Origin of the sequence: Alteromonas sp. CH_MED4-4 (genome assembly GCF_037029575.1) — a bacterium.
Lineage (GTDB): Bacteria > Pseudomonadota > Gammaproteobacteria > Enterobacterales > Alteromonadaceae > Alteromonas > Alteromonas macleodii.
This window is the reverse complement of the sequence record NZ_JAYMEU010000035.1, coordinates 1-49,752: the sequence shown is the minus strand read 5'-3', so window position 1 is coordinate 49,752 and position 49,752 is coordinate 1. Positions and strand designations below refer to the sequence as shown.

The following is a 49,752-nucleotide window of genomic DNA, read 5'->3' as shown; positions in this document are numbered from 1 at the left end:
GAACAACCCTATCTTGGCTCATTTGAAGCCTTTATGGGAGGAGAGGGTCCATACCATTAATCCGCATAGATAAGTGCTAACTGACGACATAGCGCTTCTGAAAAAGTAGCGCCCTCGTTACGACATTAGCGACATATGAGTTAATTATACTAATTGTGAATAGCGCGACACCTATTTGAAAACTATCTTCAAGATTACCACAGGTAGAAGAAGTCACAGGAAAGAGGTGAACATGCTTTTAAAACCAAAACACATCGCGTTATTGTTCACGCTGGCAATTGCAGTATCTGCAATGGGATAAGCACAAAGGCGTCTCAACATGGAAACGCCCTTCGAAAGCGATCTTAAGTCACAGTGTTTCTTGCTAGACGTAACGTAGGATTCCGTTAGGTTAACGTTTAAAAAACTCAAAGCTTAGCGGGTACACCCACAACTCCCCTTTGTTCGCTTTGACTGCTGCCACGATAGCAAAGACGATGTTCATTAATCCAAGAGCGATGAAGCCTAGGGCTCCTATGATAATCAGCGTCAAGACAAAACAAATAACAGAGTAAATGAGCAAGCTTATTAACCAATTCGCTGTCACCCTGCCGTGCTGATTGATGTCTTCATTTTGATCTTTGTGAGCAATCCATAGCACAATAGGCAATATGATACCTAAGCCAGGTATAATGAAACTGGATAACTGAGAAACATGAATGAGTGTACAGTAGCTTCGAGCGTTCAAGCCCCAGTAGAGTGGTTCTTCCGTTGACATTACTATTCCTTAAAATCTACACAGGTTTAATTTGATAGATGTAAGCATCTATCGCCGTACCGGAGCCTAATGTACCAGAAACATCAACATGTTCGTATTGTTCGCCCCAAAATTCATCTGGCTTTAATTAAATTTCTCAAACCTTCGAATATCCAGACCACACCTCAACGTTCGTGTTATCAAAAACGTAATACCAGTCCGCATAGTTAATTACCCACTCAGCGAGATTTAAAATGTTCCTAATCGCGGCGTGTTACCCTAGGCATAGCGGTTCTACATCAAGGCAACACAACAAAGAGTACGAACATTTTATAAGGCGAGAGGTGAAATTATCGCTGATTAAAATGGAGGGACTTTCAAATTTGTTTTACAAAAGCAACATAGCGTTACACAATGCTAGAGCATGTCTATGTGAACGTCGATTCACGTAAAAAACACAATAATTAAAGGACAAAGTATGCTCAATCACAAACGTACTCTGATAGCAGCATTGGTAAGCGTTTCGCTTATGGGGTGTGGCGAAAGTACAACACAGACAGAAACTAAACCACAACTCACTGCACAAGACGCCAAGCAGTTTTTAACACAGGCGCAAAATGATATTGCAAAAATGCAAGTTCCTGCCGCGCACGCCGAGTGGAGCTACGCCACGAATATCAATTTCGATACAGCAGCAGTCAGTGCTTACTTTAATGAAGTGCTTTCTACCAAGGTTGCAAAGTTAGCTAAAGAAGCGGCGAAATTTAACGATGTAGACGTAGATGCCGACACCCGCAGACAGCTTGATCTACTAAAAAATAGTTTAACAATGCCGCCGCCGGCAGATGCGGAAAAAGCAGAGCGGCTTGCAAAAATTGGTTCTGACTTAAGTGCCATGTACGGCTCTGGTGAGTATTGCAGCGAAGATGGTACGTGCAAAAGCTTGGTTGAAATGAGCTCTGAAATGGCCACCCTACGCGATGCTGACAAGCTACTAGAATATTGGACAGGCTGGCGTGAAGTATCTAAACCAATGGCAGGACTCTATGCAGAACAAGTATCGCTTGCCAATGAAGGCGCTGAAGAGCTAGGTTTTGAAAACGTCAGCGCCTTGTGGCGTGGAAAGTACGATATGCCAGCAGATGAATTTCCCAAGGAATTGGATCGCTTATGGACGCAAGTAGAGCCTTTCTACGAGTCACTACATTGCCATGTGCGCGCTAAGCTAGGTGAACACTATGGCGAAGACGTAGTACCTCAAGACAAACCGATCCCAGCCCATTTATTAGGTAACATGTGGGCACAGTCGTGGGGGAATATTTACGATATCGTTAAACCCCAGCAAGAAATGAAAGTTCCTGATGTTACAGGCGCATTAGCTGAACAGGGGTATGACGAAATCGCCATGGTTAAACAAGCAGAATCATTTTTCTCATCACTTGGCTTTGAAGAACTTCCAGATACCTTTTGGGAACGCTCTATGTTTCAAAAGCCTGAAGGCCGTGACGTTCAGTGTCATGCCTCTGCGTGGGATTTAGATGACAAAGACGATCTTCGTATAAAGATGTGTATTCAAAAGACTGGCGAAGAATTTAACGTTATTCACCACGAATTAGGTCACAACTACTATCAACGCGCTTATAAAGACCAACCACTTCTTTACCGTGGTTCGGCAAACGACGGCTTCCACGAAGCTATTGGCGACACCATCGCTTTATCAATAACACCTAAGTACCTTAAGCAAATCGAGTTAATTGATGAGATCCCAGACGCATCAAACGATATCGGTATGTTAATGCAAGTTGCGTTAGACAAGATTGCCTTCATTCCCTTTGGTCTGATGGTTGACCAATGGCGCTGGAAAGTGATGTCAGGTGAAGTAACACCTGAACAATACAATCAACTATGGTGGGAATTGAGAGAAAAGTATCAGGGTGTGATGGCGCCTGTTGAGCGCAGCGCCGACGCATTTGATCCGGGTGCAAAATATCACGTGCCTGCGAACGTACCTTATACACGCTATTTCCTAGCGCATATCCTTCAATTCCAGTTCCATAAAGCACTGTGTGACATTGCAGGTGATGAGGGCCCGCTTAACCGTTGTTCTATCTACGGCAGTGAAGAAGCCGGTAAAGCACTTAACGAAATGCTAGAGATGGGTATGAGCCAACCTTGGCAAAATGCGTTAGAAACACTGACAGGCTCACCGCAAATGGATGCCAGTACTATCGCTGACTACTTTGCGCCACTAAAAACGTGGTTAGATGAGCAAAATGCTACACGCCAGTGTGGCTGGTAACTATATCCGTTATGATTAGCCACTGGCTAACATAATTAATGCAGTCCAAAAAGCCTCGAATTTCGAGGCTTTTTTTGTTGAATTTAAACTTTTGTACCATTGTAAGAGCGGTAGATTAGCGTAACGTTAGTGTATAAATTTTATGTAATTTTTGATTATATTATGCGCACCCTGTTGGTACTTTCGCTTTTCATAGTTTTTACTGCAACTTGCAGCCTACCTGCACGCGCGAAACCTATTGCCCCAGCGTTTCACTCCTACAATATGGATAGTGGTATCGCCCACGTATCCATTTCAGATATTGCGGAAGATAAGTATGGTTTTCTGTGGTTGGCATCGCAGTCTGGTGTCGATAAATTTGACGGCTATACATTTCGAAACTTCGGCTTGTGGGGTGAAGACAAGTCAACAGGCCTCCAGACCCTCTTCGCCCTTCAGATAGAGGCAAGCTTAGACGGTCAATACCTGTGGGTGGGGACATACAGCGGGCTGAGCCGTATAGATGTTGATACTGAGTCGTTCAAGCACTACACGTTACCGGCGTCAGAGCCTTTCAATAAACAGGTAATTAATAGGATCAAGACCACCCACAATGGCCAGCTTTGGATTGTCTCTGAACGAAACCTTTACACTTACTCTCCAGACTCAGACAGTGTAGAACTGGTCAGCTACCTTCCCAGTACCACGAGTACGCTGACAGACATAGAACTTATCGGTAACACGCTTTATGTCACTTCCACCTCGGGCCTGTATAAACTTGATCCGTTTAAGAAGTCTCTTGAGTTAGTGGCTTTTGAAAACATGAACTTTACTCGACTGGTGGCAGCAGAGAAATCTCGATTCTGGTTGGGCACCGCTACCCACGGCGCATGTTTGTTCAATCCCGACGAACAAAGCACTACCATCGACAAAAGCTGTACCTCTGAAACTCACGGATTATCTGATAACTACGTTACAGACATCTTATTAAAGGACAACGGTGATATATGGGTTTCTACTCAGCGTGGGCTGAATATTTTAACGTCACATAACCCCAACTCTGTGCTGCGTGCACCGATTAACGAGAAAGATGCGGCCAAAGAGAGAATTTCAAGCCTTTATCAAACTAAAGCTGGGCTGGTTGTCGTTGGCACCAGAGACGATGGGTTTGCGATCAGTAACCCTCTGCTTAGCAACTTCTACTCTCAGGAAATAGGCGAAGGACGAATCATCTCCTCTTTATCGAATTACAAAGATAACCAAGTATGGGTAGCGAACGAAAAGGGCCTTTGGCTTTACGACACGATAAGTAAAACTCAACAAGGCCCATTTACTTCCAATGGTGCATTTGCAAGTAGCGAAGACACTAACGACAAGCTGTTGAGCGTGTTTTATCATACAAAGAGCGATGCATTATGGGTAACCACACGCACAGGCCTCGCCAAACTGAACCCCCAGACCAGAAACCTAGAATTTGTTGCGCTGAATGGTAAGTCAGGTTACAGCATTAATATCGATGATGACGGAGACATTTGGTATGGCGGCTACAGCGATGGATTGTTTGTATATCGCCCGTCAGAAGATAGGGTAATAAAGCAATGGCCATTGTCGCTGACAACGAGAATTGTTTTGGACGACAATGAAAACGCATGGTTAAGTACGGTATCCGGTTTATTTGTTGCGAATAAACTGACTGGAGACTTGACCAGCGTCAGTGAGTTTACGGACAAGATATCAGATCAAACTGTAGTGACGTGGATTTCTCAGTCAAAACGCGGTGGTTATTGGATTGGAACGCAAGCAGCTGGACTCTTCTTTATGTCTAAAGAAGGCAGTGATTTGTCAACGATTAAAGTGACACAAATTAAGCCTGAAAGTCGATTGAGCAATGTATCCATTGGGGCAATTGTTGAAGATGATGAATATGGGCTTTGGATCTCTACAATTGAAGGGATTGCGTATTTAGCACCTGACTTGTCTACCCTTTCTTATTTCGGTGCAGAAAACGGCGCACTGTCTACGGGTTACTATATTGGCTCTGTCACCGTAACTGAAAATAACACAATAATGTTTGGTGGAGCGGAAGGCGTAACACAATTTACTCCTTCACAAGTGGCAAATGTAAAGTGGTCACCTGGAGTGCACCTCACAAACGTTGAAACGGTGAGTAGGAACGAGCAAAACGGAACAACCTATCAGCAAAGACAGCGCCTAGACGAGGTAATCGAACTTAAACATAACGATATTGCGCTCACGATTGAATTTGCCGCCACTGATTATATGAATGCAAACGAACTTACGTATGCCTATAAACTCGCAGACTTTGAGAACAGCTGGCGCTTTACTGACTACAAGACAAGAACGGCCACCTACACCAACTTGGACCCAGGACGCTACCGCTTCACTGTTAAAGCTATAAATCAAGAGAATGAATGGAGCACCAATGCAGCGCAACTTGAAATAGTTGTAGTTCCACCATGGTGGGATAAGCCTATATGGCGCGTGGCGATTACCCTGCTAGGCATGCTGTTGATTTCATCGATGGTGTGGCTGAGGATAGCATCGTTGAAAAAGCGCTCTGCTGAACTTGCACTAAAAGTTGAGGAAAAAACCCGAGACTTAGAAGCGGTCGTAGAAAAGTTGACGCAGCTTTCAACTCAGGACGCATTGACGGGTCTCAAAAATCGTCGCTACTTTACACAAAGAGCCAAGGCAGCATGGCAAAATTATAAACGCCATAATCATACTTTCTCCTTGCTAATTGTTGATATTGATTTCTTTAAGCGTATTAACGATGAATACGGTCATCATGTGGGTGACACAGTACTGGTCAAAATAGCTAGGATCCTGGAAGATAGTTTAAGAGAAAGTGACGTTATTGCGCGATGGGGCGGTGAGGAGTTTCTTATATTGCTGCCTTCATTAAAGGTACAAGAAGCATTTTGGGTGGCAGAAAAGCTACGTAAAACTGTCGCGGATTACGAAATCGATGCTCCCCCCTACTCTGTATCGGCTACCATAACCTGTGGTGTAGCGGATATACGAGATTACGATAGTGTTGAGGCTTGCATTCACGCTATCGATAAAAAGCTATATGTCGGCAAAGAATCAGGCCGAAATGCGGTGATAAAATAGCCGCTGGCTGATCATCGTACCCATTAGTTTCTCTTCCCCCCATTGCATTGCCGTTTAAACGGCAATGCATGCAGGCAAACGTTTTGTCATGCATTTTATCGCAGTAATTGATCGCTTTCCTTTTTACCCGCCTATGTATTGTGAATTCTTAAGTAGCTTAAGATGAGCGAAATCACCCACAAGGAGGATGAAAACATGGCAAATGTATTAGTAATCGGCGCATCAGGCCAAATTGGTAAGCAAGCAACAGTGAAATTGTTGGATGCTGGTCACAAAGTCGTAGCGCCAGTAAGAAGCCCAGACAAACTGTCAGATATCCAAAATGCCAACCTCACAGTGGTTGAGCAGGATTTAGAAAAAGATTTTTCAGCACACTTTGAAGGTGTGGACGTTGCGGTTTTCACAGCAGGCTCAGGCGGTAGCACCGGCGCAGATAAAACACTTATGATTGATCTTTGGGCGGCCCGCAACGCGGTTAACTATGCAAAAGCGGCGGGGACACCCAAATTTGTTATGGTTAGTTCTATTGGTGCAGACGATCCTGACGCCGTGGAGTCAGCAATAAAACCATATTTGGTTGCCAAACACATGGCCGACGAGCATTTAATTAATAGCGGCTTACATCACGTAATACTTCGACCTGGCACTTTATTAAATGAACCGGGCACGCATTTAGTACGAACCGATATGCCAAGCAATAGGGACGATGCTGTAATACCAAGAGAAGATGTAGCGACAGCTATTGTCGAAAGCGTTGCAAGAGAAAGTAATGCTGACTTGATCACTTATTTATTTAAAGGTGATACACCAATTTCCCATATTTTCTAGGTGATCGACTTTTCTAGGTGATCGGCGCCCTCTCATTTGCCAATGCGTTATCGCGTCTATTCAAGCTAGAGAGGGCTTACTTTTTGCTTAGGTCGCCGGTTTGTATACTGCTGACTTAGGTGGTGCCCAGAATAGGCAGTATCATGCACTCAATATGTGCCTACTTAGAGACTAGAGGTTGTTACCTACGGTATCAATGACTGGCTAACCCAGTTGCCATTTCCGTCTTTTTGATGCCACTCTCGACTTTGAGGGTTACCTCTCAAGTTCAGGTAATCTACGCTATCAATAGCCAGCATGATTACGCAAAAGTGAGGTGGAACTACACCAAAATCCCCTTCAACCTGTAGTGCCGAACCATCGTTTCTTGGCGTGCCAGGCTCGCCCCACAAAAACTGCTTTTTGCCTGCATCTGACAATTTATTCCAGTGCTGAGTAACTAAGTCAGCATCTTGATGTAACGTTATTATTGTTGCAGTACAAGAGAAGCGATATTGCTCCCTGGTTTTAGAAAAATACCAACAAACCTGCGAGTGAGGATTCTGGCCAAGCTGGTCATATTTATCTGAGCGGGTGTCAGAAATAACCACCAGTTGGTTGTCGTCGGTGATCCCTCTAAAAACCACGGTACGGCAGTACGGTACACCACTACCGTCCACAGTAGCTAACTGAAAGTAACGACTTTCTGGCATACTGCGAGTTTGGTGAAGACTCTTTGTCAACCCTTGTCGCCACTGGGGCATAACCACCTCCGAGAGTAAAATCGCCTATACTTACCGCTACGCGGCTTTCTTCTTCGCAGCTAAAGAAAACAGCGTGTAGAAGTTTTGCGTGGTAATTTCAGCTAATTCTTTTACCGTCACGCCTTTAAGCTCAGCAATAAATTCTGCCACTTCTACCACGTAACCTGGCTGGTTTTGTTTACCTCGATGAGGAACTGGCGCAAGCCATGGTGAGTCAGTTTCAATAAGTAGTCGCTCTAAAGGGATCGCTTTTACCACTTCACGCAATTCATCTGCTGAATTAAAGGTTACGATGCCTGAAATAGAGATATAGAAGTCCATCTCTATTGCTGCCAGCGCCATGTCTAATGACTCAGTAAAGCAATGCAAAACACCTTTAGTGTGCGCAGCTTTGTGTTGGCGGAGTAAGTTAATGGTGTCTTCCCGTGCATCCCGCGTATGAATAATTAACGGCTTTTTAGTTTCGTTAGCTACTTTGATGTGGTCGACGAAAGACGTTAGCTGGACTTCTTTACTTTCCGGACTATAAAAATAGTCCAGCCCAGTTTCGCCAATGGCTACCACTTCTTCACGCTGCGCCTTCTCTAACAGTTCTTCATAGCTACACGCTTCATCTTGATGTAGTGGGTGCACACCACAAGATACTGATACATCTTCAAACTGACTTACAGCTGCTAACATGCTGTCGTAATCACCAACAGATACGCACACACAAAGGAAGTGTTCAACACCTCGGGTTCTTGCGAAATTTAAGGTTTCAGCCAGCTCTTCTGGCCCTTGCTTAAGTCGGTCTAAGTGACAATGAGAATCTACGAACAAACTACACCTGTTTTAAAAAATTGCTGTTAGAAAAAAGGGCTTCGACAAGCCAGCGTTTGCCTATTAACGTTGAAATTGCTTTAGTAACCCAAAAAGTACCATTGATTTGTTAACACCTGCGTGCTGCAGCGTTCTTACCGCATCAACACACGCTTCATAGCGTTTAAAATCAACAGCCTGTTGACGTTTTATGTATTCGTCATGGGCCATCTGTTGACACCACAATGCGATTTGAGGCGCATTGTCCTGCCACTTATTCGCAAGCGTTTGTACTTGCAAATTTGCATCGCCTGCTAAGAGCGCTTGCATACCATCGCTAAAATTGCGATAGCTAATGTCTTCTTCACCACTGAGGGCCTCTTCTACGCGAAGAGGAGCATAGCCATAAGCTGCCAGTAACGCTTCGCTTGCATCTTCTACGCCCTTAGCGTTTAAGTAGTTCAAACTATCTGACACTGACGGGAGTGAGAGTATCTGCCGTTCACATCGACTTAATATGGTCGGCATAATTTTATTGATACTGTCAGTGATCAGCAGCAAGAAGGTATTATTTGTGGGTTCTTCTAAGGTTTTCAACAGTGCATTAGCCGCCGCTTCCGTCATGGTATCGGCACGGGGAATCAACAACACTTTATTGCCCCCCATTTGCGCAGTACCTGATAGCTTACCAATGCCCTCGCGAATTTTATCCACACCTAACTGCTTTTCACTTTCTAAAACATGAAAGTCTGGGTGGTTTCCAGCTTGCCTCAAATGGCAACTTTGACACTGTTCACATGGCCCATTTATGCTTGGCTGCTTACACAATAGCGCATTGCTTAACCCTAACGCGAGTTGGTATTTTCCAATTCCCTTTGGCCCTGTCAGCAATAAACCATGGTGTAGTTTCTTTGCCATATATCGCGACAGTAACGTCGAGAACGTTGTAGCAAACCAAGGCATTACTTGCATTAACCTTTCCCCTGCTGGCTTTCGCTACTTGTGTTCGTCACATAGTCGTTGATAATCGCAATCACGTCTTGATGAACCTTTTCCATAGGCTGCATTGCACTGACCACGACGATAGATTCATCTTGCTTAGCAAGAGACAAGTATTTTGCACGAGTTCGTTCGAAAAAGGCGAGCCCCGCTTGCTCAATGCGGTCAAGCTCCCCTCGCCCACGGGCGCGCTCTAGTCCAACCGCAGGCTCGACATCCAGATATAAAGTTAAATCTGGCTTAAACCCTTTAAGGGCGATATCGCTGATGGCCGACATTGTTTTTCCACTGACGCCCCGACCACCGCCTTGATAGGCTTGAGATGACAGGTCGTGTCTGTCACCTACCACCCACGCACCAGTATCAAGTGAAGGTAAGATTTTATTGGTAAGTAATTGCACACGCGCCGCATACATAAGAAGTAGTTCAGTCTCCTCACTCACGGTCTCATCCCAGTCGTGTTTTACACATTCTCGAATGGCCTCTGCCATCGGTGTGCCGCCTGGCTCACGAGTTTGCTCAACGCGCTTTCCTGCACCTTTTAATGCTTGAACAATCAGCCCAATCACTGAGCTTTTTCCTGCCCCTTCAAGGCCTTCAACTACAATAAACTTTCCGCGCATTACTTTTTAAACTCTGTTTTTATTTAGCTATAACGTATCGGTTGTCTGCATCAATACGGCTATCGTTTTAACTGGTATTTTCGCACAGCTGCATTGTGTTCAGCTAGTGTCGTAGAAAATTGATGGCTGCCATCGCCCTTCGCTACAAAATAGAGTGCATCCGTTGTCAGTGGGTGCAAAGCAGCGTGAATGGCGGCCTTGCCTGCCATCGCGATAGGCGTAGGTGGGAGCCCTTTAATAACATAGGTATTGTAAGGCGTTGCTGTTCGCAAGTGCTTACGGGTAATGTTTCCGTCAAACGTAGGACCGATACCATAAATCACGGTGGGATCAGTTTGAAGACGCATATTTCTGTTTAGCCTATTGACGAAAACGCCTGAAATCATGTCACGTTCCGCAGGCACAGCCGTTTCTTTTTCAATGATACTCGCCAAGATAAGAGCCTCGTAAGGTGTGGCTAACGGCAGTTCGGCATCCCGTAACTCCCATTCGCTAGAGACAAAGTCAATTAGCGCGCGGTGTGCTCTTTTCAATACCTCGCTTGCGGTTGTGCCTTTGGTAAAGAAATACGTATCAGCCAAATATACGCCCTCTGTCTGCGAAACGTTTTCGCAACACCAATCTACGCCATTATCCTGAGTGAGCTGGTTTAATTTCCCTTCGTTTAAATCAAACACCAAATCAGTGTTTTGTTTAAGCGCCTCAAGCCACTGTGCAAGGGTTAGCCCTTCGACTAAACTCACTGCGAAGAGATGCTCATCGCCCTCAGTAAACAAGGTAAACACATCTACTAGTGACTGCCCTGGGCGCAGCATGTAGGTGCCAGACTTAACAGACGTACTGCCTGCAAAGAATTTGAGCCACACCTTAGCAACAAAGGGCGACACATCGGTCATGCCTATTTTACGCAAGTGTTTCACGGTACGATAAGCGTTACTGCCGCTCGCTATCGTAAATAAGGTTTCACTTTTTAACACTAGTTCATCGGTAACCTTGCTCGAGACATACATTACGCCAAAGGCTGCCCCAACAACGGCAAGCATGACAAGAGATAATAGAATAACAATTACCCGCTTCATGCTTGAACTTCCCCTTTCTTCATTGCTTTACATTCCATTTTATTTCTTTTTACTACTAATCTGGTGAAGCTCGTAAAACGTTGACGAACCCCGTTGTAAGAAGTGCGTTTTAATTAATTTTGAAGCGCAGTCTGAAGCCGTGTCTTTAGTGCTACAATCGCATCGCTTCTTACATCAAAATCGACATAAGAGAAATCCGGCATTTGTATTTTCTGTACCGGCATTACGCCCATTAGTGCATTGGTAATTACCACTGCACTCGCTTTTCGCAAATAAGAAAGGTCATATTCCCCCACGTGAAGCGAACAATTGTCGTTTAACAGCGAATCAATAAGACACTGTCTGACTACGCCATTGACACCGCTTCCTTTCAAAGACGGGGTATACCATTGTTCATTGAGGTAGAAAAATACATTGCCAGCACTCGCTTCAATAATGTTATCTTGGGTATCGCAAACAATAGCATCGTGTGCGCCAGCGTCGTCTACTTCGTGCTTAATTAAGACTTGTTCTAGCCTGTTCATATGCTTTACACCCGCAAGCAATGGTTGAATGGCTAACCGAGTTTGAGCGCAAATTACCGTTGCCCCTTCATTCGCAAGACTATCGTAATGGACAGGGTAAGGGTGCTGGCTAAATCTGATTAATGCTTCACTGTCTTCGCTTCGCGCATACCCTCTTCCGGCTTGACCTCCCGACACGTGAACTTTTAGTACATATTTTGGAGAAGCGTTACCACCTGAGCCGTTCTTTATCGCCTTAACTTGTTCAGCAATTGCGGCTTCAAGCGCGCGGATATCAATATTGAGCTTGATGGCTGCCGCATCGTGCTTTAAACGTGAAATATGATAAGGCAATAATTCTACTTGATGTTCACTTACCAACAATGTGGTAAACACACCGTCGCCATAATTAAACGCCCTGTCACTTGATGAAATAGGCGTAGCGCTAGGAATAATTCTCACTGCCTACTCTTGTTCGCCGTTATTGTGGTTGTTGGAAGTATACCAACTTGCGTTGGTCAGACAACGTCTAGCTGAATTGATTTGGCTGTAGCGGTGTTCAAAGAGACCTGAGTTTTATGATATTCACTGTGAGATTTAACTGTATAAACAACAAAAGGCAGCCGAAGCTGCCTTTTAAATATACGTGAATTACACTTAAACAGCGTTAGCCACGCCGTATTAGATACGCTTGAAAATCAATGAGCCGTTCGTACCGCCAAACCCGAATGAGTTACACAGTGCGTAGTCTTCATTGAATGCTTTCGCTTTGTGTGCAACAAAGTCTAAGTCGCAGCCTTCACCTGGTTCATCCAAGTTAATGGTTGGCGGCGCCATTTTGTCTCGCAGTGCCAAAATAGTGAAAATTGCCTCAACTGAACCGGCGGCCCCTAGCAAATGGCCTGTCATTGACTTGGTAGAGCTAACAAGTAGCTTGTGAGCATGGTCATTGAACACGCGTTTTACTGCTGCCACTTCTGCAATGTCACCTGCAGGCGTAGACGTACCATGTGCGTTAACATAGCCGATTTCGCTTGCATCCAACTTCGCATCATTTATCGCGTTTTGCATAGACGCAGCCGCACCTTCTCCATCTTCAGGTGGAGAAGTCATGTGGTATGCGTCGCCGCTCATGCCAAAACCAACCAGTTCTGCATAAATGGTCGCGCCACGCGCTTTTGCTGCTTCATATTCTTCTAGCATTACCACGCCAGCGCCCTCACCCATGACAAAACCATCGCGGTCTTTATCCCATGGGCGGCTTGCGGCTTGTGGGTTGTCGTTGCGAGATGACAACGCACGTGCTGCGGCAAAACCAGCCATGCCTAGCGGAGTAATAGACGCTTCTGCGCCTCCGGCCAACATGGCATCAGCATCGCCATAAGCAATTGTTCTTGCGGCAATGCCAATGTTATGAACGCCTGTTGTACAAGCAGTCACAACGTTTAAATTCGGTCCTTTCAACCCTTCCATGATAGACAAAAAGCCTGAGATCATGTTGGTAATGGTTGAAGGTACAAAAAATGGCGATACGCGCTTAGGACCGCTATTTGTCAGTTTCAAATGGTTTTGTTCAATTTGTTCTAAACCACCAATACCTGAACCAATAGCTACACCTACTCGATGCGCATTATCTTGTGAAATAGTTAAACCAGAATCGACCAAGGCTTGCTTGCCTGCTGCTATACCCAGCTGGATAAAGCGGTCCATTTTCTTGGTTTCTTTCTTTTCAATGTATTCCTGCGGATCAAAATCATTAATTTGACCTGCGAAACGGGTTGAATAGTTACTACAATCGAAATGGGTGATTTCACCGATGCCGCTTTCGCCCGCGAGCAATTTGCGCCATGTGTCTTCGCTATTAAGACCTAATGGTGAAAGCATTCCAAGACCAGTAACCACTACGCGACGTTTTGTCACAAAAAGCCCTCGCTTTGGAACTAAGGTAGGAGATACAAAAACGGCTCTGTTAGAAGAGCCGTTTTGTCGCTACTTAAGACTTAAGCGTCTTTGTTAGCGTTGATGTAATCAATTGCTGATTGAACAGTAGTAATTTTTTCTGCTTCTTCGTCAGGAATTTCAGTATCGAATTCTTCTTCCAAAGCCATTACTAGCTCAACAGTGTCAAGTGAATCAGCGCCTAAATCGTCAACGAATGAAGCTTCTGCTTTTACTTCTTCTTCTTTCACGCCAAGTTGTTCAACGATGATTTTCTTAACGCGTTCTTCAATGTTACTCATAATTCTAGGTTTCCCTTAAACGTCACTAGATAATAAAAGTGCCGCTAGTTTATTTTGCAAGGTGCATCCTTGCAAGCACCAGTTTAAACAAATTTTCTGGTCAAACCAGCGACATTCGAAATTCGTAAAATACTATTTTTACATCCAAGTTCGGGTAAATACCACCCCAAACTAAGGAAAATTCGCAATTTTTGCGAATTTACCCCATATACATACCACCATTTACATGGATAGTTTCGCCTGTAATATAGGCTGCACCATCGCTTACTAAAAAGGCAACAGTGGCTGCAATTTCATCAGGCTCGCCTAATCGGTTAGCCGGAATATCTTTGAAAATGGCTTCTTTTTGGTCATCGGTCAGCGCTTTTGTCATATCGGTATCGATAAAACCAGGCGCTACAACGTTGATGGTAATACCACGAGAAGCCACTTCTCGAGCCATTGATTTAGAAAAACCAATGACCCCTGCTTTCGCTGCAGCATAGTTTGCCTGTCCGGCGTTACCTGCACTGCCCACCACTGAACCAATATTCACGATGCGACCAAAACGCTTCTTCATCATACCGCGAAGCACCGCTTTTGACAGTGTGAAAATTGAAGTTAAGTTGGTGTCGATAATGTCCTGCCACTCGTCATCTTTCATGCGCATTAGCAGATTATCACGTGTGATGCCTGCATTATTGACCAAGATATCGATACCACCATGTGCTTCATTAATCGCTTTAATCGTGGTATCTACGCTTTCTTTGTCGGTGACATTTAGTGCAAAGCCTTTGCCGCCGAACTCAGAAAGATAATCGCTGATCGCTTGCGCACCATTTTCACTGGTTGCGGTTCCGATAACCGTAGCACCTTGCTGAGCAAGCTGCGTGGCAATCGCTTTGCCTATACCTCGGCTTGCGCCGGTAACAAGCGCAATTTTACCGTCTAATTGACTCATTGCGTTTCCTTATTGTTTTAATGCTTCAACACCATCAGGTGTATTAACTGCAAGAGATTCTAGGCTCTTGTCGATACGTTTGTTCAATCCAGTAAGTACTTTACCTGGACCTACTTCAATAACGCGCTCAACGCCCGCTGCCGCCAAATATTCAACGGTACGCGTCCATTGAACGGGGCAATATAGTTGTCTCACTAATGCGTTCTTGATTGCATCACCTTGGGTTTCAATAGTGACATCAACATTATTCACGATATTAATTGCAGGCTCATTAACGTTCAATGACGATAACGCGTCTTCCAACTTATCTGCTGCAGGACGCATTAACTCACAGTGTGAAGGAACGCTTACCGCAAGAGGAAGTGCGCGCTTTGCGCCCGCTTCTTTACACGCATTAGCAGCTTGCTCTGCGGCGTTCTTTTCCCCTGCAATAACCACTTGGCCTGGAGAGTTGAAGTTTACTGGCGCAACCACATCGCCTGTAGCAATAGCGGTTTGCTGACAAATATCAGCAATGGCGGCATCGTCTAGTCCGATAATGGCATACATGGCACCCGCACCTGCTGGTACAGCTTCTTGCATGTATTTACCACGGGCTTCCACAAGCTTGATAGCATCAGCAAAATCCATGGCGCCGCCACATACTAATGCTGAGTACTCACCAAGGCTGTGACCCGCTAGGTAATCAACATCGATGCCCTGCTCGCGAATAACACGCCAAATTGCTACGCTAGCAGCAAGCAACGCTGGCTGAGTGATATGCGTTTCGTTAAGTTTACCGTCTGTATCATTTTGGACTAAATCCCACAGATCGTAGCCGAGCGCGTCAGAGGCTTCTTTAAACGTTGCTTCGATAATAGGAGAAATTTCAGCAAGTTCCTTTAGCATACCTACGCTTTGAGAACCTTGTCCTGGAAATACACAGGCTGTCTTTGTCATGTCGATTCCTTATTATTTTTAATTTACTAGAAACGAGAAAACGTCTGAGTTGGAGTGCCCCTATCGAGGCAAAAATCACCAAGGCAAATATCTGCAAGGCTAATAGCGTACAAGCGCCGATGCCCAAGCAAATCCGCCTCCGAATGCTTCTAGTAATAAATGCTGTCCGCGTTGAATGCGCCCGTCTCTGATAGCGGTATCAAGCGCTGTAGGCACAGTAGCAGCAGAGGTATTACCATACTGCTCTAACGTAAGCACTACCTGATCAAGAGACATATTCAGCTTTTTAGCTGTCGCTTTAATAATTCTAAAGTTTGCTTGGTGAGGTACTAACCAGTCAAGATCAGATTTTTGCATACCGTTGGCAGCAAGGGTTTGTTCAACCACTTCTGAAAGCTTGGTTACCGCCACCTTAAAGACTTCATTTCCACGCATCACACCCCAGTTCTCGTGAACCGACTGCTCGTCACCACGGGTTGGATTACCCACGTACAGCAAATCGCCGTGAGAGCCTGATGCGTTGATATGTGTGGAAAGAATTCCAGGTTCATCACTTGCTTCAATAATCGTTGCGCCTGCCGCATCGCCAAACAAGATAACCATGGTTCTGTCTTCAGGGTTTATCAAGCGGCTTAAACAGTCGGTACCGACTACAAGAATACGTTTCGCCATTCCAGACTTAATGTATTGATCGGCAACACTTAACGCGTAGCAGTAACCCGCACACGCAGCAGCTACGTCAAAAGCAGGAATACCGTCAATATCTAGAATGCGTTGAATTTCACATGCTGTGCTTGGAAGCGCATAGCGACCACTTGTGGTGGCACACACAATCATGTCGATAGATTTCGGGTCAATGCCAGCCATCTCAATGGCTTTCTTACTGGCTTCTGCCCCCATGGTAGCAGCGGTTTCATCTGCTCCAATAATACGTCGCTCTTTTATCCCGGTACGGTCAGTGATCCATTCGTCACTGGTGTCCACCATTTGCTCTAAATCTGCGTTTGTACGCACGTCGCTGGGATAATAGCTACCTGTTCCTATAAAGCGTGAATATTTGCTCAAAGCTGCTCCAACAATACCGTTTCTATCTTTGTCTTTATCTTTTCAGGTAAATGCATCTTTGCTTCTTTCATTGCTTGCACTATGGCGTAATAAAAGGCGTCTTTTTGTGCATTTCCGTGACTCTTGATAACAATGCCGCGCAATCCTATCAGACTCGCACCGTTATACTGGTCGGGGTTCACGCTGTTATAGATAGATTTCAGTAATGGGAAGGCAATTTTTGCCAATAATCGGGTATAAAAGTTCTTCTGTGACTGACGTTTTACTTCGTTTATCACTAACTTAGCCAGCCCTTCGCTCGATTTAAGCGCTACATTTCCGGTAAAACCGTCTGTTACCACTACATCGGCATGATCGGTGAAAATGTCGTCGCCTTCTACATAACCAATATAGTTTATGCCTGGCGCGTCTTTAAAAAGCTGGTCGGCAGATTTTACCTGTGCGTTACCTTTAATATCTTCTTCGCCTACGTTCAATAAGGCAACCCGTGGCGATGCTATGCCCGCCACCTCTTGCGCAAGCACTGAGCCCATAACGCCGTATTGGAAAAGTATTTCAGGCGTGCAGTTTACGTTAGCGCCTAAATCCAAAAGAAAAACGTTATGGTGCCCTGTTGTAGGCATCATATTAATGAGTGCGGGCCTGTCAATACCTGATAAGGTTTTAAGCAAATAGAACGATAAGGTAAGCAATGCACCGGTATTACCTGCGCTTACACACGCGTTAGCCTCGCCACTTTCGACAAGCTCAATAACGCGACGCATAGAAGAATCTTTCTTATTTCGTAGCGCTGACGTAGGCGCTTCGCCCATCTCAACGACTTGTGAGCAATGCACAATAGTAACGCGGTTGCGCTCAGAATCAGTAAGGGGCTGTATACCTGCTTTGATGGTATCTTCATCACCGCATAGCGTGAAGTGCACGTCTGGGTGAAATTGAATAGCCTTTACGGCTGCGGGAAGGATAACAGGGGGACCATGATCGCCCCCCATGATATCTAACGCGATGGTTAGTTTAGACAAAATGTAGTCGCCGTATTACGCGCCGATTACTTTCTTGCCTTTGTAATAACCGTCAGCGGTCACGTGGTGACGACGGTGAGTTTCGCCCGACGTTGAATCGACAGACAAAGTCGCGCCTGTCAATGCATCGTGTGAGCGACGCATACCGCGCTTAGAACGCGTTTTACGATTTTGTTGTACTGCCATAACTTACTCCTGGTCTCGCTTAAGTTCTTTCAAAACCGCGAAAGGGTTTTGTCGCTCTTGTTCCGGTTCAATCTTTCCAAACGACATGTCGTCTCGCTTTACCGTACACTCCGACTCTGCATGAAGGGGTACAATTGGCAAAGATAACAGTAGCTCGTCTTCAAAAATTTGAAGCAGACTGACTTCTCCGTGGTCGTTGACCTCTACCGGTTCGTAAGCCTCGGGAATGATGTCGTCGCTTTCCTGCTCTTCTCCCTGCACTGGAGTAAAACAGAATTCCGCTTCCACGGGATAATCGAGTTCACCATTACACCTTTGACAGATAAGTGTTACCTGCGTGGCTAAATGACCGTGAAAAACAGTAAGACCCTGCGCGTCTTTTTCGAACTGCACTTCTGCGTCCACATAGTCACTGCATCGGACAACTGCTTCACTCAATCGTTCCATATCTTTAGACGCAATCACGCCCCGGTAATCGGAACGTTTCATGGCACTTTTAGTCGGTTCAACCGAATGAGGGAGTTTCACTTTCTGCATAGGGCGCGCATGATATAGGGTCAACCCCTTCCTGTCAAAGCAAAATTGCGTTTTAACCTACAATAAAACGCTGTATGTGGTGCGCAGTGATAATGTAACATTGTACTACTAACTAAAAGTACGCAACATATTGATTTTATAAAAGGAGTAATTGTGGCCTCCCTTGTTCTCGCCTCATCATCGCAATACCGAAAAATGTTGCTCGCCAACATTGGTATTCAGGTAGACACCCACGCACCAGATATTGACGAAACGCCCTTTGCGAACGAAAGCCCTACTGCATTGAGTTTACGTTTAGCCGAACAAAAGGCGCACAAGGTTGCCGCTGAATTAGAAAAGATAAATAACGACACCATTATTATAGGGAGTGATCAAGTAGCTTTGGTCCAAACCGATGCGGGCCCGCAGCTACTTGGCAAGCCCGGTACGTTTGAAAATGCAGTAAACCAGCTAATGGCATGCCAAGGTAAGCAAGTGTCATTTTATACTGCACTTTGCCTTCACCAACCTAGCGCTAATAAAACGATAACACAGGTAGATGAAACACGCGTTTTCTTTCGCCTTAACAGTGAGGCTGCCATTCGCGCCTATGTAGATAAAGAGCAACCACTTGATTGCGCCGGCAGTTTTAAAAGCGAAGGTTTGGGTGTATTACTGTTCGATAAAATAGAAAGCCGCGACCCTAACAGTTTAATCGGTCTTCCTATAATGCTGCTAAATGAATTACTGGACGCACACTTCGATGTGGATTTATTAGCAATGGCTGCACAGTAAGCCACTAATTCTGTCAGAGCAGTTGTATCAAAGCAGTGCTACAAACCAGCGCTACAAACCAGCGCTATTTGAATAGCGCTGTTTCTAGTTCACTTATAGAGTGTACAAGTGCAACAGGTAACAACGCTTCTAAATGAACCTGCGCGTGAACGCCATATGACACACCTATCCTATCCATACCAATCGTTTTCGCCATTTGCATGTCGTAGGTTGTGTCACCAATCATAACGGCGTCTTCTATTTTTACACTAAGTTCATCAAGTAACTGTAGGAGCATGTCGGGCGAAGGCTTTGATTCTGCCTCATCGGCGGAACGTGACGCACTGAAGAAAGGTCCCGTCCCTGTTTGTGCCCACGCTCGATCAAGACCACGGCGCGCTTTACCTGTCGCAACGGCCAATGTGCACCCCGCTTCTTTCAAATTACTAAGTAACGGTTCAACGCCATCAAACAAAGGACACGGCGTTGTATCGCGAGTGACAAATGCCTCTTTATAGGCGGCGACCAAACGTTCGGCTAACTCATCGTCTTTGATATTAAAAAGCTGTTTAATGGCAGGCTTTAAACTTATACCAATAATGTGGCCTACTTCGTCGTAGGTAGGAACAGGCATATCACACTGCTTTGCGGCAAGCTGCATGCAGCTAACAATTTTTGCCGCCGAATCCATGAGCGTGCCATCCCAATCAAAGATAACAAGTTTGTACTTAGGCAGTGTTTTATCTAACGAAGTGAAAGACTGTGTTTCCACAGCCTGCTTTTTTGAATGCATAACTTACAGCGCTTTAAGTGTATTTGAGAGAGTGTCGTCTAACGGCGCGGTAAATGTTACGCGCTCTTCAGTCGCTGGGTGCAGCAGTGAAATACTGCGAGCGTGAAGGAACAGTCTGTTCAGTCCTTTTTGGCGCATTGCCGCGTCGAAATCCGCATCACCGTATTTTGGGTCACAAGCAATAGGATGACCCGCATGCAAACAGTGAACGCGAATTTGGTGGGTTCTACCTGTAATAGGCGACGCTTCAACCAAGGTTGCACCTGCGTATTCCTCTAATATGCGATAGCGAGTTTCTGACGGTTTACCATCGTCGCTTACGCTTACCATGCGCTCACCCGATTGCAGCACATTTTTACGAAGCGGCGCTTTAACTTTAAATCGGGTTTTAGGCCACTCACCTGCAACTAGCGCATTATATCGCTTGTCCATTTTGCCAGTGCGAAGCTGCTCATGCATGTGGCGAAGGGCAGAACGTTTTTTAGCAATTAAAATGCAGCCCGACGTGTCACGGTCTAATCGGTGTACCAATTCCATAAATTTGGCATCAGGACGCAAGGCTCTTAAGCCTTCGATTAAACCAAAGCTTAAGCCACTTCCTCCGTGAACGGCCATTCCCGATGGCTTGTTGATAACAAGTATACGGTCGTCCTCGAAAAGGATATGCGACTCTAATGATGCAATTTTATCGAGCTTTGGCGATGGCGCAGGAGCACCTTCCGACACGCGAACCGGTGGAATTCTGATTAAATCGTCGGCTTGTAACTTATATTCAGGCTTAACACGACCTTTATTCACCCGCACTTCACCTTTGCGTAAAATGCGATAGATCATGCTTTTGGGCACGCCTTTTAGCTGGGTGCGCAAAAAATTATCGATACGTTGACCAGCCAAGTCGGCTTCAACCGTTACAAAACGAACTTTTTGGGGAGCTTCTTCTTTCATGTTCTGAGTATACCCCATTGCTATTTCTCTCTGCCAATTGAAAGTGAGAAATAATTGAAAAAAGCCCTTATCGATGCAATTTTAAACAAAGGCAGTTTTTCTTTAAGTCTCTAGCCTTCGTTACCAGCCCACATATTGAGATATACACAATTTATTCACTTGCTTTCCTTGCTAAAAAAGCGTTTTTGGTGCGATAATTAACGACGTTTTTTGGACGGTACAATTCACACATAAGTTTTTGATGTCAGGTGGTAAGTAAAGCCCCTCTCAAAAGCGTGAAACCAAGCGTTATAAAAACAACAATCAAGAAAGAGATAGCAATCTATAAAGAATGACGATGCTGCTCAAACTTGTAAAACGAAAAAGTATGGCGTTCGCGTTGGTAGCATCCGCAATGAAAATTATTTTTCAGGCCAACCAAGCTAGAGAGGCAACGACTACACTGCCGTGATAAAGCAATCGCCATTGCTTGCGAACATAAAATAAGTTTGCCGTTAACTAACAGAATTAAATGACACGCAAGCAAATAAAATTGCTTGTAAAAAAGAATACAGTAATAAGGGCTAGTCGCTCCCGACATCCTTAAAGCAGTGTGGCCATAGTAATTTGCTTGAGAATTTGTCTGAAAATAAGACATAAGCGAATTCAATTGAATTTGAGTGCTAAAAACGGCGCTAACATGGCCAACCACCAGGGATAATGCGACGATACAACAAGGTCCCCGTCCAGCCGTGAGGTTGCGCGGTGAGGGTTTGCACATGTCACTTTAATTTTGTGTCTTAACGGCTGTACTAAAACAGAGTTAGATACAATGAAAAGAATGTTAATTAATGCAACTCAGCAAGAAGAGTTGCGTGTTGCCCTTGTTGATGGGCAACGGTTGTACGATTTAGATATTGAAAGCCCAGGGCACGAGCAGAAAAAAGCGAACATCTACAAAGGTAAAATTACCCGCGTTGAACCAAGCTTAGAAGCTGCTTTTGTTGACTACGGCGCAGAGCGTCACGGTTTCCTTCCCCTTAAAGAAATTGCCCGCACTTACTTCCCTAAAGGTTATAAATTCGAAGGCCGCCCAAACATCAAAGATGTTATCAAAGAAGGCCAAGAAGTTATTGTTCAAATTGACAAAGAAGAACGTGGTCAAAAAGGCGCGGCTTTGACTACATTCCTATCGCTTGCGGGCAGTTACTTGGTACTTATGCCAAATAACCCACGCGCTGGCGGTATCTCTCGCCGTATTGAAGGTGATGAGCGTACAGAACTTAAAGAGTCACTAAGCAAGTTAGATCTTCCTGACGGTATGGGTCTTATTGTCCGTACTGCGGGTGTAGGTAAATCTTACGAAGAATTAGAATGGGATTTAAAAGTCCTCCTCAAGCACTGGGAAGCGATTTCCGAGGTAGCTGAAGAGCGCGAAGCACCTTTCTTAATTCACCAGGAAAGTAACGTTATTGTACGCGCTATCCGCGACTACCTACGTCGCGATATTGGCGAAATCCTTATCGATAAAACCAGTATTTACGAGCAAGCGTTACAGCACATTCAATTAGTGCGCCCTGACTTTGCAAACCGCGTAAAGCTTTATCGTGGTGAAGTGCCTTTATTTAGTCACTACCAAATCGAAAGCCAAATTGAGTCTGCATTCCAACGCGAAGTGCGTTTGCCTTCTGGCGGCTCAATCGTTATCGACCCAACAGAAGCACTTACCTCTATCGATATTAACTCAGCCCGCGCAACTAAGGGTGGTGATATTGAAGAGACAGCACTAAACACTAACTTGGAAGCTGCAGACGAGATTGCCCGACAGCTGCGCCTTCGCGACCTAGGCGGATTGGTTGTAATCGACTTCATTGATATGACGCCAGTACGTCACCAACGTGAAGTTGAAAACCGCATGAAAGACGCGGTAAGAAGCGACAGAGCACGAGTACAACTTGGTCGCATTTCTCGCTTTGGCCTTTTGGAAATGTCTCGCCAGCGTTTACGCCCTTCTCTAGGTGAATCTGCTCACCATGTGTGCCCGCGTTGTTCTGGTCACGGAACTATTCGCGGCACCGAATCTTTGGCGCTGTCTATTCTTCGTATTCTGGAAGAAGAGAGCATTAAAGAGAATACGGGGCAAATTGAAGCGCAATTACCTGTTCCGGTAGCGACGTACTTACTTAACGAAAAGCGTAAGTCTATTCAGCTTCTAGAAAAACGCCACGGCGTTGACTTGTTACTTATTCCTAACGCGAATCTAGATACACCGCATTACCAGGTATTACGCAGACGCCCGGATGACGTTGTTTCGGAAGCGAGTTATGACGTAGAGTTAATGCCTGCGGTAGAAGCTGAGACGGAAACGACGACTTCTGCACCGGTTAAGCGTGAAGAGCCAGCACTTAAAGGCCTTGTCGCACCAACGGCTGCACCTGTTGTAGCGCCAAAAGAAGAGCCAGCGAAGAAAGCCGACGATGTGCCTTCGCTATTTGCACGATTTGGTAAATGGATTAGTGATTTGTTCGGTAGCGAAAGCGAAGAAGAAACCAATAAAGACAAGAATCCACAGTCTGGTAATAAAAATAGAAACAACCGCAGCCGCAACAATGACGATCGTCGTCGCAAGCCGCGTAATAAGAATAATCGTCGTGGCAATCAGTCTCAAGGTAAAGACCAAAACCGCGATAGTGAGCAGCAGGATAATCGCAAACCGCGCAGCGAACAACAACGAGACCAGAGACAAGACCATCGTCAAGATCAAGATGATAAACGCAATAACAAAGGTCGTAAGCCTCGTAAGGCACAGCAACCACGCGATGAGCAACAAAAGCCTAAGCACGAAAAGCAAGATGGCGAGCAGCAAGAGAACCAAGCGCAGAAGAAACGTGAAGTTGCTGAACGTAGAAAACGTCGTGATAAACGCCGCAGCGTTCGTGTGAAGAAAGATGACAACGCGGTAAATACTGCTGAACAAAACGAAGCGCAGGCCGCACCAGTAGCCAAAGAAACGCCAGTGCAGCAGAAAGCTAAAGCTGACACTAAGCCGAAAGCGCCGAAAGCAGAGACTCCAGTTGAAAACACGGCAGAGCCGAAGCCGGATGCGCAAAAACCAACAGTGAAGGCAGAGAAAAAATCAGCTGAAAAACCTGTTGAAGCGAAACCAGTATCGGATGCTGTTAAGGGTGAAGATGACTCATCTGCGGTAACTAGTGATGCCGTTGAAAATACTGATGCAAGTACCGACGCTAATAGTGAAGAGCAAGGTCAGAAACGTGAAGGCCGTGGCCGTTCACGCCGCTCTCCACGTCATGTTCGAGCAGCAGGTCAACGTCGTAAGAAAGAGTCGCAGCAAGTTGACGATACAGACACGCAAGCTAAACAACCTGGTGAGTTGTCACCACAGCAGGCGGAAACTGAAGTTGAAGCGACAGCTAAAACCGAGGCACCTGTTGTTGAAGAAACACAAGCGCAAGAGCCTGGACAACTAGCGCCGGCCGACGAGCAACCTGTTTCTAAACAAGATAAGCAAGAAAAAGCTAAGCTTGATGTTGAAGCGGTTCAAGACGAACTTCAGTTTGATGCAGAGCCTTCAGCGGGTACAGAGCCTTCAGCGGGTACAGAGCCTTCAGCTGACGATAAAGCTTCAGCTGACGATAAAGTTTCTGCGGAAGAAGTAACTTCAGAAGAACCTGTTGATTCAACTGAAAAGGTAACGTCAGCTGGCGACAACGCGACGACTGAAGTCGAGTCTGCTCAAGCGACCGAAACTTCGGTGCAAGAAAGCCGCGCCGAAGAAAAGGCACAGACGGAACCTGCAGTTGAAGGTAAAGCAACACAAGCTGATACTGCGCAAGAAGCCACGGCGCCAGAAGCTAAAGACGGAGCAGCAGCATCGCCAGAGCAAGTTGAAATAAACTTGGCTGACGCACCTGTAGTTGCAGAACCTGAAGCACCAGCACAAGAAGCTAAAGCAGAGGCGCCAGCGGCTAAAGAAGAAGCTGAAAAAACAGCAGCGCCTTCTTCAAGCCTAGCAGCCAGCGGCAAAGGAAAGCGTGGTGCATCGCACCCTATGGCATTGCCTGCAGCAGTAAACGACGCGTTTGTTGATGTAGCGCTTACCGCTAAAGCTGACGACACACGACCTGCACTCGCAGTATCGGGTAAAACTGCAGCGATGTCGCACGTAACGTCACGTGCATCAGCAGTAACAACGCTTCCTCAGTCGGTAGATGACGTTGCCGAAGTAGCAGCAGTGGCTGAATAATTTTCAGTCGCTAGTGCGCTAATAGCTAATTGACGTAAAAGCCGCTTTCGAGCGGCTTTTTTGTTTGTTAGTGTACGTTTAACATCGAGTCCGAGTTGAGAATAAAATGTCAGATACGGTAAACCAGCAGTATATAGATTGGTTAAGCCAAGTATGTAGCGCGCAAGTATTAGACACACAAATGATTCAACCTCTTTGGAGTGGCTACGGTGCATGCTTTCGTGCCACTTTGGGCTATCCCAATAGTACTTTTTCAAAGAACCAGGACGAGAGTAGCCCTTCCCAAGAAAGCCAGTATCACCAAGCTCAACAAAACCCACTTGGCGCGCAACAAGGTGGAGACGAAGCAGCGCTAAAAGTAGTCGTGAAATGCGCCACTCCGCCACGCAGGCTCTCACACCCTAAAGGCTGGAATGGTGAAGCTAGCCACAACCGTAAGTGCCAATCTTTTAAGGTAGAGAACTGTTTTTATAGCGACGTTCAAGTCCAAACTGATGCGTCGTGCCGTACAGCTAAATGCTTAGGGCACAGCCAACAGGGCGAAGCCTCCCTTCTTGTTATGGAAGACTTAGCACACAGCGGCTATTCTCGCACGGCCTCTTCACTTACCGCTGCGCAATGCATCACTGTTTTAAAATGGCTTGCCAACTTTCATGCGCGCTTTGTCAATGTAAGAGGTGAATTTGATAGCCGAAGTTTACAATTATGGCCTGAAGGCACTTATTGGCACTTGGCAACCCGTGAAGATGAGTTCAACGCCATGTCGGATGGATTACTAAAGCAACATGCTGTCGATATATCTACCACGTTAGGCGACGCTCACTACCACACTTTGGTGCACGGCGATGCTAAAGTGGCTAACTTTTGTTTTACCGAAGATTTTTCTGACTGTGCAGCTGTCGACTTTCAGTACGTGGGTTATGGCGCAGGCATAAAGGACGTGGCGTATTTTTTGGGCAGTGCCCTATCAACCCAAACCCACATGAAGCATCGTGATGCACTGCTCAATACCTACTTTCAAGCGCTCGAAGATGCGCTACACACTCGATTGGCTAACAATGATAGTTCGGCTTGTTTCAAGCGTGCTGATATTGCGCTTATCATTGCTGAATGGAAGTGCCTGTACCCCTTCGCCTGCGCTGACTTTTATCGGTTCTTAGCGGGTTGGAGCCCCGAACACTGGAAAATAGATGAAGAGCTCCAATATCAAACAGATATTGCCTTGTCTATTCTTGAGCGCACGGCTTAAACGATCACGTTTTCATAGTGATCATGCCTTTTATAAACGCACTTTTTTCTTCTCTCTCTCGCGCCCTTTGTTAAGTTCTATTTTTACACCAATTCCCCCGTCATGTCGCTGGTAGCCCATCTGCTCAGACTTGCTATTTTATTACCGTGAAACTGCACCATTAAATTACATTTAGCGTATATAGTGACAAATAATCATGACGCTGCTGCCAATGTACAAACGTAAACTCTACCTTTTTGGGCTTCTGTCCACATTTATCTTGTTGATAGCATTGGCCAGCGCAGCTATTTCTGCACATTTAACACGCACTAACCTAGCGCAAGCACAGCTCGCTCAATCGCTGCTGTCAGAGCACCAACAGTTATCAAGTATTTCCTATAGGCTTTTCAAACAGCTAACCGATGAGCTTATTTTTGGTAAGAATGCAAACCAAGCGAAAGTGAGAAATAAGCAACAACAAATAGAAAACTCGTTGAACCGTATAAAGTCCCTGGAACTTGCACAACGCGAAGCACTAGGGCTTGAGGCAACACTAGGAAGCGTTGAAGATACTGATGAACTTGAAGCGCTCATTCAAAGCATTGTGGAAGAGTTTAGAGCTATCGCGCTAAGTAACGACAGTACTCCACTTAATCAACAGCAGCGCCTTCAAACATTACTAGAGGTTACAATCGACAACCAGTTTAGGGAGGCCATCAACTCTGCAGTAAACCGCCAGACAGGCGTTGTATCGCGCATTAACGCTAGCATTGAAACGCTAAACACCAGCATTGTGTGGTTTACTATCAGTTTAGGTCTTATTACCTGTCCTTTTATTCTGCTGGGTTGCTATTGGCTATTCAATGCCCTGTATCAGCCGCTTACAGTTATTCGCACGGGTACCGATGCCATTGCCTCGGGAAACTACCACTATCGATTGCCTGAAACCCTGGATAGCGAATTTACTGACTTGGTCAAAGCACTAAATTCCATGATAGCGCGACTACAAGAACACGAAGACCAGGCTGATGCCCATCGTAAGCACTTAGAGTTTGAAGTGGAGAGCCGAACCCGGGCGTTAAAAGAAGCTAACAATAAACTCACTCAGCTGGACGCAAAGCGCCGACAATTTATGGCTGATGTAAGTCACGAATTGCGCACGCCGTTAACCATTATTCGAGGCGAAGCGCAGGTAACCCTTAGGCAGGCTGCGGCTAGCAACGAGATTTATAAAGAAACGCTAGAAACCATACTTGAGCAAGCCGTGAACTTAAGTAAGTTGGTTGATGATTTGCTGCTGCTAGCGCGTGCCGAGATGCACGAATTTACTGTAGATCTGGTTAAATCTGACTTACATAACCTGCTTACACAAAATATGGCGTTATGGCAAAAGCTCACAAAGCCAAGAGACCTATACCTTAAATGGCTTGCCAATAATGAGGTCCAAGTGCTCATCGACAAAGACAGAATTGCGCAGGTACTGACCATCCTTATCGAAAACGCGCACAAATATTCTTATCCCGATACGCCCATTGTGCTGCGCGTTGAGAGCGAAGGCCCGAATATCAACGTATCGGTCATTGATAGCGGTGAAGGCATTTCGTCAAGTGATTTGCAGCACGTTTTTGAACGCTTCGTTAGGTTAAAGCGCAAAGGCAATGGAATGGGGCTAGGTTTGTCTATCGCTAAAGCGATAGCAGAAGCCCACCACGGTACATTGAGTGCGCATTCCACATTAGGTAAAGGCTCGCAGTTCACGTTGACGCTGCCAGTTTTACAAGACCACGCGACGCCCTTAGATTAATAACAACCGTTAAGTAACATCGAACGACTAGGATCATAACAACAATGAAAATTCTTATTGCTGATGACGAAGCCCCCTTGCTACGCTTTCTATCACGAGGCTTAAGCGCTGAAGGTTTTGAGTGCATCGAAGAGTCGGCATTACACAACTTAGTCACGCGCATTCGCCATGAAACCCCTGCCATTATTGTACTTGATCGCATGTTTGGTGATGAAGATAGCGTAGAGCTGCTGCCCGCAATCAAGTCGCTTCCCCATGCCCCTATGGTTTTGTTGCTAACCGCAGTGGACGAAGTACGCGAGCGCGTGAATGGTTTAAAACAAGGCGCGGATGACTATTTGTGCAAGCCATTTGACTTTGACGAACTACTTGCGCGCATAACGGCCTTAAGCCGAAGAGTGACGAATACACCGGTTACCCAATTAGGCCTCACCATCGGACCGTTAAACATCGATGACGAGTCACGTATTGCGACATTGTCTGGAGAAGAGATTTCACTCACCAAACTAGAATACGACATGCTCTACTACTTCGCAGAAAATGCTGAAAAAGTGCTGTCTCGAGAACGCATATTAAGTCGAGTATGGCGAAGTCACAGCGATCCGCTAACTAATGTTGTTGATGTGTATATCAGTAGGCTGCGACAAAAGCTTCACAGCAGTGATGCCATACTTATTGAAACTCTGAGAGGCAACGGCTATCGGTTGACCACCAGAAAATAGTCGTTTCGTCTCATTAGCTATTGCATTCATGTGTTATCCCGCCTAATTTGAACACTCGTTCAAAACTTATATAAAGGATAATTATGGCTCGCTCACCTTCTTCATTACTCTCAAGGCTATGTTGCGCGACCGCTGTAGGCATTAGTCTATTGTCATCACCAGTCTTCGCTCAGACAGACACCAGAGATGCCGCGCAGCCTGATAAGAATACAGCAATGTCTGCACGGGAATTGCGAGCACCAAAGGTTATCTTTTTCGATGTTAATGAGACCTTGCTAGACCTCACCGCCATGCGCAGCTCGGTAGGCGAAGCCTTGGGCGGTCGAGATGATTTGTTGCCACTGTGGTTCTCTACTATGCTGCATCATTCACTGGTTGATTCAACGACTGGCCGCTTTCATACCTTTGGAGAAATTGGCGTTGCCTCCTTGCTGATGGTCGCTGAAATTGAAGGTATTGAATTGACCAAAGAGCAAGCCAAAACGGCAATTGTCACCCCTTTGCGAAGCCTACCACCCCACCCTGACGTGCGCGATGGCTTGCAGGCACTTAAAGACAAAGGCTATAAACTCGTAAGCCTTACCAACTCATCTAATCAAGGCGTTTATACCCAATTTAAGAATGCTGATCTTTTGTCTTATTTCGACGAGCGACTAAGTGTTGAAGACATTAACTTATATAAGCCCGATACACGCACTTACGAGTGGGCTATTGAAAAAATGGGTATAGCAGCAGAAGACGCTATGTTAGTGGCGGCACACGGTTGGGATATTGCTGGTGCAAAACAGGCAGGCTGGCAAGCCGCGTTCATTGCACGCCCCGGCAAGGTACTTTACCCGTTAGCAATAGCGCCTGACACGGTGGTAAGCGGACTAGATGAATTAGTCTCCCAGTTACCCGATGCCAAATAAGCGTTAGGGTTGATGGTATCTAGGTGCAAATAAAAGCACAGCTTATCGGTTGGCACGGGTGAACATAATTATTAGGTCAAACGCCTGGGCCATAAAAGGTCATGCCAACCAATATTTCGAGCTAGGCACTGAGCTACGCTTTTGCCGTGCCTGCTCTTTTCATATCGATGTGAGGAATATCGTCTTCCAAATACATAGTCGAAGTGGCTTCAAACCCAAAACCTTCATAAAACCGTTTTAAATACTCTTGCGCGCCAATTTCAATATCACAGCCTGGCCATAACGCCTCACAATGATCAATGGCTTCACGCATAAGTGCTCTGCCCGCCCCTTTACCTCTGAACGCTTCGCTGGTAGCTACTCGACCGATACTCACCGATGGATAACTTACCCCTTCGCCAAGTAATCGTGCACACGCTACCAATTTGTTATCTTGAAACCCCATTAAATGATGAGTTTTCGGATGGCGGTCTTTTTCGTCAAGCTCCGGATAGGCACAGTTTTGCTCAACGACAAAAACATCGACACGCAGCTTGAACAAATCGAAGAGTTGATGATTAGTCATTTCATTAAATGTAAGTGATTGCCAGGAAACCATGTTGCCTCGATGATTTTTTATTATTAACGTTTGAGTAGCGCCTTTAACAGATCCTGTTAAAGTTTTAGATGTCAAAATACAAATTTTAAGATGCCAATTTTAAAATACTAACTTTAAATTGCTAACTTTAAAATCTTTGCGACGATAACGATTGGTTTAGTGTAACGCAACCCATTTTACTCACAACTTATGCTACAGCCTGAGCACCACACGCGTAGGTCAAGATACTCTGGATTATTCAGGCCCTAGGGTTAAGATACTCGTTGTTCGCCAACCCTGCCTTTACATAGTCAATGAACATTTTAACCTTAGAAAGGTTCTTACGCCCTTCAACACTTACCACCTGTATAGGCAACTTTTTGTCTTCCACATCTTCTAACAAACTTACCAAATCACCACTTCTAAGTGCTTCAGCAACCTGATAGGACATCAACCGAACAACCCCAACGCCTGCAATGGCGGCGTTAATAGCCGCTCTGTTTTGGTTGGATTGAAAACGAGGTGTGAGCTTAATGGCAATAGGTCTGCCGCTTTTGTGATACGTCCATACCGCTGGCTCGTTAAAGCGCGTCGGATAAAGCACACTATGCCGTTTTAAATCTTCTGGCTTTTTTATGGCCGGGCTACTCGCCAAGTAGCTAGGCGCCGCACAGGTTACACGCCGTACGTATCCTACCGTAACACCGTAAAGCGAGGAGTCTTTCGGGTTACCTATACGTATTGCTACATCCATATTGCTATCAATTAGATTCACCACATCGTCGTGAAAATGCCCATTAACCCTAATGTCGGGATAGTCCTTAAGGAATTGGGATATTATTGGCGTTACATAACGTTCGCCGAACAAAATTGGTGCCGTGATATTAAGCTCACCTCTGGGCACTAAATCAATGCCAGACACAGCAGCTTCACTTTGCTCAATATCTGCCAGTATACGTGAAACATGAATAAGGTAATGTTCACCAACCTCACTCAATTTCACTTGTCGCGTTGTGCGATGAAAAAGTCGAGTATTTAACTGTGCCTCTAAATGTGCAATACACCGAGTAACCGCAGGCGCTGACATCGACATCACGTCTGCAGCTCCTACAAAGCTTCCCGACTTAGCAGCCTCTGCAAACACTCTCATGCACAAAAGCTTGTCCATATTATTTCACTCAATGAAATTATAAATTTCAAAAATAGCTAATTATTAAATAAAAGGAAAGTTCTAATATCGCTATCAGCTTTTACACGTTTTCGTTCAGGTTAACGTTTTTACACTATAGCCCAATGCCTACAGGAGTTATTTATGAGACCACCGCTTCCCCCCTTTTCACCTGAAACCGCAGCGCAAAAAGTGCGCCTTGCTGAAGACGCATGGAACACCAAAGATGCGGTAAAAGTTGCAGGTGCTTATACCTTTGACTGCCGTTGGCGCAACCGAGCAGAATTTATTGAAGGACGTGCTCAAATAGTGAGTTTTTTGACGAGAAAGTGGAACAAAGAGCTCAACTATAAATTAGTAAAAGAGCTATGGGCATTCAACGCAAACCGCATAGCAGTGCGCTTTGCATACGAGTACAAGGACGATTCTGGTCAATGGTATAGAGCTTACGGTAATGAAAATTGGCAGTTCAACCTTGATGGCCTAATGGAAAAACGTATTGCCAGTATCAACGAACATCCTATTTCAGAAAGTGACCGAAAGTTCACGTGGGATGGCGAACGACGCCCTGACGATTTTCCCACTCTGTCCGAGCTTGAGCTGTAAACAATGTTGATAATAACACCCAACAAACCATTTCTATTGAGAGGATGAATTTATGACAAATCCAACAAGCAATACATTGCCAAAAAGCCCTATTATTTTGATTCAAAACCCTAAATCTGGCCACTGCCACAAGGTTTCATTGTTTATGGCACTGAATGCCATCCCTTTCACAACCGTTGAGCCTGACATGGCCAAAGGCGAGCACAAGAGTGAACGCTTCAGCTCACTTAACGTGTTTAAACAAGTCCCCGTGATAACAGACGGTGATATCACTTTGGCTGACTCCAATGCCATTCTGGTTTATTTGATCCACGCATACGCAGACAGTGACTATTGGCTAGGAAAGGACGCCAAAGAAAAAGCGCTAATTCAACGCTGGCTATCAGTCTCAGCGGGTGAACTTGCTAAAGGGCCGGCCGCCGCGCGATTAGAATACGTATTTGGAGCAACTATTCATGTGCCCACAGTACTAGCCACCAGCGAGACTTTACTTGCAAACATGGAGGCTCATCTAGGAAACACGGTAAGTTCTTTTTTGGTTGGCGAACACGTTACCGCAGCAGACATCGCTATGTATTCGTATATAGCTCATGCCCCTGAAGGAGGAATATCGCTGTCCAAGTTTCCTCTTATCAATGCCTGGATAAATGAGGTTGAGAGTCTGGATAATTTTGTCCCAATGCCAGCGTCTGACATCGCACCAGCGCGCAATACCAGTCCGCATATTTAATTGAGGTCGTTATGTCTCTACCTAAGCTATCATCCTTGAACCCAGCGTTTCATCAAGGCGAAATTGCACTGCAAAAAAAGCTGGAAATTGACAGGGAAATCGGTGAGCGGACGAATGGTTTTATTCGTAGCTTTATGCCGGAACAACACAGGCAGTTCTTTACATCCAGTCCGTTCACTGTTTTCGCCTTGGTAGACGAAAAAGGCCACCCTGTAGCCACGCCTGTTTGGGGAGAAGGAGATTTCATAGAAAGTCCCTCTGCTACCCAATTGCGCTTTAGCCTACCAGTAGAAGTTTGGAATATGATGCAACACTCGTTAAATCTCGACGTGACTTCAGGCAGCAAAGTTGGAATCGTCGGCATTGAATACGCTACAAGGCGAAGAAATCGGTTGAACGGTACGATAAGTCACGCAACTAATGAAAACCTTACGGTATTGGTAGATCAAAGTTTCGGTAACTGCCCCCAATACATTCACAAACGAACCACAGTCAAAAAACAACGTGCCGTTCAGACTGCCCCAATGAAAACCACAGTAGGTGCCGGTGATTCTACATTTTTTACTTCAACATCGAATGTGCTCACCCCAAGCGCACACTCGCTAATATCAAGGGCTGAAACGTTTTTTATTGCCTCACGACATAAATCTTTAGGCCATGCAGCGAATGAAGGTCTAGACGCTTCTCACAGGGGGGGCAAAGCAGGCTTTGTTAAAGTGGAAGGGAATTCGTTAATCTTTCCCGATTTTAGCGGTAATAAATTCTTTAATACCTTGGGCAACATCCTACTAGACCCACGCGTCGGTCTATGTTTTTGGGATAATGAAACAGGCGACCTTCTGTTTATTAAAGCAAAGGCGAGTATCGAATCCCTCGAATCGAATATAACCGCATTTGAAGGTGCTGAGCGCTTTGTGTCTCTTTCGGTACTCTCGGTAACACATATTTCGGGTGTGTATCCCTACTCCCATGAGATCACAGACATGTCCCCCTATGCACTAAAGACAGGCGACTGGAAATAAGCGGTTAATTGATGAACCCTATCATCTAGTTAGCGTAATCAATTGGAATACCGTAACCAGAATGGTTACGCTGTTTAGACAAAAAGTCTTGGTTAGGTTTTGTAGACAAGGGCAAATGCCCGCGTAGACACAGGGGCAGAACATGAGTGATAAGCGTAACATCAAAATGTACAACAAACCCGCTGGCGGATGGGGAGCACTAAAGAGTGTAACCCAGAGCTGGATCCAAAGCGAAAAGCCACTTAAGAATCTACGAGCCATGCTCAAGACGAACCAAGACAAAGGCTTTGACTGCCCAGGCTGTGCGTGGGGTGAATCACCAGTAAGTGGTTTAGTGAAGTTTTGTGAAAATGGTGCTAAAGCAGTGAACTGGGAGTCTACCGGTCGCTATGTAGACCCAACATTTTTCTCAAAGTATTCGGTCGGCTCACTGAAAAAGCACACCGACTACTGGCTAGAGTCACAAGGGAGACTCACCCACCCTATGCGCTACAATGCTCAAGCAGACCATTACGAACCAGTATCATGGGACGATGCCTTCGCACTTATTGCCAAACACTTGAAGGGTTTACATTCCCCTCATCAGGCGGAGTTTTATACCTCCGGGCGGGCGAGTAACGAAGCCGCCTATTTATATCAGTTATTCGTACGCGCATTTGGCACAAATAATTTTCCCGATTGTTCAAATATGTGCCACGAAGCGTCGGGGCAAGGTATGAAACCTACGATAGGCGTGGGCAAAGGCACAGTTACGTTCAATGATTTTGCAAAAGCAGACACCATTTTTGTTATCGGCCAAAATCCGGGAACTAACCACCCTCGCATGCTAGAACCTCTTCGTGAAGCAGTACGAAGAGGGGCGCAAGTGGTATGCTTCAACCCGTTAAAAGAGCGTGGCCTTGAACGATTTCAAAACCCGCAGCATCCCGTTGAAATGCTAACCAATGGCTCTGAGCCAACTAATACCGCCTATTTCAGGCCTGCTCTTGGTGGTGACATGGCGGTTATGCGCGGCATCGCAAAATGGTTGTTAACTTGGGAACAAGAAGCCAAAGCAAACAATGCTCCTCCCGTATTCGACCACGACTTTATTAACACACATACCAATGGAATGGACGACTATTTGAGTGTCGTTGAAGCGACGAGCTGGGAGCATATTGAAGCGCAGAGCGGTTTATCAAAAGACGAAATACGTCACGCGGCAACCATGTACAAACGTGGAGAACGGGTGATCATGTGCTGGGCAATGGGGATCACCCAACACAAGCACTCAGTCGCTACGGTTCAGGAAATAGTGAACGTTCAACTACTGAGAGGAAACGTGGGCAAGCCTGGTGCAGGGCTTTCTCCCGTTCGTGGCCACAGCAATGTGCAGGGGGATAGAACCGTGGGTATTAACGAAGTACCGCCTAAAGCATTGCTTGACGCACTAGAGAACAAGTTTAACTTCGCCGTTCCACGAGAAAGAGGTCACAATACGATTCAAGCTATCCAGGCTATGGAAAGTGGTGAATCCAAAGTTTTCATCGGCCTAGGCGGTAATTTCGCCCAGGCGACGCCAGATACGCCGCGTACTCATGCTGCGCTGTCACAATGCGACTTAACCGTTCATATCGCCACCAAATTAAATCGTTCCCACCTAACCACAGGTAAAGACGCGCTTATATTACCCTGCTTGGGACGTACTGAAATTGACATGCAGGCTAGCGGGCAACAAGGCGTGACTGTGGAAGATACGTTTTCTATGGTCCATATCTCTTATGGCCAACTTCCGCCAAGCTCGCCCGAACTTCGCTCTGAACCCGCTATTATTGCTGGTATTGCGAAGGCGACGTTAGGCAACACGCCGGTAGACTGGGACTTCTTAATAAGCGATTACGACAATATTCGAGAGCTCATTGCCGACACCATAGACGGTTTTAAAGACTTTAACACCAAACTCGCTCAACCAGGTGGTTTTCATTTAGGTAATGCAGCAAGTGAGAGACGCTGGTTAACACCATCGGGCAAAGCCGAGTTTGCTGCTAACGGCCTGCCTGATTCACTATTAAATGCTGACCTCGTTGCGAAAGGTGAAGAGCCGGACCTCATTTTACAAACACTGCGCTCTCATGATCAGTACAACACAACTATCTACGGTATGGATGACCGCTACAGAAACGTGTTTGGCGCGCGGGACGTTCTGTTTGTCAATGAACGTGACATTAAGAAGCTGGGTTTTAACGATGGCGATAAAGTCGACATTACGTCAATGTGGAACGACGGCAAAACACGTCAAGTTAAACAGTTTATGTTGGTGGCTTACGACATCCCGCAAGGTCAAGCGGCAGCATATTACCCCGAAACCAATCCGTTAGTACCACTAGAAAGCTACGGTGATGGCACGTTCACACCAACATCAAAATTTATCGCGATCAAACTTTCGAAATCTGAATCAGATGGCCGAATAGCAGTCTCTGCGGTGTAAGTTTTTCTTTGCTTATCCGGTACTTATCAGTACAGGCCCTTTATTTTTAACTGGCTCGCTGCGCACTACTTTTCTTGCGGTGCGTAAGCTCTTGGAGGGTCATACTTAGGTACATGGATCAGGGTGAGACCGTAACGGCTTGCCCACTTTACTGATAAGGCTGTAGGAGCAGATAGCGTCACTACCAAAGGTAATTTAGCTCTTATCGCTTTTTGAACCAACTCTAAACTGCAGCGGCTTGTGAGCACAACAATACCTTCAGGTTGAAAGAGTTTTTGGGTGGTGATAGCACCAATTAATTTATCAAAAGCATTATGCCTTCCTATATCTTCTCGGCATGCCAGCACATTGCGCTTAGCATCAATGTAAAGCGCTCCATGCACTGCACCGCTCTGCTGAGCTAATGCTTGCGCATTAGATATAAGGCTTCGCAATCCTTTAAACCAGCTCACATCAGGCAAAGGCGATACATTAATAGACGTCAATTGAGGCAAAGCGTTGTCTAATGCCTCAACACCGCAGAGCCCACAGCCCGACGCCCCCGCCAATTGCCGTTTATTTTCCTTTAACTTCCAGAACGCCTGATTGGCAATTTCAACTTCAGCATTGATGTGTTCTTTGTGATGCGTCAATTCAATACCGTAAAGCTGGCGGGGATGTTCGATAATGTCGTTACTTAAACTGAAGCCCACAATGAAATCTTCAATATCGTTTGGGGTTATCAGCATTACGGCATAATTAATACCGTTATAACTAATGCTTAAAGCGACTTCTTCGGCAAGGGCAAACTTTTGAGTATAGGGTGCAGCATCTAAAACCAATGCGTGCTGTTCAGTGTTACTTTTCATGCGGCCAATCACCTGGAGTATTCACGTTCAACCACTCTACGTCATCTTCATTAGACATATTTGCGAGACGCTTTTTGTTGTCGCTTTCATCTTTACGCGCTGTTTTTTTGAGGCCGGCTTCTTTAAGAGAAACTGCATTGAGAATTTCTAAAAATCCTACCACTCGTCTTTTACTTTGCTCAACTAGATAGTTGGCTAAGAGGGCTTTGGTGTCCTGAGTAACGGGTAAATAGAAAGGCAAAAAGCGTTTTTCCACATAACATGCCTTTTCAGCCTCTCGCCCTCGCGAAACTAATATTCTCAAAAGCTCGGGCGTCATCTGCGGCATGTCAACGGGAAGAACAAGCAGTTCACAAGGATTGCCATTGTGATTATCAGATTGAGATAGTGCGTCTAAAACAGCATGTACTCCGCTAAGCGGACCTGCATCTTCAATTTTGTCATTCAAAAAGCCTGGCGTGTTACGACTAATTAACACTTTATCGCAACTCGCTGCCTGTAAAAGTAACGAAGCATTATCGATGAGAGTACGGCCCTGATAACGCATAAGTGCTTTATCTTGCCCCATTCTGCGCGATTGGCCACCCGCAAGCACTAAACCGATGAGTGTCGTATTCACTTTACTCACTGCGTATGCCTCCTTTATTGAAAATCTCCTCATATCCTTTTAAAAACTCAAAGCATTGCTTGGCAATGGGAGAGCTGGGTTCGCCTTTTCGCATGATGAGCCCTAGAGGCGAAATGGTTTTACCATCGTCAACAGTAACATAGGCGAGTCCTAAATCATCATTGGCCTTTGCGACGTTGGTTGGAAGGATCGTACAACACATCCCCTTTTTCACTGCTTGAAGTAAACAATGAACCGAGTCTGATTCAATAACGGGTTCATTGTTCACGCCTACATTTGCCATGTTCAACGTGATTGACTGCCTAAAGTGCATTGAAGGTGTTAATAACCCAAGTGGCAGTGATGAAAGAGACTGCCAGCTTAGGGTATCTTGCTCAAAGCAGTAATGATTTGGGTTATACAGCAACACCATTGGTGTAGCTTTAAACGGCAAAATATGGAAGTGTTGCGCGCTCATGCCTTCAAGGTAACAAAGACCCAGATCAAGTTCGTTACGGTGTAGCGCGTTAACGATATACTCACTACTATGTGTTTGTAAGGAAAACTGTAGTGCACTGTGCTGTTTTGAGAGGGTGTCAATAATGTCGATAGGATCGACACTCGCTAGAGGAACGGCACCGATCCGAAGTCGGCCAACTAAGGCACCTTTGCACGATGCAGCTTCCGCTTGTAATCCGTCACACGCCGCTAAGATATTCCTTGCCCATGCCAAAATTCTTTCACCTTCCGGCGTAAAGCCTTGGAATCTGTGGTTGCGAGCCACCAACTGAATGCCAAGCTCATCCTCTAAATTATGAAGACGTGAAGAAAGCGTGGGTTGTGTAACATTGCACGACTTAGCCGCTTTACCGAAGTGCTGCGTCTCACCTAACGCGACCAAAAACCGGAGCTGACGAATATCCAAAGACCAATACCTTAATCATGATAGATAGCTTCTATCATGATTCTACCAACGGAATGCTTGACTTGTAAGTACATTAAACGCATGTTTTTAGAATAAGCCAAAAATTCCAAAAATATGTGTACATGCTGATTGATAGAAACTATCACTCAACATTATTCGCCCAGCATAGATTTAGCATTTTGTTCTGCGCAAGCGCTGCAACGCTGCTAGACCGACATCGCCTGAAAAATTTGTAGACGACGTGTACTAGCGCCTGTTGACCTTTGATGGTGCCTTCTTACAACAAGTCCCATTGAAAATAGAAATAGCCATACCGTTGCGGCTTCACTTACTGCATGAGTAACCGTAGTCAAATAGCCAATATCAGCAAACGACGCTACAGTGGTATCACTTAACGAAATTGGATATGGCCCCAAATACCCTGTCATTAGGTCTGATGAACCACCAGGCCAAGGTTCGTCCCAGTGACTGTTGGCAGTGCCGCCTCCTCCCCCTAGTTCCACAGGAATAAATGTGGCGTTTTCAACAAACTCGCGGCGATAAATTTCCAAAGCGTACTCTCCGGTGTAACGCCCTGAACCGCTGGCGTAGTTAGATTGGCTGCCCGCAATAAAAAAGTCGGTTGTCCACAATGTTCCAAATCCAATAACATGGGCCATCTCGTGTACGATGACATCAAAAAGCGTACCGCGACTTTCTAAGCTTGCAAGGTCTGCCGTATCAAAACGCATGCGGCCTTTATTTGCATAAACAAAAGTGCTGTCTGGTAGCTGAGTGATACCCGTTGGGCCAGCACTACCCAATACGCCACCCACACCATCAAGTGCAACGCCACTCGCATCTATAACAATATTGTGATTAAACTCGCTTTGAACGCCTATTAAGTAAGACTCCCAATAAGCGATTGCATCATCAAAAACGCTGGATTGTGAAAGTGTTAAACCACCAAGATCGTTAATAGAAATTTTGAATAGTCCTGCATTTGCTGAAAAAGACACACACAACGACACCACAACACTGAAGAACCACTTAATTGAGACACCCATGGCACCCCTCCAAAACTAAGAAAAAACGTTCGATGCAAATAAAATGAGTAACGTAGGCCTGTTTATCTTTGCTGTATTTCAAAGCTCAACAGGGTAAGAACTAAAAAAACTATAGTAGAGAAAACCGTATGTAGGTATGAGAAAGATTGCTTGTTAACGGCAAAAGTAAAAATTACTAAAGATCAACGTGTTGAATTTTTTAACAGAGAATGCTTAACCGTAAGTCGTTCGCCATTGGCACAATGACGTATTGGGAGGGGGCGAATTATTGAAATTTTTTACGTCTACTTTCCCGCTTACCACGCTCTGTGATACAGAGCGCGGCTGCGAGAATGAATTAGAGGGCCTACCAGGTTAAATCATCTGGAATTTCATAATCGGCGTACCAATCATCTTCTTCTTCATCTTTACCATCGGCTCCGCTCTTATCTAAATCAGCACGGTAAATAACTGAAGCCTCGTCGCGCTGCGCAATTTTGTCAGCAACGGGGGCTGGTACTAGTTCATAAGCGTCATCTAACAATACAACAGCCAAACGACCTTTTGTCACTTGCTTGTGCATCTCTTCACTTACATACAGACGCTTTACTACGTTGTCGTGCGTAAAGTTAAGTAAGGTTTCGCCATTGCGCGGTTGTTTGTTTACAGTAATAAGCTGCCTTACCTGCGCAATAATTGAGCGCTTCTCTCGCTCTTGCTGTTGAAGCTGGTTTAGCTCGCGTGAGCGCGCTTTTTTCTCTTCAGCTGCTTGTTGAGCAGCAATAGTCGCTTCATCAACGACAGGTTGTTTTTGCTTATTCTTTTGCTTTTGTTTTTTGCGTTTATCTGCACGCGCTTGCTTTGCAGATGCTTTATCGGCCAAACCGGCTTTCAGTAGTTGGTCTTGTAAGGAGGCCATAATTACTCTCTGTTACTCTGTTTCTATTGATACGCTTTGCAGACGTTTACCGTCTTTTAACTACGTAACAAGCCCGAGCAATGCCGGGCTTGTGAATTTCAATTAAAGGACTATTTTTACCTTTTCCGATGTAACGGCGTTACTTCTTCTTGGCTTTGGTCGCTGGCTTTTTAGCGGCTTGTTCCTGCCATTTGCCATTGTCGTACCACGCAGACCATCCTGTTGCTTTACCGTTGTCATTTTCAGACATCACGTATTGCTGTTTGGTCTTTCTGCTGTATCGAACTATTGCAGGGTTACCATCAGGGTCCGTTTGTGGCGCATCAGCAAGATAGTAGAATTTCGGCGAAATTCTATCTCTAAAGCGAGCAAGTTCTTCTACTTTCGGTGCACGAGTTTCACGCGACTTTGGAAAGTTGTGCGCCGCTAAGAAAATTCCCGAAGCGCCATCACGTAGCATAAAGTGCGCGTCAGACTTTTCACACGGAAGCTCAGGTAAATCTACCGGATCTTCTTTTGGCGGCGCAGCTTCGCCGTTTCTAAGCAGCTTACGAGTATTCTTACACTCTTCGTTGGTGCAGCCGAAGTATTTACCAAATCGACCGTTTTTAAGCTCCATATCGCTGCCACATTTATCACACTCAATAATGGGGCCGTCATAGCCTTTTATCTTGAATGTGCCCGTTTCAACTAAGGTGCCATCACATGTTGGTGTGTTACCACACACATGAAGTTTACGGGTTTCGTCAACCAAGTAACTGTCCATCGCCGTGCCGCACTTAGGACAACGCTTTTTAGAACGAAGCGCTTCCGTTTCGAGCTCTTCTTCATCGTCCACTTTCACGACTTCATCACCAGGCGTTAAATTCATGGTGTTTGTGCAGCGCTCTTTCGGCGGTAAATTGTAGCCTGAACAGCCCAAGAATACGCCGGTTGATGCGGTTCTCACGTTCATTTCACGGCCGCATTTATCGCACTCAACACCTGCAGGTACTGCCTGATTCAAGCGCATACCGCCCTCTTCAGGGTCTTTCTCAGCGTTTAGGAGTTTTCCGTAGAAGCCGCTGTAAAAGTCGTTGAGCACGTCCTTCCAATCTTTCTTGCCTTCAGCAATATCATCAAGATGTTGCTCCATGTTGGCAGTGAAGTCATAGCTCATTAAATCGTCAAAGTTTTCCATCAGACGATCGTTTACGATTTCGCCCATTTTCTCGGCATAAAAACGCTTATTCTCTAAGCGCACATAGCCGCGATCTTGAATCGTCGAAATAATACTGGCGTAGGTCGATGGACGACCAATACCGCGTTTTTCAAGCTCTTTTACCAACGAAGCTTCATTAAACCGCGCTACAGGCTTGGTGAAGTGCTGTTTAGGATCAAGCGCTTTTAAGTCAAGCAGATCGCCTTTTTGTACATCAGGCAACATGAGCTCTTCTTCGCCTTTTTTACGAAGCTGAGGTTGAACGCGAGTCCAACCATCGAACTTAAGTACGCGGCCTTTCGCCGTCAGCTCGTAATCACCCGCCGCCACTTTGATAGTGGTTGCATCGTACTTAGCTGGAGTCATTTGACAGGCCACAAACTGGCGCCAAATAAGCTCATAAAGTCGCTGTGCATCGCGCTCCATATCGCCCAAACTTGCAGCACTTATGCTCACGTTTGAAGGACGGATCGCTTCGTGCGCCTCTTGCGCACCTTCTTTACTGCCGTAGCGATTTGGCGAATCAGGCAGGTACTTGTCACCAAAATTATCTGAAATGTACGCACGAGCACTGTCCAAGGCCTCTTGGCTTAAATTGGTTGAATCCGTACGCATATAGGTGATGTAGCCCGCCTCATAAAGGCGCTGTGCCATCATCATGGTTTTCTTAACACCAAAGCCCAATCGAGTACTTGCCGCTTGTTGTAGCGTTGAGGTAATAAATGGTGCAGAAGGACGACTTTGTGTAGGCTTTGACTCGCGGCTTTCTACCGTGTAGTTAGCCCCTTCTAAGTCAGCAAGCGCTTTATCTGTTTCGGCCTTGTTTTTAGGCTTGAACGCATTGCCCTGGTCTTTTGCTACCAGCATGCGTAGTGCCGCCTTTTGCTGGCTAGTTAAATCTGCGTGTACGTCCCAAAACTCTTCAGGTACAAACGCTTTAATTTCTCGCTCACGCTCTACAACAAGCCTAACTGCTACCGATTGAACACGCCCAGCTGACAGGCCTCGCGCAATTTTTTTCCACAAAAGTGGCGATACCATAAAGCCTACAACACGGTCTAGGAATCGACGAGCCTGCTGCGCGTTGACGCGAGAGATGTTTAGTTCGCCCGGATCTGAGAACGCATCTTGAATCGCGTTTTTAGTAATCTCGTTAAACACCACTCGCTGGTAAGTTTTGTCTTTTTTACCTAGCAGCTCTTGTAAATGCCATGCGATCGCTTCCCCTTCGCGGTCCAAATCGGTCGCGAGATAGATAGTGTCAGCATCTTTTGCAAGCTTTTTAAGTTCGTTAACGACTTTCTCTTTACCCTGCAGCACTTGATAGTGGGCTTTCCAGTCTTTCTCTGGATCCACACCCATTCTGTCTACAAGCTTCAAATATTCGTGACGGCGAAGATATTCTTGACGCTCTTCTTCGCTTAAAGTTTTGAGTTCTTTAGCCGGTTTTTTAGGCTCTACTTTGCCTAAAGCCTTCGTCGGAAGATCTCGCACGTGGCCAACCGAACTTTTTACGATAAAATTTTTACCGAGATATTTATTTATCGTTTTCGCTTTGGCTGGTGACTCGACTATGACCAGTGATTTTGCCATATAATTGAACTAAACCTATTGATTTTTAATGACTATTTACGTCAAATTCTGAAAATTGGAGCAACCTTGCACTATATATAGGGTACTCGCTCTTTTTTAACATATATCTACAAAGTGAATGGAAAACAAGATCTTCTTCATACTTATTCTTTCCTTTGCTTTAAACACGCACAAAAACTGTACAATAAATAAGCGGTGCGATTGGCATTGGCCTTAAAAGCCGTATAATGCCAGCCATTCCAACCTAGCCTGACAACTTGTTCAGGTGTGAAGAAGTGCATCGTTTGCCCCTGTAAAAGAACGAAAGCGTTGCCGCTGCTATTAAATTAATCGCAGTGCGTATGGAAAAGTAACATATAGGGTCAAGCGCCAAAACTCCAAGAATGAGGGAAAGTATGAAGCAGTTTGAAGTTAACTTTGATGGTCTTGTAGGACCTACCCATAACTATGCCGGTTTGTCGTTTGGCAATGTCGCTTCCCTGAACAACGCAAACGCAAAGAGCAGTCCAAAACAAGCTGCAAAGCAAGGCTTAGCCAAAGCAAAGGCGTTGGCCGATATGGGAATGGTTCAAGGTGTGTTGGCCCCACAAGAGCGTCCTGACATCGCCGCACTGCGCCGTTTAGGCTTTACAGGCTCTGATGCTCGCGTGCTAGAAAGCGCTGCAAAGCAATCTCGCGAGATTTTCCTTGCTTGTTGTTCTGCCAGTAGCATGTGGACTGCAAATGCCGCCACTGTGTCTCCTAGTGCCGATACTGCCGATGGTCGCGTTCACTTTACCCCTGCAAACTTAACCAACAAGTTCCATCGTTCACTAGAGCCTCAGGTTACAGGCAATATCCTGCGCGGTACATTTGCCAATGAAAAGCACTTTGCTCATCACCAGCACCTGCCAGATAACGAGCATTTTGGTGACGAAGGTGCAGCCAACCACACGCGACTTTGCCGCAACTATGGTCAGGCAGGCGTAGAGTTGTTTGTTTATGGTCGTCATGCATTTGATACCAGCAAACCAGCACCGAAAAAATATCCTGCTCGCCAAACGCTAGAAGCATGCCAAGCAGTAGCTCGCTTACACGGTCTAGACGACGATGGCGTAGTTTACATGCAGCAAAACCCAGACGTTATCGACCAGGGCGTATTTCACAACGATGTGATCGCTGTTGGTAACCAAAATGTGTTGTTTTTCCACGAGCAAGCGTTTTATCAAAAAGACGCAGGATTTAAAGAGCTTCAAGCTAAATTCGGTAGCGAACCGCTTCACTTTATCGAAGTGCCGACCGCTGAAGTCTCTGTACAAGACGCAGTAAAAACCTACTTGTTCAATACGCAAATTATAACGCTTCCAAGTGGTGATATGACCATCATCGCGCCAACTGAGTGTGAGGAAAATGAAGCCGTTAAGCGCTATTTAGACAAGCTGGTAACTCTGGGTACGCCCATTAAGTCGGTTAATTATTTTGATGTTAAACAAAGCATGCGTAATGGCGGTGGTCCGGCATGTTTGCGTTTGCGCGTTGCGATGAATGACCAAGAACTTGCCGCAGTTAATCAAAATACGTTAATCAACGATACACAGTTCGCTCGCCTAAACGCTTGGGTCGACAAGCACTATCGAGATGAATTAGGTGAAGATGACTTGCGCGATCCGCAGCTTCTCATTGAATCTCGTACTGCGCTTGATGAGCTTACACAAATCCTTAAAATTGGTTCGGTTTACCCATTCCAACAGGCGTAAGTTAAGTCTGATTAAAATTAAGCGAAAAAAAAAGCCGGCTATAAGCCGGCTTTTTGTTACTTGTTAAGTATAAACTCTTTATGGTGTGACCAGCGTACACTGATCAGTTACGCCGAATGGATTAGCCGGCGGTGACGCCCCTTCATCCGTCACGTCGTCAGCAGAAATACTTAGGGTGTAACGCATCTTCGCACTTGCTTCACTGCCTGTAGACTGCCCGAACACTGAAATGACGGCGTCATACCAGATTGCATAGCTGCGAGGATAACGGTATTCCAATTCCGCGTAGCCATTCTCATCTGTCACCGCTGCACCGTTGGCAAACGCGATGGTCCCAATTAATCCAGGAGTTAACATACCGTCTTCATTGGTATCTTCATCTCTTGGTGTTGTATCCAAAATACCGTTGTCGTTAACGTCTTCGGTTTCACAGTTTTGATTTACTATTGCAACCCATTGAGAAGCATCATCGTCGAATACCCAAAAGCCGGTTCTATACTCACCGCCATTTACGTATTTTACCGGCGCAACTGACGCAGTCAGGTTGACGCCACTGACTGGCTGACCTGCAGAATCTGATACAAACACACCAAAGCGCTTTAGGTAAGAAGTCGATGTGGCTTCTTCAAGCTCATTACCCGTTCCTAGCGAGATATCAAAAGCACGTGCGCCCACTGTTAACACAACCTCGTCGTCAATGGCTGGGTCGTCAGCAACAAAAGCGGTAACCACTACTGCGTCTTGAGTCGATACCGAGCCTGAAGTAAAGACGGTGGTCGCTATCCCCTTACTGTCGGTGGTTGCCTGAGAAGGTGATACAAATCCGGTCGATACGTCAGATACAGAGAAGTTAACCACACTGTTCTTGACCAAGTTTCCATCAACGTCGCGAACAACTGCACTGATGGTACTGGTTTGACCGTCAGGGCCAATGATGTCAGGTGATGCATCGGCAATCAGTGTGTGAGGTGTGGTAGCAATAAACTCAATCTGAGTGAGTGCTGAAACCAACACATTCCCACTTCCGTCACTCGCTGATGCAGTAATTGAAGAGATACCTGCATTATTCGCACTGATATCAATACTTGCTTGCCCTTCTGCATCGGTCACTACAGTTGCGTTGCCCGCAATAACGCCACGTGACGCGCTAAAAGTAACATTCTGACCTACCACAGGCGTGTTGTCTTGACGCCACTGGACCGTAATAGTTTGAGTCTGCCCTAGCGGCACTTCCTCTGTAGGCAAGTTGACAAAGTTAAATTCGTCTTGCTGAACTTGCACCGTAAAGCTTGTCTCAGCATTAAGTGCTGCCGCAGTGATAGTATCTTCGCCAGACGTTGATGCAGTGTAAGACACTGTCGCTTGTCCGTTTGCGCCCGTATTAACAGTCGTGCTGCTAAGCGTTCCGTTAACCGCACTTAGCACTACGTCTTGGTTGAGAATTGATGTTCCGTCTGAGTCCTGGACACGAATTGTATAATCTACGCTGTCGTTCAAAATAACTGACGACGCACCGTTGATGGTGACTTCTGTACCAGCAATGGTAATTTCAACTGTTTGCGTAAGGCTGCCTGCACCTGCTGTAATGGTGACGGTGCGGTTTGACGCATCGTTTTGAGACGTTAATATTGCGCGCGCTGTACCATCTGCAGCGGTTTCTGGTTGAGTTAATTGAAGTTCAACCCCATCGCCTGATGCGGCAGAGAAGCTTACTTCTACCCCTTCCATCAGCACACTTTGTTCATTTTTAACCAGTGCTATCAACTCAACTTCATCACTACCGCTTGAGGCGAGCTGAATGCTGTTAGCATAAAGCTCCAGTGACGCGGGCTCTTCACTTACCGTTGTACTGCCCGTAGAGCTGAATGTAGTTGAATCCGCTTCACCCGTTGACAAAGTAGCCGTTACTTCACCATCCCCTGATGCGCTTCCCACCGACATACCGATCGACGCTACGCCTTCAGCATTAGTCAGTGCAGTGGCAGTATCGTTAGAAAACGTCGCTAAATCATCGTTGCTCAATGAGAAAGTTAGGAGCAAATCGGCCTGAGGCTCACCCTCAGAATTGGTCACCGTTGCCAGTGCAACCAATGCGTTGCTAGAAGATAAGCTGTTGTCTGCTTCCCCAGCTGCATTTTGTAGGGCTAGCGATACACTTATTGTTGTTGGGTCGGTGCTTGTCACCGCTGTGGCTGAAAATGTGGTAGTTCCCGTTTCGCCGCTACCGAGCGCAGCGGTAATTTCGCCATCTCCAGAAGCCGTACTGGCATCAAGGCGTAATCGGGCTACACCATTAGAATTTGTACGCGCCGTTCCCGTGTCGTTGCCAAACTCTGCTAGTTGTTCATTGCTTAGCGTAAAGGTTAATAACGCGTCTGCATGCGGATTGCCATCTTGATCTGACACGGTCGCAACAACAAACAGACTATTGTCTTCAGAAAGGCTGTTGTCGCTTGCTCCACTTTCATTTTCCAGTGTTAAAGCGATTGAATAGGTTGGTGATGTGGTACCGCCGTCTCCGCTTCCGTTATCCGTGTTATCTCGAGAGACTGATGAACCGCCCCCACCACATGCTGTTAGCATAAATAATGCGCTAATTAGGCTTAGCGTTTTCGCTAATGTCGACATAATTCGTTCCTGAACCTCTTTTATTGACAATTGCGTCGTTTTTTATGTTTAAAAATCAACTGAATCTGGCACACTACGAAAGATTAAAAATATAAAAATGCACAGGGAACATTAATGTCTTCATCTGCACATAAATATAGTTTAACCGCCCGCATCTTTATCGGCATGGCTGCCGGTATCTTGACTGGTGTCTTTCTCCAGTTATTGTTTGATGATAGCGGAGATTTTACTTTTTCGATATTCGGTTTAGAGTTCTCAACGTATAACATTCTTGTAGAAGGTATATTTTCCACTCTCGGCCAAATATTTATTGCCAGCTTAAAAATGCTTGTGGTTCCTCTTGTGTTTGTTTCCTTAATTTGCGGAACCAGCACACTGTCTGACCCTAGTAAATTGGGAAGACTTGGCGCAAAGTCAGTCGGACTCTATGTTGTCACAACCGCCATTGCCATAACACTAGCCATGAGTATAGCTTTAGTGGTGTCTCCGGGTGACGGGCTAAATCTAACAACAGAAACTACCTTCCAAGCGAAAGAGGCCCCTAGCCTGTCTGACGTTATCGTTAACATGTTCCCAAGCAACCCAATTAACTCAATGGCACAGGGCAACATGCTACAGATCATTGTGTTTGCCGTACTGTTTGGTATAGCTATGGCGATGACAGGTGATGCGGGCAAGCGTCTTACCGCTATCTTTGAAGATATTAATACGGTAATCATGCGTCTTGTTACCATCATCATGAACTTAGCGCCATACGGCGTGTACGTGTTGATGGCGAAACTCTTCTCCACTATTGGTGGCGAAACAATTCTGAGCCTGGCGAAATATTTCTTCTTAGTATTTGGCGTGTTAATCCTTCACGGCCTGGTAACCTACTCAGTGCTGCTAAAAGCTTTATCGGGATTAAACCCTGTTATCTTGATGAAGAAAATGCGTGACGCTGCGCTATTCGCATTTAGTACCTCAAGCAGTAGCGCTACCTTGCCCGTCACAATGGAAACGGCGAAAAACAAGCTTGGCGTAGGTAACTCGGTATCGTCGTTCACCCTGCCGCTAGGCGCAACAATTAACATGGACGGCACGGCCATAATGCAAGGTGTTGCCACGGTCTTTATTGCCCAGGTTTACGCTGTCGATTTAAGCCTTGGCGACTATATGATGGTAGTACTTACCGCTACCCTTGCTTCTATCGGAACCGCCGGTGTGCCAGGTGTGGGCCTTATCATGCTAGCTATGGTATTGCAGCAAGTGAACCTACCGGTTGAAGGGATCGCACTTATTATCGGTGTAGACAGACTGCTGGATATGACACGCACTGCGGTAAACATTACAGGCGACTGTATGGTGTCGTGCATTGTAGCTAAAAGCGAAGGAGCACTGGACGAAAGCGTTTATAACGATCCTAAAGCCGGTTTGAAGCAGGAAGATGTTGACTTCGAACATTTTGAAAAGAATAAATAACGACTACAAAAGCTTCTTTAGCTCGATTTACATATGAGTTTACAGAAGCAATCGCAAACTAAAAAAGGCCAGCATCAATTGCTGGTCTTTTTAGTTAGTTGCTTGCTCCGTTATACCATATATGGACCCTCTCCGATTGCAAGACACCGTGTTGATTTAATAACGTGATTCATTGCTGCCATATAT

At 45.7% G+C, this 49,752-nt stretch carries 41 protein-coding genes; 15 read left to right on the top strand and 26 right to left on the bottom strand.

The window, feature by feature from the left end; translation table 11 throughout:
* Positions 1-391 precede the first annotated feature (391 nt).
* Complete coding sequence (locus WA381_RS18520; protein ID WP_014949226.1) at positions 392-757, bottom strand: DUF4870 domain-containing protein; 366 nt, start codon at positions 755-757, stop codon at positions 392-394.
* A 457-nt stretch (positions 758-1,214) separates the two neighbouring features.
* On the opposite strand from WA381_RS18520, the gene WA381_RS18515 reads away from it, so the two are divergent.
* The 3 genes from WA381_RS18515 (at position 1,215) to WA381_RS18505 (ending at position 6,977) form a co-directional block, all read left to right on the top strand.
* On the top strand, positions 1,215-3,035 hold the full coding sequence (locus tag WA381_RS18515) for a M2 family metallopeptidase (RefSeq protein WP_156086318.1): 1,821 nt from the start codon (positions 1,215-1,217) through the stop codon (positions 3,033-3,035).
* A 264-nt stretch (positions 3,036-3,299) separates the two neighbouring features.
* Positions 3,300-6,149: a ligand-binding sensor domain-containing diguanylate cyclase gene (locus tag WA381_RS18510; RefSeq protein WP_289617986.1), complete on the top strand. Its 2,850-nt coding sequence runs from the start codon at positions 3,300-3,302 to the stop codon at positions 6,147-6,149.
* A gap of 195 nt (positions 6,150-6,344) precedes the next feature.
* Complete coding sequence (locus WA381_RS18505) at positions 6,345-6,977, top strand: SDR family oxidoreductase (protein ID WP_014949222.1); 633 nt, start codon at positions 6,345-6,347, stop codon at positions 6,975-6,977.
* A 185-nt stretch (positions 6,978-7,162) separates the two neighbouring features.
* Here WA381_RS18505 and WA381_RS18500 read toward each other — a convergent pair whose 3' ends face one another.
* The 14 genes from WA381_RS18500 to yceD all read right to left on the bottom strand — a co-directional run bounded on the left by WA381_RS18500 (position 7,163) and on the right by yceD (position 18,651).
* Positions 7,163-7,720, bottom strand: a complete 558-nt coding sequence (locus tag WA381_RS18500; protein ID WP_156086316.1) for a pyridoxamine 5'-phosphate oxidase family protein — start codon at positions 7,718-7,720, stop codon at positions 7,163-7,165.
* A gap of 36 nt (positions 7,721-7,756) precedes the next feature.
* Positions 7,757-8,539: a TatD family hydrolase gene (locus WA381_RS18495; RefSeq protein ID WP_014979120.1), complete on the bottom strand. Its 783-nt coding sequence runs from the start codon at positions 8,537-8,539 to the stop codon at positions 7,757-7,759.
* Between the two features lie 63 nt (positions 8,540-8,602).
* Positions 8,603-9,490, bottom strand: coding sequence for a DNA polymerase III subunit delta' (holB, locus tag WA381_RS18490; RefSeq protein WP_014979119.1), 888 nt, complete (start codon positions 9,488-9,490; stop codon positions 8,603-8,605).
* Positions 9,490-10,140 carry a dTMP kinase gene (gene tmk, locus WA381_RS18485; protein WP_156086315.1) on the bottom strand — a complete coding sequence of 217 codons (651 nt, stop codon included), beginning with the start codon at positions 10,138-10,140 and terminating at the stop codon, positions 9,490-9,492. Before tmk ends, holB begins: the two co-directional genes overlap by 1 nt.
* A 59-nt stretch (positions 10,141-10,199) precedes the next feature.
* A complete protein-coding gene (gene mltG, locus WA381_RS18480; RefSeq protein ID WP_156086314.1) occupies positions 10,200-11,219 on the bottom strand; it encodes an endolytic transglycosylase MltG in 1,020 nt (339 codons plus the stop codon).
* A 113-nt stretch (positions 11,220-11,332) separates the two neighbouring features.
* Positions 11,333-12,184 (bottom strand): aminodeoxychorismate lyase, encoded by an 852-nt coding sequence (gene pabC / locus WA381_RS18475; protein ID WP_156086313.1) that lies wholly within the window; start codon positions 12,182-12,184, stop codon positions 11,333-11,335.
* Between the two features lie 219 nt (positions 12,185-12,403).
* Positions 12,404-13,642: a beta-ketoacyl-ACP synthase II gene (gene fabF, locus WA381_RS18470; protein WP_014949215.1), complete on the bottom strand. Its 1,239-nt coding sequence runs from the start codon at positions 13,640-13,642 to the stop codon at positions 12,404-12,406.
* A gap of 80 nt (positions 13,643-13,722) precedes the next feature.
* Positions 13,723-13,962 (bottom strand): acyl carrier protein, encoded by a 240-nt coding sequence (gene acpP / locus WA381_RS18465; protein WP_012518211.1) that lies wholly within the window; start codon positions 13,960-13,962, stop codon positions 13,723-13,725.
* A 199-nt stretch (positions 13,963-14,161) separates the two neighbouring features.
* Positions 14,162-14,902 (bottom strand): 3-oxoacyl-ACP reductase FabG, encoded by a 741-nt coding sequence (gene fabG, locus WA381_RS18460; protein ID WP_014976326.1) that lies wholly within the window; start codon positions 14,900-14,902, stop codon positions 14,162-14,164.
* Positions 14,903-14,911: 9 nt separating this feature from the next.
* Entirely contained in the window at positions 14,912-15,841 is a 930-nt protein-coding gene (gene fabD, locus WA381_RS18455) for an ACP S-malonyltransferase (protein WP_156086312.1), read from the bottom strand.
* Positions 15,842-15,940: 99 nt separating this feature from the next.
* Positions 15,941-16,906: a beta-ketoacyl-ACP synthase III gene (locus tag WA381_RS18450; protein ID WP_014949212.1), complete on the bottom strand. Its 966-nt coding sequence runs from the start codon at positions 16,904-16,906 to the stop codon at positions 15,941-15,943.
* Complete coding sequence (gene plsX, locus WA381_RS18445) at positions 16,903-17,928, bottom strand: phosphate acyltransferase PlsX (protein WP_156086311.1); 1,026 nt, start codon at positions 17,926-17,928, stop codon at positions 16,903-16,905. The genes WA381_RS18450 and plsX overlap by 4 nt, the downstream gene beginning before the upstream one ends.
* Positions 17,929-17,943: 15 nt before the next feature.
* Positions 17,944-18,114 carry a 50S ribosomal protein L32 gene (gene rpmF, locus WA381_RS18440; RefSeq protein ID WP_012518206.1) on the bottom strand — a complete coding sequence of 57 codons (171 nt, stop codon included), beginning with the start codon at positions 18,112-18,114 and terminating at the stop codon, positions 17,944-17,946.
* Between the two features lie 3 nt (positions 18,115-18,117).
* Positions 18,118-18,651, bottom strand: a complete 534-nt coding sequence (yceD, locus tag WA381_RS18435; protein WP_156086310.1) for a 23S rRNA accumulation protein YceD — start codon at positions 18,649-18,651, stop codon at positions 18,118-18,120.
* A gap of 153 nt (positions 18,652-18,804) precedes the next feature.
* On the opposite strand from yceD, the gene WA381_RS18430 reads away from it, so the two are divergent.
* Positions 18,805-19,425 carry a Maf family protein gene (locus WA381_RS18430; RefSeq protein ID WP_156086309.1) on the top strand — a complete coding sequence of 207 codons (621 nt, stop codon included), beginning with the start codon at positions 18,805-18,807 and terminating at the stop codon, positions 19,423-19,425.
* A 64-nt stretch (positions 19,426-19,489) separates the two neighbouring features.
* On the opposite strand, the gene WA381_RS18425 is transcribed toward WA381_RS18430, so the two are convergent.
* Positions 19,490-20,197: an HAD family hydrolase gene (locus tag WA381_RS18425; RefSeq protein ID WP_156086308.1), complete on the bottom strand. Its 708-nt coding sequence runs from the start codon at positions 20,195-20,197 to the stop codon at positions 19,490-19,492.
* 3 nt (positions 20,198-20,200) lie between these two features.
* The gene (gene rluC, locus WA381_RS18420) at positions 20,201-21,142 is read right to left on the bottom strand and encodes a 23S rRNA pseudouridine(955/2504/2580) synthase RluC (RefSeq protein WP_014979112.1); all 942 of its coding nucleotides are present in this window, start codon (positions 21,140-21,142) and stop codon (positions 20,201-20,203) included.
* 811 nt (positions 21,143-21,953) lie between these two features.
* Between rluC and rne the strand changes: the two genes are divergently transcribed.
* The 5 genes from rne to WA381_RS18395 all read left to right on the top strand — a co-directional run bounded on the left by rne (position 21,954) and on the right by WA381_RS18395 (position 30,053).
* Entirely contained in the window at positions 21,954-25,388 is a 3,435-nt protein-coding gene (gene rne, locus WA381_RS18415; RefSeq protein WP_156086307.1) for a ribonuclease E, read from the top strand.
* Positions 25,389-25,494: 106 nt separating this feature from the next.
* On the top strand, positions 25,495-26,637 hold the full coding sequence (locus tag WA381_RS18410; RefSeq protein WP_156086306.1) for an oxidoreductase family protein: 1,143 nt from the start codon (positions 25,495-25,497) through the stop codon (positions 26,635-26,637).
* 211 nt (positions 26,638-26,848) lie between these two features.
* A complete protein-coding gene (locus WA381_RS18405) occupies positions 26,849-28,420 on the top strand; it encodes a sensor histidine kinase (protein ID WP_156086305.1) in 1,572 nt (523 codons plus the stop codon).
* Positions 28,421-28,464: 44 nt separating this feature from the next.
* The gene (locus WA381_RS18400) at positions 28,465-29,142 is read left to right on the top strand and encodes a response regulator transcription factor (protein ID WP_156086304.1); all 678 of its coding nucleotides are present in this window, start codon (positions 28,465-28,467) and stop codon (positions 29,140-29,142) included.
* Positions 29,143-29,225: 83 nt separating this feature from the next.
* On the top strand, positions 29,226-30,053 hold the full coding sequence (locus tag WA381_RS18395; RefSeq protein WP_156086303.1) for a haloacid dehalogenase type II: 828 nt from the start codon (positions 29,226-29,228) through the stop codon (positions 30,051-30,053).
* Positions 30,054-30,186: 133 nt separating this feature from the next.
* Here WA381_RS18395 and WA381_RS18390 read toward each other — a convergent pair whose 3' ends face one another.
* Positions 30,187-30,651 (bottom strand): GNAT family N-acetyltransferase, encoded by a 465-nt coding sequence (locus WA381_RS18390; protein WP_156086302.1) that lies wholly within the window; start codon positions 30,649-30,651, stop codon positions 30,187-30,189.
* 238 nt (positions 30,652-30,889) lie between these two features.
* Positions 30,890-31,780 carry a LysR substrate-binding domain-containing protein gene (locus WA381_RS18385; RefSeq protein WP_156087334.1) on the bottom strand — a complete coding sequence of 297 codons (891 nt, stop codon included), beginning with the start codon at positions 31,778-31,780 and terminating at the stop codon, positions 30,890-30,892.
* 162 nt (positions 31,781-31,942) lie between these two features.
* Between WA381_RS18385 and WA381_RS18380 the strand changes: the two genes are divergently transcribed.
* The 4 genes from WA381_RS18380 to WA381_RS18365 all read left to right on the top strand — a co-directional run bounded on the left by WA381_RS18380 (position 31,943) and on the right by WA381_RS18365 (position 36,623).
* Entirely contained in the window at positions 31,943-32,404 is a 462-nt protein-coding gene (locus WA381_RS18380) for a nuclear transport factor 2 family protein (protein WP_014979105.1), read from the top strand.
* Positions 32,405-32,456: 52 nt separating this feature from the next.
* The gene (locus tag WA381_RS18375; protein ID WP_156086301.1) at positions 32,457-33,134 is read left to right on the top strand and encodes a glutathione S-transferase family protein; all 678 of its coding nucleotides are present in this window, start codon (positions 32,457-32,459) and stop codon (positions 33,132-33,134) included.
* An 11-nt stretch (positions 33,135-33,145) separates the two neighbouring features.
* Positions 33,146-34,156, top strand: a complete 1,011-nt coding sequence (locus tag WA381_RS18370; RefSeq protein WP_156086300.1) for a pyridoxamine 5'-phosphate oxidase family protein — start codon at positions 33,146-33,148, stop codon at positions 34,154-34,156.
* A 142-nt stretch (positions 34,157-34,298) separates the two neighbouring features.
* Positions 34,299-36,623, top strand: a complete 2,325-nt coding sequence (locus WA381_RS18365) for an FdhF/YdeP family oxidoreductase (RefSeq protein ID WP_156086299.1) — start codon at positions 34,299-34,301, stop codon at positions 36,621-36,623.
* A 65-nt stretch (positions 36,624-36,688) separates the two neighbouring features.
* Here WA381_RS18365 and fdhD read toward each other — a convergent pair whose 3' ends face one another.
* From fdhD to topA, 6 genes are all read right to left on the bottom strand, one after another.
* Positions 36,689-37,471 (bottom strand): formate dehydrogenase accessory sulfurtransferase FdhD, encoded by a 783-nt coding sequence (gene fdhD, locus WA381_RS18360; RefSeq protein ID WP_156086298.1) that lies wholly within the window; start codon positions 37,469-37,471, stop codon positions 36,689-36,691.
* Positions 37,461-38,099 (bottom strand): molybdenum cofactor guanylyltransferase, encoded by a 639-nt coding sequence (gene mobA / locus WA381_RS18355; protein WP_156086297.1) that lies wholly within the window; start codon positions 38,097-38,099, stop codon positions 37,461-37,463. Before mobA ends, fdhD begins: the two co-directional genes overlap by 11 nt.
* Positions 38,092-39,003 (bottom strand): LysR family transcriptional regulator, encoded by a 912-nt coding sequence (locus WA381_RS18350; RefSeq protein WP_156086296.1) that lies wholly within the window; start codon positions 39,001-39,003, stop codon positions 38,092-38,094. The genes mobA and WA381_RS18350 overlap by 8 nt, the downstream gene beginning before the upstream one ends.
* 206 nt (positions 39,004-39,209) lie before the next feature.
* Positions 39,210-40,049 carry a leishmanolysin-related zinc metalloendopeptidase gene (locus WA381_RS18345; protein ID WP_156086295.1) on the bottom strand — a complete coding sequence of 280 codons (840 nt, stop codon included), beginning with the start codon at positions 40,047-40,049 and terminating at the stop codon, positions 39,210-39,212.
* Between the two features lie 346 nt (positions 40,050-40,395).
* Positions 40,396-40,947: a DUF2058 domain-containing protein gene (locus tag WA381_RS18340; RefSeq protein ID WP_014976306.1), complete on the bottom strand. Its 552-nt coding sequence runs from the start codon at positions 40,945-40,947 to the stop codon at positions 40,396-40,398.
* Positions 40,948-41,086: 139 nt separating this feature from the next.
* Positions 41,087-43,741, bottom strand: a complete 2,655-nt coding sequence (gene topA / locus WA381_RS18335) for a type I DNA topoisomerase (protein ID WP_156086294.1) — start codon at positions 43,739-43,741, stop codon at positions 41,087-41,089.
* 395 nt (positions 43,742-44,136) lie between these two features.
* Here topA and astB point away from each other — a divergent pair, with 395 nt between their 5' ends.
* Positions 44,137-45,477 (top strand): N-succinylarginine dihydrolase, encoded by a 1,341-nt coding sequence (astB, locus tag WA381_RS18330; protein WP_069944148.1) that lies wholly within the window; start codon positions 44,137-44,139, stop codon positions 45,475-45,477.
* A 78-nt stretch (positions 45,478-45,555) separates the two neighbouring features.
* On the opposite strand, the gene WA381_RS18325 is transcribed toward astB, so the two are convergent.
* A complete protein-coding gene (locus tag WA381_RS18325; RefSeq protein WP_156086293.1) occupies positions 45,556-48,105 on the bottom strand; it encodes a beta strand repeat-containing protein in 2,550 nt (849 codons plus the stop codon).
* Between the two features lie 114 nt (positions 48,106-48,219).
* Here WA381_RS18325 and WA381_RS18320 point away from each other — a divergent pair, with 114 nt between their 5' ends.
* On the top strand, positions 48,220-49,566 hold the full coding sequence (locus tag WA381_RS18320) for a dicarboxylate/amino acid:cation symporter (protein WP_014949187.1): 1,347 nt from the start codon (positions 48,220-48,222) through the stop codon (positions 49,564-49,566).
* Positions 49,567-49,752 lie beyond the last annotated feature (186 nt).

Excerpts from the sequence above, each read along its gene's own strand:
- WA381_RS18520 (WP_014949226.1), bottom strand. The coding sequence starts at position 757 with ATGTCAACGGAAGAACCACTCTACTGGGGCTTGAACGCTCGAAGCTAC.
- WA381_RS18515 (WP_156086318.1), top strand. The coding sequence starts at position 1,215 with ATGCTCAATCACAAACGTACTCTGATAGCAGCATTGGTAAGCGTTTCG.
- WA381_RS18510 (WP_289617986.1), top strand. The coding sequence starts at position 3,300 with ATGGATAGTGGTATCGCCCACGTATCCATTTCAGATATTGCGGAAGAT.
- WA381_RS18505 (WP_014949222.1), top strand. The coding sequence starts at position 6,345 with ATGGCAAATGTATTAGTAATCGGCGCATCAGGCCAAATTGGTAAGCAA.
- WA381_RS18500 (WP_156086316.1), bottom strand. The coding sequence starts at position 7,720 with ATGCCCCAGTGGCGACAAGGGTTGACAAAGAGTCTTCACCAAACTCGC.
- holB (WP_014979119.1), bottom strand. The coding sequence starts at position 9,490 with ATGCAAGTAATGCCTTGGTTTGCTACAACGTTCTCGACGTTACTGTCG.
- tmk (WP_156086315.1), bottom strand. The coding sequence starts at position 10,140 with ATGCGCGGAAAGTTTATTGTAGTTGAAGGCCTTGAAGGGGCAGGAAAA.
- mltG (WP_156086314.1), bottom strand. The coding sequence starts at position 11,219 with ATGAAGCGGGTAATTGTTATTCTATTATCTCTTGTCATGCTTGCCGTT.
- acpP (WP_012518211.1), bottom strand. The coding sequence starts at position 13,962 with ATGAGTAACATTGAAGAACGCGTTAAGAAAATCATCGTTGAACAACTT.
- fabG (WP_014976326.1), bottom strand. The coding sequence starts at position 14,902 with ATGAGTCAATTAGACGGTAAAATTGCGCTTGTTACCGGCGCAAGCCGA.
- fabD (WP_156086312.1), bottom strand. The coding sequence starts at position 15,841 with ATGACAAAGACAGCCTGTGTATTTCCAGGACAAGGTTCTCAAAGCGTA.
- rpmF (WP_012518206.1), bottom strand. The coding sequence starts at position 18,114 with ATGGCAGTACAACAAAATCGTAAAACGCGTTCTAAGCGCGGTATGCGT.
- yceD (WP_156086310.1), bottom strand. The coding sequence starts at position 18,651 with ATGCAGAAAGTGAAACTCCCTCATTCGGTTGAACCGACTAAAAGTGCC.
- WA381_RS18425 (WP_156086308.1), bottom strand. The coding sequence starts at position 20,197 with ATGCATTCAAAAAAGCAGGCTGTGGAAACACAGTCTTTCACTTCGTTA.
- rluC (WP_014979112.1), bottom strand. The coding sequence starts at position 21,142 with ATGAAAGAAGAAGCTCCCCAAAAAGTTCGTTTTGTAACGGTTGAAGCC.
- rne (WP_156086307.1), top strand. The coding sequence starts at position 21,954 with ATGAAAAGAATGTTAATTAATGCAACTCAGCAAGAAGAGTTGCGTGTT.
- WA381_RS18410 (WP_156086306.1), top strand. The coding sequence starts at position 25,495 with ATGTCAGATACGGTAAACCAGCAGTATATAGATTGGTTAAGCCAAGTA.
- WA381_RS18405 (WP_156086305.1), top strand. The coding sequence starts at position 26,849 with ATGTACAAACGTAAACTCTACCTTTTTGGGCTTCTGTCCACATTTATC.
- WA381_RS18400 (WP_156086304.1), top strand. The coding sequence starts at position 28,465 with ATGAAAATTCTTATTGCTGATGACGAAGCCCCCTTGCTACGCTTTCTA.
- WA381_RS18395 (WP_156086303.1), top strand. The coding sequence starts at position 29,226 with ATGGCTCGCTCACCTTCTTCATTACTCTCAAGGCTATGTTGCGCGACC.
- WA381_RS18390 (WP_156086302.1), bottom strand. The coding sequence starts at position 30,651 with ATGGTTTCCTGGCAATCACTTACATTTAATGAAATGACTAATCATCAA.
- WA381_RS18385 (WP_156087334.1), bottom strand. The coding sequence starts at position 31,780 with ATGAGAGTGTTTGCAGAGGCTGCTAAGTCGGGAAGCTTTGTAGGAGCT.
- WA381_RS18380 (WP_014979105.1), top strand. The coding sequence starts at position 31,943 with ATGAGACCACCGCTTCCCCCCTTTTCACCTGAAACCGCAGCGCAAAAA.
- WA381_RS18375 (WP_156086301.1), top strand. The coding sequence starts at position 32,457 with ATGACAAATCCAACAAGCAATACATTGCCAAAAAGCCCTATTATTTTG.
- WA381_RS18370 (WP_156086300.1), top strand. The coding sequence starts at position 33,146 with ATGTCTCTACCTAAGCTATCATCCTTGAACCCAGCGTTTCATCAAGGC.
- WA381_RS18365 (WP_156086299.1), top strand. The coding sequence starts at position 34,299 with ATGAGTGATAAGCGTAACATCAAAATGTACAACAAACCCGCTGGCGGA.
- fdhD (WP_156086298.1), bottom strand. The coding sequence starts at position 37,471 with ATGAAAAGTAACACTGAACAGCACGCATTGGTTTTAGATGCTGCACCC.
- WA381_RS18345 (WP_156086295.1), bottom strand. The coding sequence starts at position 40,049 with ATGGGTGTCTCAATTAAGTGGTTCTTCAGTGTTGTGGTGTCGTTGTGT.
- WA381_RS18340 (WP_014976306.1), bottom strand. The coding sequence starts at position 40,947 with ATGGCCTCCTTACAAGACCAACTACTGAAAGCCGGTTTGGCCGATAAA.
- topA (WP_156086294.1), bottom strand. The coding sequence starts at position 43,741 with ATGGCAAAATCACTGGTCATAGTCGAGTCACCAGCCAAAGCGAAAACG.
- astB (WP_069944148.1), top strand. The coding sequence starts at position 44,137 with ATGAAGCAGTTTGAAGTTAACTTTGATGGTCTTGTAGGACCTACCCAT.
- WA381_RS18325 (WP_156086293.1), bottom strand. The coding sequence starts at position 48,105 with ATGTCGACATTAGCGAAAACGCTAAGCCTAATTAGCGCATTATTTATG.
- WA381_RS18320 (WP_014949187.1), top strand. The coding sequence starts at position 48,220 with ATGTCTTCATCTGCACATAAATATAGTTTAACCGCCCGCATCTTTATC.